55 protein-coding genes, 1 tRNA gene and 1 pseudogene (1 of these 57 running past the window's edge) are annotated in these 56,028 nt (G+C 64.8%); 35 read left to right on the plus strand and 22 right to left on the minus strand.

Annotation, left to right across the window (positions count from 1 at the left end; genetic code table 11):
- A partial coding sequence (gene argC, locus ACN0TK_RS00280) for an N-acetyl-gamma-glutamyl-phosphate reductase (RefSeq protein ID WP_417307427.1) occupies positions 1-776 on the minus strand: 776 nt, incomplete at its 3' end.
- 159 nt (positions 777-935) lie between these two features.
- On the opposite strand from argC, the gene ACN0TK_RS00285 reads away from it, so the two are divergent.
- Positions 936-2,060 carry an ion transporter gene (locus ACN0TK_RS00285; protein ID WP_417307428.1) on the plus strand — a complete coding sequence of 375 codons (1,125 nt, stop codon included), beginning with the start codon at positions 936-938 and terminating at the stop codon, positions 2,058-2,060.
- Here ACN0TK_RS00285 and glsA read toward each other — a convergent pair.
- Entirely contained in the window at positions 2,057-3,865 is a 1,809-nt protein-coding gene (gene glsA / locus ACN0TK_RS00290; protein ID WP_417307430.1) for a glutaminase A, read from the minus strand. The two genes, ACN0TK_RS00285 and glsA, sit on opposite strands and share 4 nt — an antisense overlap.
- A gap of 142 nt (positions 3,866-4,007) precedes the next feature.
- Between glsA and deoD the strand changes: the two genes are divergently transcribed.
- From deoD to ACN0TK_RS00310, 4 genes are all read left to right on the plus strand, one after another.
- Positions 4,008-4,721 carry a purine-nucleoside phosphorylase gene (deoD, locus tag ACN0TK_RS00295; protein WP_417307431.1) on the plus strand — a complete coding sequence of 238 codons (714 nt, stop codon included), beginning with the start codon at positions 4,008-4,010 and terminating at the stop codon, positions 4,719-4,721.
- A 292-nt stretch (positions 4,722-5,013) separates the two neighbouring features.
- Entirely contained in the window at positions 5,014-6,372 is a 1,359-nt protein-coding gene (locus ACN0TK_RS00300; RefSeq protein WP_417307770.1) for a hypothetical protein, read from the plus strand.
- On the plus strand, positions 6,369-7,160 hold the full coding sequence (locus ACN0TK_RS00305; RefSeq protein WP_417307432.1) for an ATP-dependent Clp protease proteolytic subunit: 792 nt from the start codon (positions 6,369-6,371) through the stop codon (positions 7,158-7,160). Before ACN0TK_RS00300 ends, ACN0TK_RS00305 begins: the two co-directional genes overlap by 4 nt.
- 62 nt (positions 7,161-7,222) lie before the next feature.
- Positions 7,223-7,519, plus strand: a complete 297-nt coding sequence (locus ACN0TK_RS00310) for a hypothetical protein (RefSeq protein WP_417307433.1) — start codon at positions 7,223-7,225, stop codon at positions 7,517-7,519.
- Positions 7,520-7,534: 15 nt separating this feature from the next.
- Here the strand turns inward: ACN0TK_RS00310 and ACN0TK_RS00315 are convergent, their stop codons facing one another.
- Positions 7,535-8,734 carry a diguanylate cyclase gene (locus ACN0TK_RS00315; RefSeq protein ID WP_417307434.1) on the minus strand — a complete coding sequence of 400 codons (1,200 nt, stop codon included), beginning with the start codon at positions 8,732-8,734 and terminating at the stop codon, positions 7,535-7,537.
- Between the two features lie 271 nt (positions 8,735-9,005).
- On the opposite strand from ACN0TK_RS00315, the gene ACN0TK_RS00320 reads away from it, so the two are divergent.
- Positions 9,006-9,299, plus strand: coding sequence for a hypothetical protein (locus tag ACN0TK_RS00320; protein WP_417307435.1), 294 nt, complete (start codon positions 9,006-9,008; stop codon positions 9,297-9,299).
- Between the two features lie 94 nt (positions 9,300-9,393).
- Here the strand turns inward: ACN0TK_RS00320 and ACN0TK_RS00325 are convergent, their stop codons facing one another.
- From ACN0TK_RS00325 to leuC, 3 genes are read right to left on the minus strand one after another with little or no spacing between them, the layout of a single operon-like run.
- The gene (locus ACN0TK_RS00325; protein ID WP_417307436.1) at positions 9,394-9,756 is read right to left on the minus strand and encodes a metallopeptidase family protein; all 363 of its coding nucleotides are present in this window, start codon (positions 9,754-9,756) and stop codon (positions 9,394-9,396) included.
- Positions 9,757-9,787: 31 nt separating this feature from the next.
- Positions 9,788-10,516 carry a hypothetical protein gene (locus tag ACN0TK_RS00330; RefSeq protein WP_417307437.1) on the minus strand — a complete coding sequence of 243 codons (729 nt, stop codon included), beginning with the start codon at positions 10,514-10,516 and terminating at the stop codon, positions 9,788-9,790.
- Positions 10,507-11,910, minus strand: coding sequence for a 3-isopropylmalate dehydratase large subunit (gene leuC / locus ACN0TK_RS00335; protein WP_417307438.1), 1,404 nt, complete (start codon positions 11,908-11,910; stop codon positions 10,507-10,509). Before leuC ends, ACN0TK_RS00330 begins: the two co-directional genes overlap by 10 nt.
- A 220-nt stretch (positions 11,911-12,130) precedes the next feature.
- On the opposite strand from leuC, the gene ACN0TK_RS00340 reads away from it, so the two are divergent.
- Positions 12,131-16,888 (plus strand): NAD-glutamate dehydrogenase, encoded by a 4,758-nt coding sequence (locus ACN0TK_RS00340; RefSeq protein ID WP_417307439.1) that lies wholly within the window; start codon positions 12,131-12,133, stop codon positions 16,886-16,888.
- Between the two features lie 179 nt (positions 16,889-17,067).
- On the opposite strand, the gene purH is transcribed toward ACN0TK_RS00340, so the two are convergent.
- From purH to htpX, 4 genes are all read right to left on the minus strand, one after another.
- Positions 17,068-18,657, minus strand: coding sequence for a bifunctional phosphoribosylaminoimidazolecarboxamide formyltransferase/IMP cyclohydrolase (purH, locus tag ACN0TK_RS00345; protein ID WP_417307440.1), 1,590 nt, complete (start codon positions 18,655-18,657; stop codon positions 17,068-17,070).
- A gap of 66 nt (positions 18,658-18,723) precedes the next feature.
- Positions 18,724-20,361 (minus strand): heparinase II/III family protein, encoded by a 1,638-nt coding sequence (locus ACN0TK_RS00350; protein ID WP_417307441.1) that lies wholly within the window; start codon positions 20,359-20,361, stop codon positions 18,724-18,726.
- Between the two features lie 85 nt (positions 20,362-20,446).
- The gene (locus tag ACN0TK_RS00355; RefSeq protein WP_417307442.1) at positions 20,447-21,739 is read right to left on the minus strand and encodes an RsmB/NOP family class I SAM-dependent RNA methyltransferase; all 1,293 of its coding nucleotides are present in this window, start codon (positions 21,737-21,739) and stop codon (positions 20,447-20,449) included.
- A gap of 4 nt (positions 21,740-21,743) precedes the next feature.
- Positions 21,744-22,724 carry a zinc metalloprotease HtpX gene (gene htpX / locus ACN0TK_RS00360; RefSeq protein ID WP_417307443.1) on the minus strand — a complete coding sequence of 327 codons (981 nt, stop codon included), beginning with the start codon at positions 22,722-22,724 and terminating at the stop codon, positions 21,744-21,746.
- Between the two features lie 97 nt (positions 22,725-22,821).
- Between htpX and ACN0TK_RS00365 the strand changes: the two genes are divergently transcribed.
- The 6 genes from ACN0TK_RS00365 to ACN0TK_RS00390 all read left to right on the plus strand — a co-directional run bounded on the left by ACN0TK_RS00365 (position 22,822) and on the right by ACN0TK_RS00390 (position 25,406).
- On the plus strand, positions 22,822-23,055 hold the full coding sequence (locus tag ACN0TK_RS00365) for a DUF1674 domain-containing protein (RefSeq protein WP_417307444.1): 234 nt from the start codon (positions 22,822-22,824) through the stop codon (positions 23,053-23,055).
- Positions 23,056-23,322: 267 nt separating this feature from the next.
- Positions 23,323-23,646 (plus strand): ArsR/SmtB family transcription factor, encoded by a 324-nt coding sequence (locus tag ACN0TK_RS00370; protein WP_417307445.1) that lies wholly within the window; start codon positions 23,323-23,325, stop codon positions 23,644-23,646.
- Positions 23,643-24,092 carry a DUF1801 domain-containing protein gene (locus ACN0TK_RS00375; RefSeq protein ID WP_417307446.1) on the plus strand — a complete coding sequence of 150 codons (450 nt, stop codon included), beginning with the start codon at positions 23,643-23,645 and terminating at the stop codon, positions 24,090-24,092. Before ACN0TK_RS00370 ends, ACN0TK_RS00375 begins: the two co-directional genes overlap by 4 nt.
- Before the next feature lie 26 nt (positions 24,093-24,118).
- Positions 24,119-24,532: an SRPBCC family protein gene (locus ACN0TK_RS00380; RefSeq protein WP_417307447.1), complete on the plus strand. Its 414-nt coding sequence runs from the start codon at positions 24,119-24,121 to the stop codon at positions 24,530-24,532.
- The gene (locus ACN0TK_RS00385; RefSeq protein WP_417307448.1) at positions 24,529-24,915 is read left to right on the plus strand and encodes a DUF1801 domain-containing protein; all 387 of its coding nucleotides are present in this window, start codon (positions 24,529-24,531) and stop codon (positions 24,913-24,915) included. The genes ACN0TK_RS00380 and ACN0TK_RS00385 overlap by 4 nt, the downstream gene beginning before the upstream one ends.
- Before the next feature lie 38 nt (positions 24,916-24,953).
- Positions 24,954-25,406, plus strand: coding sequence for a hypothetical protein (locus ACN0TK_RS00390; protein ID WP_417307449.1), 453 nt, complete (start codon positions 24,954-24,956; stop codon positions 25,404-25,406).
- 131 nt (positions 25,407-25,537) lie between these two features.
- Here the strand turns inward: ACN0TK_RS00390 and ACN0TK_RS00395 are convergent, their stop codons facing one another.
- Genes ACN0TK_RS00395 through tsaD form a run of 5 tightly spaced genes read right to left on the minus strand, consistent with a single transcriptional unit; the run spans position 25,538 to position 28,741 of the window.
- Positions 25,538-25,939: a DUF1761 domain-containing protein gene (locus tag ACN0TK_RS00395; RefSeq protein ID WP_417307450.1), complete on the minus strand. Its 402-nt coding sequence runs from the start codon at positions 25,937-25,939 to the stop codon at positions 25,538-25,540.
- A gap of 54 nt (positions 25,940-25,993) precedes the next feature.
- A complete protein-coding gene (locus tag ACN0TK_RS00400; protein ID WP_417307451.1) occupies positions 25,994-26,416 on the minus strand; it encodes an EVE domain-containing protein in 423 nt (140 codons plus the stop codon).
- A gap of 3 nt (positions 26,417-26,419) precedes the next feature.
- Positions 26,420-26,713, minus strand: a complete 294-nt coding sequence (locus tag ACN0TK_RS00405) for a YciI family protein (protein WP_417307452.1) — start codon at positions 26,711-26,713, stop codon at positions 26,420-26,422.
- The gene (locus tag ACN0TK_RS00410; RefSeq protein WP_417307453.1) at positions 26,713-27,681 is read right to left on the minus strand and encodes an NAD(P)H-dependent glycerol-3-phosphate dehydrogenase; all 969 of its coding nucleotides are present in this window, start codon (positions 27,679-27,681) and stop codon (positions 26,713-26,715) included. The genes ACN0TK_RS00405 and ACN0TK_RS00410 overlap by 1 nt, the downstream gene beginning before the upstream one ends.
- Positions 27,671-28,741 (minus strand): tRNA (adenosine(37)-N6)-threonylcarbamoyltransferase complex transferase subunit TsaD, encoded by a 1,071-nt coding sequence (gene tsaD / locus ACN0TK_RS00415; protein WP_417307454.1) that lies wholly within the window; start codon positions 28,739-28,741, stop codon positions 27,671-27,673. The genes ACN0TK_RS00410 and tsaD overlap by 11 nt, the downstream gene beginning before the upstream one ends.
- 91 nt (positions 28,742-28,832) lie before the next feature.
- Between tsaD and hemC the strand changes: the two genes are divergently transcribed.
- The 6 genes from hemC to ACN0TK_RS00445 all read left to right on the plus strand — a co-directional run bounded on the left by hemC (position 28,833) and on the right by ACN0TK_RS00445 (position 34,067).
- Positions 28,833-29,768, plus strand: coding sequence for a hydroxymethylbilane synthase (gene hemC / locus ACN0TK_RS00420; RefSeq protein ID WP_417307455.1), 936 nt, complete (start codon positions 28,833-28,835; stop codon positions 29,766-29,768).
- A gap of 21 nt (positions 29,769-29,789) precedes the next feature.
- Positions 29,790-30,512 (plus strand): uroporphyrinogen-III synthase, encoded by a 723-nt coding sequence (locus ACN0TK_RS00425; RefSeq protein WP_417307760.1) that lies wholly within the window; start codon positions 29,790-29,792, stop codon positions 30,510-30,512.
- A gap of 24 nt (positions 30,513-30,536) precedes the next feature.
- Complete coding sequence (locus ACN0TK_RS00430) at positions 30,537-31,829, plus strand: COG4223 family protein (RefSeq protein ID WP_417307456.1); 1,293 nt, start codon at positions 30,537-30,539, stop codon at positions 31,827-31,829.
- Positions 31,826-33,211: a heme biosynthesis protein HemY gene (locus ACN0TK_RS00435; RefSeq protein WP_417307457.1), complete on the plus strand. Its 1,386-nt coding sequence runs from the start codon at positions 31,826-31,828 to the stop codon at positions 33,209-33,211. The genes ACN0TK_RS00430 and ACN0TK_RS00435 overlap by 4 nt, the downstream gene beginning before the upstream one ends.
- Before the next feature lie 92 nt (positions 33,212-33,303).
- Positions 33,304-33,379: transfer RNA gene (locus ACN0TK_RS00440), tRNA-Thr, on the plus strand.
- A 124-nt stretch (positions 33,380-33,503) separates the two neighbouring features.
- Positions 33,504-34,067 (plus strand): hypothetical protein, encoded by a 564-nt coding sequence (locus ACN0TK_RS00445; RefSeq protein WP_417307458.1) that lies wholly within the window; start codon positions 33,504-33,506, stop codon positions 34,065-34,067.
- Positions 34,068-34,079: 12 nt separating this feature from the next.
- Here ACN0TK_RS00445 and ACN0TK_RS00450 read toward each other — a convergent pair whose 3' ends face one another.
- On the minus strand, positions 34,080-34,211 hold the full coding sequence (locus tag ACN0TK_RS00450) for a hypothetical protein (RefSeq protein ID WP_417307459.1): 132 nt from the start codon (positions 34,209-34,211) through the stop codon (positions 34,080-34,082).
- 212 nt (positions 34,212-34,423) lie between these two features.
- Here ACN0TK_RS00450 and ACN0TK_RS00455 point away from each other — a divergent pair, with 212 nt between their 5' ends.
- The 10 genes from ACN0TK_RS00455 to ACN0TK_RS00500 all read left to right on the plus strand — a co-directional run bounded on the left by ACN0TK_RS00455 (position 34,424) and on the right by ACN0TK_RS00500 (position 44,460).
- Positions 34,424-36,607 (plus strand): pilus assembly protein TadG-related protein, encoded by a 2,184-nt coding sequence (locus ACN0TK_RS00455; RefSeq protein WP_417307460.1) that lies wholly within the window; start codon positions 34,424-34,426, stop codon positions 36,605-36,607.
- 8 nt (positions 36,608-36,615) lie between these two features.
- Positions 36,616-37,170 (plus strand): TadE/TadG family type IV pilus assembly protein, encoded by a 555-nt coding sequence (locus ACN0TK_RS00460; RefSeq protein ID WP_417307461.1) that lies wholly within the window; start codon positions 36,616-36,618, stop codon positions 37,168-37,170.
- A gap of 11 nt (positions 37,171-37,181) precedes the next feature.
- The gene (locus ACN0TK_RS00465; RefSeq protein WP_417307462.1) at positions 37,182-37,616 is read left to right on the plus strand and encodes a TadE/TadG family type IV pilus assembly protein; all 435 of its coding nucleotides are present in this window, start codon (positions 37,182-37,184) and stop codon (positions 37,614-37,616) included.
- A gap of 65 nt (positions 37,617-37,681) precedes the next feature.
- Positions 37,682-37,864 (plus strand): hypothetical protein, encoded by a 183-nt coding sequence (locus tag ACN0TK_RS00470; RefSeq protein ID WP_417307463.1) that lies wholly within the window; start codon positions 37,682-37,684, stop codon positions 37,862-37,864.
- A 92-nt stretch (positions 37,865-37,956) separates the two neighbouring features.
- Complete coding sequence (locus ACN0TK_RS00475; protein WP_417307464.1) at positions 37,957-38,103, plus strand: hypothetical protein; 147 nt, start codon at positions 37,957-37,959, stop codon at positions 38,101-38,103.
- Between the two features lie 284 nt (positions 38,104-38,387).
- Positions 38,388-39,638, plus strand: a complete 1,251-nt coding sequence (locus ACN0TK_RS00480; protein ID WP_417307465.1) for an ABC transporter substrate-binding protein — start codon at positions 38,388-38,390, stop codon at positions 39,636-39,638.
- Positions 39,639-39,712: 74 nt separating this feature from the next.
- Positions 39,713-40,588 carry a carbohydrate ABC transporter permease gene (locus ACN0TK_RS00485; RefSeq protein WP_417307466.1) on the plus strand — a complete coding sequence of 292 codons (876 nt, stop codon included), beginning with the start codon at positions 39,713-39,715 and terminating at the stop codon, positions 40,586-40,588.
- Positions 40,585-41,484 (plus strand): carbohydrate ABC transporter permease, encoded by a 900-nt coding sequence (locus ACN0TK_RS00490; protein WP_417307467.1) that lies wholly within the window; start codon positions 40,585-40,587, stop codon positions 41,482-41,484. The genes ACN0TK_RS00485 and ACN0TK_RS00490 overlap by 4 nt, the downstream gene beginning before the upstream one ends.
- Before the next feature lie 4 nt (positions 41,485-41,488).
- A complete protein-coding gene (locus tag ACN0TK_RS00495; RefSeq protein WP_417307468.1) occupies positions 41,489-42,556 on the plus strand; it encodes a LacI family DNA-binding transcriptional regulator in 1,068 nt (355 codons plus the stop codon).
- On the plus strand, positions 42,553-44,460 hold the full coding sequence (locus ACN0TK_RS00500) for a glycoside hydrolase family 127 protein (protein ID WP_417307469.1): 1,908 nt from the start codon (positions 42,553-42,555) through the stop codon (positions 44,458-44,460). The genes ACN0TK_RS00495 and ACN0TK_RS00500 overlap by 4 nt, the downstream gene beginning before the upstream one ends.
- 19 nt (positions 44,461-44,479) lie before the next feature.
- Here ACN0TK_RS00500 and ACN0TK_RS00505 read toward each other — a convergent pair whose 3' ends face one another.
- A complete protein-coding gene (locus ACN0TK_RS00505; protein WP_417307470.1) occupies positions 44,480-45,169 on the minus strand; it encodes an N-acyl amino acid synthase FeeM domain-containing protein in 690 nt (229 codons plus the stop codon).
- A gap of 250 nt (positions 45,170-45,419) precedes the next feature.
- Positions 45,420-47,657, minus strand: a complete 2,238-nt coding sequence (locus ACN0TK_RS00510; protein ID WP_417307471.1) for a putative bifunctional diguanylate cyclase/phosphodiesterase — start codon at positions 47,655-47,657, stop codon at positions 45,420-45,422.
- A gap of 328 nt (positions 47,658-47,985) precedes the next feature.
- Between ACN0TK_RS00510 and ACN0TK_RS00515 the strand changes: the two genes are divergently transcribed.
- The 4 genes and pseudogenes from ACN0TK_RS00515 to ACN0TK_RS00530 all read left to right on the plus strand — a co-directional run bounded on the left by ACN0TK_RS00515 (position 47,986) and on the right by ACN0TK_RS00530 (position 51,653).
- A complete protein-coding gene (locus ACN0TK_RS00515) occupies positions 47,986-48,276 on the plus strand; it encodes a 4a-hydroxytetrahydrobiopterin dehydratase (RefSeq protein ID WP_417307472.1) in 291 nt (96 codons plus the stop codon).
- A gap of 130 nt (positions 48,277-48,406) precedes the next feature.
- Positions 48,407-50,170 (plus strand): annotated as a pseudogene (locus tag ACN0TK_RS00520) (cation:proton antiporter); the annotation flags it as partial.
- A gap of 751 nt (positions 50,171-50,921) precedes the next feature.
- A complete protein-coding gene (locus tag ACN0TK_RS00525; RefSeq protein ID WP_417307473.1) occupies positions 50,922-51,350 on the plus strand; it encodes an RrF2 family transcriptional regulator in 429 nt (142 codons plus the stop codon).
- A gap of 156 nt (positions 51,351-51,506) precedes the next feature.
- Positions 51,507-51,653 (plus strand): hypothetical protein, encoded by a 147-nt coding sequence (locus tag ACN0TK_RS00530; protein WP_417307474.1) that lies wholly within the window; start codon positions 51,507-51,509, stop codon positions 51,651-51,653.
- A gap of 16 nt (positions 51,654-51,669) precedes the next feature.
- Here the strand turns inward: ACN0TK_RS00530 and ACN0TK_RS00535 are convergent, their stop codons facing one another.
- Together ACN0TK_RS00535 and ACN0TK_RS00540 are read right to left on the minus strand one after the other, a co-directional pair.
- On the minus strand, positions 51,670-52,611 hold the full coding sequence (locus tag ACN0TK_RS00535; RefSeq protein WP_417307475.1) for a DMT family transporter: 942 nt from the start codon (positions 52,609-52,611) through the stop codon (positions 51,670-51,672).
- Positions 52,612-52,703: 92 nt separating this feature from the next.
- Complete coding sequence (locus ACN0TK_RS00540; RefSeq protein ID WP_417307476.1) at positions 52,704-53,099, minus strand: winged helix-turn-helix transcriptional regulator; 396 nt, start codon at positions 53,097-53,099, stop codon at positions 52,704-52,706.
- 110 nt (positions 53,100-53,209) lie between these two features.
- On the opposite strand from ACN0TK_RS00540, the gene ACN0TK_RS00545 reads away from it, so the two are divergent.
- Positions 53,210-54,079: an SDR family oxidoreductase gene (locus tag ACN0TK_RS00545; RefSeq protein ID WP_417307477.1), complete on the plus strand. Its 870-nt coding sequence runs from the start codon at positions 53,210-53,212 to the stop codon at positions 54,077-54,079.
- A 68-nt stretch (positions 54,080-54,147) separates the two neighbouring features.
- On the opposite strand, the gene purU is transcribed toward ACN0TK_RS00545, so the two are convergent.
- Positions 54,148-54,999, minus strand: a complete 852-nt coding sequence (gene purU, locus ACN0TK_RS00550; RefSeq protein WP_417307478.1) for a formyltetrahydrofolate deformylase — start codon at positions 54,997-54,999, stop codon at positions 54,148-54,150.
- Between the two features lie 86 nt (positions 55,000-55,085).
- Positions 55,086-55,319, minus strand: a complete 234-nt coding sequence (locus tag ACN0TK_RS00555; protein ID WP_417307479.1) for a DUF3329 domain-containing protein — start codon at positions 55,317-55,319, stop codon at positions 55,086-55,088.
- Between the two features lie 99 nt (positions 55,320-55,418).
- On the opposite strand from ACN0TK_RS00555, the gene ACN0TK_RS00560 reads away from it, so the two are divergent.
- Positions 55,419-56,028: the 5' portion of an SDR family oxidoreductase gene (locus tag ACN0TK_RS00560; RefSeq protein ID WP_417307480.1), read on the plus strand. It continues 227 nt past the right edge of the window; 610 of the gene's 837 nt are visible here — the first part of the coding sequence; the start codon lies at positions 55,419-55,421; its stop codon lies off the right edge, out of view.

Raw genomic sequence — 56,028 nt, forward strand, 5'->3', positions numbered from 1 at the left:
GGGTTCAAGGCATCGGAGCGCTCGATTGCCTCGAAAGGCGCAACCTCGACGAAGCCGTCGGTGATGCCGGCGTAGTGGTCGGCAATCGCGGCGTGCAGATCGGCGCCCTTCGGCGGCTTGGAAAGCGTTCCGAGCTGCAGAGGAACTGCCGTCACCATGCCCTGGCGGAAGTTTCCGACGGCGGGCGTGAACAGCGGCACGTGGCTGAGGCCCGCGTAAGCCTGCAGTTCCGGCAGGTGCTTGTGCTTGAAGCCGAGGCCATAGAGCTGGAAGGCGTTGGCCGTATCGCCGGCAGCCTCATAGTCCTCGATCATCGTGCGGCCACCGCCCGAATAGCCAGAGATGCCATTAACGGTCAGCGCGATGTCGGCCGGCAGCAGGCCGGCTTTGATGGCGGGGCGAAGCGTCGCGATGGCGCCCTGCGGCCAGCAGCCGGGGTTGGCGACGCGCATGGCCGAGGCGATGGCGGCGGACTGATCTTTGTCCATCTCGGCAAAGCCATAGGCCCAGCCGTCAGCGGTGCGGAAGGCGGTCGAGGCGTCGATGACCCGGGTCGTATCATTGTCGATCAGCGCCACGCTTTCGCGCGCCGCATCGTCCGGCAGGCAGAGGATGGCGATGTCGGCGGCGTTGAGCAGCCGCTGGCGTTCGGCCATATCCTTGCGCTTGTCAGGATCGATCGAGATCAGTTCGAGATCGCGCCGGTCGGCCAGCCGCTCGCGGATCTGCAGTCCTGTGGTGCCGGCTTCGCCATCGATGAAGATCTTTGCGACCATGGTGCTGCTCCGCTGCTGGGATCGTTCGGTGCGCACATATAGTTGCGTGCACTGTCTGGTGCAAACGGGCTGGTTGCAGCGAACGTTCCCACTTTCAAGCGGTTCTGATGAGGGGGCGGATGGGCTAGTCTGACGATTGAAGTGAAGGACAATTGTGCAATGGTCAGTCTACGTCACCGGGTTCATGAGGCGCTGTCGCGTGAGAGCGGCAAACGCCTGTCGGTGATCAACCGGTTTCTTATCTTTGTGATCCTGCTCTCCGTGCTGCTGGCGGTGATTCAGAGCGAACAGGAATTTGCTCGGGAGATCGTCGGCTGGCTGCGGGTGCTCGAGCTGTTCGTCGGGATCGTGTTCTTCATCGAGTATGTGGCCCGGGTCTGGGTGTGCGTCGAAGAGCCGGGGTTCGCGCGTCCGATTGTGGGCCGACTGCGCTACATGGTGACGCCTGCGGCGCTGTTCGATCTGGTCGCCATTACGCCTGTGTTCTTTCCGGTGGTCGGAGGGCAGCCGTTCCTGCTGCGGCTGATCCGTCTCGTGCGCATCCTGAGGCTCGCCAAGCTGGGCCGCTATTCGGGCGCCATCGGCGAAATCATGCACGCGGTCCGGCTGAAGAGCCATCAGCTGGCGGTCAGCCTGATCGGCGGGCTGGTGCTGCTGCTGATATCGGCGAGCTTTCTCTATCTGATCGAAGGGCCGACGCAGCCCGAGGCGTTCGGGTCGATCCCGCGCGCCATGTGGTGGAGCGTCGCGACGCTGACGACGGTTGGCTATGGCGATGTCTATCCGGTGACCCCGATCGGCAGACTCTTTGCAAGCATCACCGCGGTCATCGGGATCGGGCTCATTGCGCTGCCAGCGGGTATTGTCGCCTCGGCCTTCTCCGAGGCCTTTACGCGCCGGCACGACCCAGACCTCGAGACCGATCCCGTCGACGATGATGATGACGATCCCGAAGACGGTTCGGATGTGGATGCGCCCGACGATGCCGAGGCCGTGCCGGACACCCCGGCACCCACCCGCGTCGTCTTTTCGAGACGGATCGCCGAGCAGATTGAACGCGCGGCCAAACAGGGGCGTCCCCACATCGAGATCAATGCGGGGGAACTGCATCGGGCTGTCGGTGGCTATCCGGGCGAAAACCATCGCATGCCGGCGTGCTGTATTGCTCTGAGAACCGCCATGCGGGCTGGAGATACCCCGGTCCACAGCCCGCCCGCTGGCGAGGGTCCCTCTCTGACGATCCGCTACATGTTGCCCCGGCCGGAGAGCGTGGTCAGCGCCTAGCGGGACAGCGCCTGGATTTCGCGGTTGGCGCGGCCCAGGCGGTCGGCCAGGCTCTTGCCCACGGCCAGTGCCAGCGCCAGATGCGTATTGTTTGAATCGCCATTCAATGCGGCGATGCCGCTGGCATCGAGCTCCAGCATCTTGCCATCGCTCGCCGCGATGACATCGGCCGTGCGGCGCGCTGCGCCGAACAGGGCCAACTCGCCGAAGACATTGCCGGCGTCGATGGTGCTCACGCGGCGGGTCTTGCCGCCCTCGACCGCGATCGAGACGTTGACCCGACCATCGACGAGAAAGAAGAGCTCATTGGCGGGCGCGCCGGCCTCGACCAGCACCTCACCCGTCGAAAAGGTGCGCGTAGTGACATGCGCAGCGAGCGCGGCGAGTTGCTCTGGGGACCAGTCGCGGAGGAGGTCGAAGGACTCGAGTTCCACCTCGGTCGGCGCCAGCGGGTCAACTTCGGCAAGACGCCGCAGCAGGGAATCCTCGAAGTTTTCCAGCGCGAGATCGACCGAGCCATGTCCATTGTCGCCGGCGATCTCGCGCAGGCGCGGAATGCCGCTGACGATGGCTAGTTGCTGGCCGGTCTCGGCGATGGATTGCGCCAGCATGCGCAACAGGTTCTCGGCGACGGAATCGACGCGCCGCAAGCGGCTCATGTCGACGATGAGATAGCTGAGGCTGCTGATTTCGCTGCCGATGCGGCGCGTCACGCGTTCGGCTTCCATGAAGCTCAGATCGCCCTGCAGCTCGATGACCGCGATGGCATGGCCGAAATGGTCGAGCGCTTCGACTTCCTGCTGCCGGCGGACGCGGCTGGAGCGAACCTCGGTGCCGCGATAGACCCGCCGGATAGGGTCCTGTCCGCCACCGCGATCCTCGAACAGATGCAGCCGGAAGTTGCCGGAGATATCTTCGCACACCCGCACGCCGCGCTCGGAATTGCCGACCGCGTCGAGACGGGGCGAGAAGACACCGATGCCCAGGTGTCCCGGCAGAACCGCTGCGATGCCGCCGCCGACGCCGCTCTTGGCGGGCAGGCCGACATCGAACTGCCAGCCGCCGGCGTAGTCGTACATGCCGCAGGTGTTCATGACGCTGAGGACGGAGCGGACATTGCCGGGCGACAGGGCGCGTTCGCCGGTCACCGGGTTCAACCCGCCATTGGCGAGAGTGGCGCCGATGATCGCCAGGTCGACAGTGTTCACCAGCATGGAACACTGGCGGAAATAGAGATCGAGATGCTCGTCGACGTCGCCGTCGATCATGCCGGAGTTCAGCTCAAGGAAGGCGATGGCGCGGTTGCGGTGGCCGGTTTCGCTTTCGGAGCGGTAGACGGCTTCATCGATAGCGAGCGGACGGCCGACATAGCGTTCGAAGGCATCGAGGATGCGGGCGTAGCGTTCGGCGTGACTCGTGCCGCGGACCAAGGCGGTTGCCGCGATGGCGCCGGCATTGACCATGGGGTTGAACGGGCGGTTGCTGCGCTCATCGAAGGCGATGGAGTTGAAGGCCTCGCCGGAGGGCTCGACGCCGATCTTGGCCAAGACGGCTTCGCGACCATGATCCTCGAGCGCGAGACCATAGATCAGCGCCTTGGAGATCGACTGGATGGTGAACAGCGTACCGGTGTCGCCAGCCTCGTAGATATGACCATCCATGGTGACGAAGCTCAGCCCGAACAAGTCGGCATCGACGCGCGTCAGTTCCGGGATGTAATTGGCTTGTGCGCCGCTGCGGTTCTGCTTGTGGCGCGCGTGAAGATCCAGCAGGTACTGCCCCACTGGCAAAGTCGTCGATAACACGAATTGCGTCCTGCTGGTAAATATTGCCGACTGTTTGTGCAGCCTATGACAAAGCCTGCATGTTGGGCAATCGCTGCGACGCCCTCTGCTTGCGAAAGCGTGCCGGGGCGGCTAGGGCTGAGGGCCTACGCAAGGAGGCAACATGACCCCGCATAACCATGCAAAGCCCGGCGATTATGCCGAAACCGTGCTCCTGCCCGGCGATCCGCTGCGCGCCAAGTGGGTGGCCGAGACGTTTCTGGACGATGCGCGGCTGGTGAACAGCGTGCGCAATTGCCTGGGCTATACCGGCACATGGAAGGGCAAGCCGGTCTCGGTGCAGGCGACCGGCATGGGGCAGCCGTCGCTGTCGATTTATGTGCATGAGCTGATCAACAGCTACGAGGTTCAGAACCTGATCCGCATCGGCACCTGTGGCGGGCTGAATGCCGGTGTGAAGGTGCGCGACCTGATCATTGCGCAGGGCGCGACGACGGATTCGGCCATCGTGCGCGACGCCTTTCCGGGGTTCAACTATTCGCCGATCGCGGATTTCGGCCTGTTGCGGTCATCGGTCGAAAAGGCCGAGGCGGCAGGGTTGCGCTACCATGTGGGCAATATGTTCTCCTCCGACGTGTTCTATCATGCCGAACCGGGGCTGGAAGGCTATGGCACGCTGCCGCAGCACGGGATTCTGGGCGTCGAGATGGAAGCGGCGGCGCTTTACACGCTGGCCGCACGTTTCGGGCGCAAGGCGCTGGCGGTGTGCACGATGACCGACTGCCTGATCACCCGTGACGAGCTGAGCGCCGAAGACCGTCAGAGCTCCCTCAAGGAGATGGTGACGCTGGCGCTCGATGTGGCAGTCGATAGCTGAGGCATGGGCAATCTCTCCGTTTTTCTGCACGCAGTGTAAGGCGCTGTCGCGTGGGCGGGGATAAGTCGAGAAAACGTTTTAATATCAGGCTGTTACGAGGAGACCGCGAGTCTCCTCGTATGGCGGCAATGTTGCGTTGCCGCGAAAAGGCCGCGTGAATGACACGCCGATGAACGCCGATGAACAGAAAGGCGCTCGCGGTGTGGTGATTTACCATGCTCCGCGGACAGCCGGGATTGCCCTGTTGCCGCCGCTTTGTCCCCGTTAACATCCGATTAACAGGGAGCTCGACATGCTGGGCAGAAGCAACGCGGCGCGTCTCAACGAGACTGCCAAAGGTATCGAAACGATGACGCGCTTCGCGCTGGCGGTACTGGCGCTGGCATCGGGCGTTTATACTTATCTGGGCGTCCGGGGGCTGCTAGACGGCTCGGCGACTTTCGTGTTCTTCGCGGCGATCATCTACTCGGCGGCGGTTGCTGTGGGCATCTACGCCTTCTGGAGTTTCATGCTGCGCTTCGTGCCGCTGGTGATTTCGGCGACGCAGCGGGCGGCGCTGTTTCTCACCATGGCGGTGGGCTGCGTGATGATCATCGCGATGTCGAGCTGGCTGAACGCGGCAGCGCTGGCCGGGTCGGCGGCGCTGGAACAGCATCTGGCGGTGACGCTGGAAGGCTATGTCTCCGATCTCGATGCGTCGCATTCGAATGCGCTGGCGGCGCAGTCGCTGCTGCCCGATGTGCAGCGCGCTTCCGAGCGCTTTGCGCGGCTGGCCGAGGACGAGCGCAATTCCGGCGCCCTGACCGGGACGCAGGGCTCCGGCTCGGTGGTGCAGCTGCTGACGCAGATGAGCGCGCAGATGAACGAACTGGGCGCGACCATCACCGGCAGCCGCGAGGATATAGCGACGCTGTACGAGCAGGGGTCCCAGCATCTCGCGGCGATGCGGGCGCTGGTGTCTGCGCCAGGCACCGTGGTGCCACGGGCCGATGCATTCGCGGCGGAAGTGGTCGAACTCAATGCGGTGATTTCGGCGCTGCAGGAAACCGGCGTGGCGCCCTCGGTGAAGCGCGCGGCAGAGGATCTGTCGCTTGGCTTTATCGCGCCGGTGGCGGATGGGCGCGATGCCGGACTGGTGGTGCGGCAGGACCAGGTGATGGACAATGTTCGCTCCTCGGTTGCTGCGCAATCGACGGCGCTTGCCTCGGCTGCCGACGAAATCCTGGCGGAGCCCAAGGTGGCGCCACGGCGCTTCGTGCCGCTGTCGTCGGCCGAGGCCGTGCTGCGCTACTGGAGCGACTTCATCCCATCCTGGGCGGGGGCGATTTCCATCGATCTGCTGCCGGTGGTGCTGGTTCTGGTGCTGATGATCGTCAATGACGCCATGCGCCAGGAGGCGCAATCGCTGGAATCGGCGGATGCGATGTCGGCGGGCGATCTGCTGCGGGCGATGGCGCTTTATCAGCAGATGCGGGCCGGGCCGACCCCGACCGACGCGGAACTGGCGGCGGCGAAGGCGGCTGTGACGCCATCCGAACCGGATGATGTGGCGGAGGCTGAAGGTGACGCGGAGAAGGCCGACGAGCCAGCCGGCACGGTGACGCCACTTGATGTGACCCGCAAGCGCGGTGACGGGCCGTCGCGCGGATGAGTGCCGCTGCACCGCCGCGCCGCCGCGGGTTCCTCGGGTATCTCGCCAGACTTGATGACGGCGTGCTGATCCGCACGGCGTTCTTTGCGATGCTCGCGGGGACTATCGGCGTGCTCTATGTCGACTACCGTGAGCTCAGCGATACGGTGATCCCCGATTACTCCGCGCCGCAGGTGCCGATCCTGCCAGCCTTCGATCCCGACCAGCCGGCGCCACCGGCGGGGCCGGATGTCACGGCGGACCCTGATATGCTCAGCGCGCCGATGGTGGTGTCGTTACAGCCCGGCGGCGTGCTGGCGCTAGAAGGCAGCATCGATCCGGACAGTTTCGAACGGGTGGCGGCTGAGGTTACGGCGCGTGGGGAGTATGTGGAGCGGGTGTCGCTGAATTCGCCCGGCGGTGTGGTGGACCAGGCGCTGAAGATTGGTGCGCTGCTGCGCGAGCGGGGCTTTACGACAGAGGTGGCAGCCGGCGCGCTGTGCGCTTCGTCCTGTCCGCTGGTGCTGGCCGGCGGCGTCGAACGTCTGGCGTCGCCCGAGGCAGCGATCGGGGTGCACCAGATCTATGCCGTGGCCGAGGCGGGACAGATGCCAGCCGGCGTGCGGGCGGCGGGCGACGCGATGTCCGAAACCCAGAAGACGACGGCGGCGATCACGCGTTATCTCGAGGAGTCGGGGGTCGACCCGGCGATCTGGCTGCATGCGCTCGAAACACCGCCCAACCGGCTGTACTACCTGTCGACGGAGGAACTGACGGAATATCGACTGGTGACGGAGCTGACGAAATAGGTCGGTGATCCGGGAACCGGTAGCCGGGCGCGCAAGTTCTGCAGATGGAGGAGGACCGTCGAATGAACAATCCACATAATCTCGTCGCGCATCGCGACATTCAGAACTGGGTCAGTTCCCGCAAGGGGCGGCCCGCGTTGCGGCGTATTTCCGACAGCAGCGGTAATGTGCGGGCGCGGCTGGCACTGAATTTCGGCCATGGCCGCGCACCCACGGCGATGCCGAGCATGGACGACGGGATCAGCCCGTGTTCATGGAGCGCCTGGCTGGCCGAACTGGACCGGCAGCAGTTGGCGCTACGCGTCAGTGACACCAAGCCGGCAGAATTCGAGTTCGTGCCACGTCGCGAGCTGAACTGACGCCGTTCGAAGCGATCAAGCGCAGCGGCTATCCGGCGAAATATCGTCGGTAGCGGCCATTGCAGCCGGCTCGACGCATACCCTGTCGCGGCCGGCGCGCTTTGCGGCGTAAAGCGCAGTGTCGGCGCGGCGCCTGAGATCGGGCAGGGTCTCTTCGCCGCGGGTTTCGGCGACACCCATGCTGACGGTACAGAATCTGCCTTTTGGCAGTGCATCAATTACCAGATTGGCGAATCTTTCACGCAAAGCATTGGCGAACATGTGGGCCGACGAGGCAGACGTGCCTGGCAGCAGGATGGCGAATTCCTCCCCGCCAAGCCGCGCGACGCATGCGGTCGCCGGCGCCTCGGCATCGGCCAGTCGCGAAAAGGCGTGAATGACGCCGTCGCCGGCGTCGTGACCATATTCGTCATTGATGGATTTGAAGGCGTCGAGATCGGCAAGGATCATCGCGGTGGGATAGTTTGGCCGCGCTGCGGCCAGCAGTGCCGGCGCCCGGTCCTCAAAGCCACGACGATTGAGCAGCCCTGATAGGACGTCGGTTTCGGATCTCGCGGTTACCTCGACCAGCATGTCCCTCACCAGCAGCATCAGTATCAAGACGCCGACGCCGACCTGCAGGATGGCGCCGAGGGACTGCGAGAACATCGCATAGTTGCTGGCAATGTAATCCTGCGGCGTGGCGCCCGGGCCGCCAAGCATCAGCGCGGCGAATGGTTTAGACAAAAACTGCACAGCGCTCACGGCAAAGGCGGCGAGCAAGCTCAGATCGATGATCTCGTGGCGAGGGGAGCGCAGAATGATCCAGGCGGCGAGCGCTTGCAGCGCCGCATAGGGCACCTGATAGGCGAGCAGGCGCAGCAACACGTGGCGCTCAAGGTCATAGGCAAACCAGTTGGCGATGACCGACAGGCCCGCGATGATGACAATTGCGGCAACCGGCGTTGGCCGTCGATAGCGCCTGGAGACGCCGATGGTGACGGCGGTCATGGAGCCCAGGAAGGCCAGAAAGCCGAACATGTAGGCGAATTGCGGGGTCGGCTGGATGGGGACCAGGAACTCGGAGACGATGTAGGCAATGCCGAAGCCATAGGCGCCTGCGAACCAGGGGGCGACGCGGTCCGACCGATTGGTGAGCGCAATGAGCACGAAGGCAAGGCAGAAGATGGCCGCGACGGACACGTTGATGGCGAGTACGAAGCCGGCTCCGGTCATGTGTGCGTCCCTTTCCTGATCAGGCTAGTGCCATGCCGTCAAAAACCCGTTAATCGCGCGGCGGCTGGTCCCGTGGGGTCGGGTCCTCGGCGAAACTGGCGCCGGCGGGCGGCAGGGCGCATGATCGCGCTCAATTCGCAGGCGTCTCACGCAGGTATTGTCGTGTTGGCAGGGCGGGTGCGGCACCCTATCTGTGAGAGGGCGGAACGCCCCCATCGGCGAGGCGTTTGTTCCCCGACTCGATAACACTTACAAGAACAAGGAAACGGTCATGACCCGCAAGCTAGTCAATCACGACGACATCCGGCAGTGGACGGCGGCGCGTGCCGGCAATCCGGCGATGGCAGACGGGCCAGTGGGTGCCGATCCGGTGCTTAGGCTTGTGTTCGGGCAGCAGCAATTGAACGCCGGCGAGAACCAGTATGGTGACCGGCCGGGCGGCATCGATCTGGTCTCGTGGGAAGAGTGGTTCGAGGTGTTCGAAAAGGAAAAGCTGGCGCTGCTCGTCGAGGACGAGAAGCCGGGCGTGCTGGACGATTACCACGAGTATGTCGAGCGCGACTGACGGGGGGAACGGGCGGGGGCGGCACACCCCGGCCCTCCCCATCAGGGGCAGCGCAGACTGCCGTTTCGGATAAGTCGGCGCGAACGGGGGCGGGTCAGTCCGCCGCGGCCTCGATGGCTTCCATGTCTTCGTCGGAAAAGCCGAAATGGTGGCCGATCTCGTGGACGAGGACATGGGTGACGATGTCGCCCAGGGTCTCGCCGTCCTCGCTCTCGGCCCAGTAGTCGAGGATCGGGCGGCGATAGAGCCAGATCTGGTTGGGCAACTGGCCGGTCATCGGATCGGCAGCGCCCTGCGGCAGGCCGATGCCACGAAACAGACCCAGGATGTCGAAGGGGCTTTCGAGCTCCATCTCGGCGATGGTCTCTTCGTCGGGGAATTCGGCGACGGCACAGGGGACGTTGCCGACGAGCGCCCGGAATTCATCGGGCAGGGCCGCGAAGGCTGCGGCCGCCATCTCTTCAAAATCTTCGAGAGAGGGGGCGATCTTATCTGTCCAATGGTTCTGCACTATACAGCTTCAACCCTTCGATTAATTGCTCGAGCCGATAAGGTTCAACTACGTGTCTTAGTTCAGCGTCATCAAAGTCGTGCTTCAATTTTTCAATCAGCGGAATGATGTGATCGATATTTGGTCGGCGGGGCCAAACGCCGCCTGGCCTCGAGGAAATCACCTGTAATTTGGCGGCCACTTTCCGAGACAGCTCATCATATCGCCCGGGTTGATAGGAGACCTCCGACATACCATGACGTTCGCCAGTAGGTGGGTGATAAACGGCCCCATCCGTAGCTTGCAGCAGTCGATCCAGCACCACTTGGGCGGCGTGTCTGAATTTCTCCGTACGCTGATTAAGAGCAAGGTAAGCTTCTTGGTGCTGCAGACTCTCACTCTGACGGCGCAGTTCCTCGCCTTGGGCAATCAACTGCTCTCGGCTTAGCCTAAGTTCTTCTTTTTGCTGTTCAAGCTGTTCGCGCTGTGCCTGTAACTCATGGCGCTGCAGGAAGACCGCCACGACAAGCCAGATGAAGGCGAGCGGGGCAGCCATTCCGGAGAAGAAATCTCCGACCTCGTTCAGCGACAAGCTGTGATCACTAATGGGCTTCCCAAGCATCAAAACGACCGCCCAGAAGCCTACGAAAACGAGAACGGTCGCCAACACTCCCCAGAGTATCGGCGACCGCCAAAAAGACGACTTTGCTTTGTTCGTCAGTTCCACTCGCGGATGTCGACGAAGTGGCCGGCGATGGCCGCCGCCGCGGCCATGGCGGGCGACACGAGGTGGGTGCGGCCCTTGAAGCCCTGGCGGCCCTCGAAATTGCGGTTCGAGGTCGAGGCGCAGCGCTCGCCCGGCGCCAGCTTGTCGGGGTTCATCGCCAGACACATCGAGCAGCCCGGCTCACGCCATTCAAAGCCGGCCTCCTTGAAGATCACGTCGAGGCCTTCGGCTTCGGCCTGATCCTTCACCAGACCCGAGCCCGGAACGACCATGGCACTGACGCTGTCGGCGACCTTGCGGCCGGCAACGACCTTGGCGGCAGCCCGCAGATCCTCGATGCGGCCATTGGTGCACGAGCCGAGGAAGACACGATCGATGGCGATATCGGTGATCTTGGTGCCCGGCTTCAGCCCCATATAGTCGAGGGCGCGCCACTTGGAGGTGCGCTTGTTCTCGTCGGCGATATCATCGGGATTCGGCACTTCGCCGGTGACCGCGATGACATCCTCGGGGCTCGAGCCCCAGGTGACGATCGGCGGCAGGTTGGCGGCATCGAGCACCACGACCTTGTCGTAATGCGCGTCCTCGTCGGACACCAGGGTCTTCCAGTATTCGACGGCCATGTCGAAGGCTTCGCCCTTGGGGGCGCGCGGGCGGTCCTTCACATAGGCGAAGGTCTTTTCGTCCGGCGCGATCAGGCCGGCGCGGGCGCCGCCCTCGATGGTCATGTTGCACACGGTCATGCGGCCTTCCATCGACAGCGCGCGGATGGCTTCGCCCGCGAACTCGATGACGTAGCCGGTGCCGCCGGCGGTGCCGATTTCGCCGATGATGGCGAGGATGATGTCCTTGGCGGTGACGCCCGGCGGCAGCTGGCCGTCGACGCGGACCAGCATGTTCTTGGCTTTTTGCTGGATCAGCGTCTGCGTGGCGAGCACATGCTCGACCTCGGAGGTGCCGATGCCGTGGGCCAGCGCGCCGAAGGCACCATGCGTCGAGGTGTGGCTGTCACCGCACACGATGGTCATGCCCGGCATGGTGAAGCCCTGCTCGGGCCCGACGATGTGCACGATGCCCTGGCGGGGGTCGTGGGCGTCGTAATATTCGATGCCGAAATCGCTGGTGTTCTCGGCGAGCGCGGCAATCTGCGTGACGCTCTGCGGATCCGGATTGGGCAGGCTGCGATCGGTGGTCGGCACGTTGTGGTCGACCACGGCCAGCGTGCGCTCGGGATGGCGCACCTTGCGGCCGGCCAGGCGCAGACCTTCGAACGCCTGCGGCGAGGTGACCTCGTGCACGAGATGCCGATCAATATAGATCAGGCTCGAGCCATCGGGATTGTCCGCTACCAGGTGATCGTCCCAGATCTTGTCGTAAAGCGTTCTGCCGGCCATGTTCTGCCCAGAAATTCGGTTCGGAAAGGAATGCGCCTCGTCTTACGCGTTGCGCTCGGTTCAGGTCAAGATTGGGTGCCGCCCAGCCGTTCGCAATGGTACGTTTCGCCGTCGTCACCATTCCTTATCGCCTAGCTGTCAAACCTGACGACACCGCACTCAACAGTTGCAATGCAATCATGGCACTGTGACAAGGCGCAAAGCAGGAGGGGGCAGAGCGTTGAACGGGGAGCCGAATATCGACATGCGGGCGATGCTGATCGCCCGGGCAGAAGGGTATCGGGCCAAGGAGCCGGGGTATGCGCGGTTTCTGCGCGCCGCGGCCGAGGCGGCCGACCCGGAGGACCTGACGCGCTACGGGCTGCAGCAGCTCGACGACAGTTTCCGCAAGGCCTATGGCCGGCTGGGCAAGCGCGAGCTCGAACGGTTCGCAGTCTATGTCGTGCCGCCGCAGTATCGCGGTGACCTCGAGGTGATCGAGGTGTTCTCGCGCGACATGCCGTTCATCGTCGACAGCGTCCTCGCGGCGGTGCGTGCCATGGGCGGCACGGTGCGGCTGATGACGCATCCGGTGCTGCTGTTCGATCCGGCGACCTATCGCGTGCTGGACGAGCCGACGGCCGGCAGCCGCAACGAGAGTTTCCTGCATATCGAGATCGAGCCGCTGGCCGATGATCAGGCGCGGGCGCGGCTGAAGGCGGAGATCGAGGCGACACTGACTGAAGTCGGCCGGGTGGTCGCCGGCTGGCAGCCGATGCTGGAGCGAATCCGCCGGGTGGGCGTCGACTGGCACGAAAAGAGCCTGCCGGTGCCGCCGGCGATGCTGGCCGAGGCGGTGCATTTTCTCGACTGGCTGACCGAGCACAATTTCACCTTCCTGGGGATGTGCGAGTACCGGCTGGAGGGTGAGGGCGAGAGCGCCCGGCTGGTGATGGTGCCGGACAGCGAAATGGGGCTGTTCGAGGACCCCGAGCTCAAGGTGCTGCGCTCGGGCGCCGATTTCGTCGACATGACGCCCCAGCATGCCGAGTTCTTCGCCGAGACCGCGCCGCTGATGGTGACCAAGGCGAATCTGCGCTCGCGGGTGCATCGCCGGGTGCACATGGATTACGTGGCGATCAAGCTCTACGACGCGGACGGGACGGTCAGCGGCGAGTTGCGTGTGCTTGGCCTGTTCACCTCGCAATCGCTGGCGACGCCGAACACCGAAGTGCCGCTGCTGCGCAGGAAGGTCAGCGAAGTGATGCGCCGGTCGGAGCTGTTGGCCAACAGCCATGCCGGCAAGGCACTGATGTCTGCGCTCGACAGCTATCCGCGCGACGAGCTGTTCCAGATTTCCGAAGATCAGCTGCTGGAGTTCAGCCAGCTGATCGCCGACCTGACCGACCGGCCGCGGGTGCGGGTGCTGAGCCGCATCGACCGGTTCGACAATTTCGTTTCGGTGCTCGTTTACGTGCCGCGCGACCGCTACGATTCCGACGTGCGCGCCCGGATCGGCGACTGGCTGGCCGAGCAGTATGATGCGCGGATCTCGGTGTTTTCGCCGAGCTTTCCCGAAGGCGATCTGGTCCGGGTGCATTTCATCCTGGGCCGCAATGGCGGAGAGACGCCGCAGCCGTCGCGCTGGACGCTGGAAACCGGCATTGCCGAACTGATCCGCACCTTCGCCGACCGGCTGCGCGATGCCGCCGATGGTGGCGCGGAGGTGGCGCGCTATCTCGATGCGTTCTCGCCGGCTTATCAGGCGCGCTACGGGGCGCCTGAGGCGCTATCGGATATCGAGATCATCAGGCTGGTGCCCGATGCGCGCTCGATTGCGCTGCGGCTCGGTGTGCGCCCCGGCACGACGGATCAGCTGGGGTTGCGGTTCTATCACCGCGAAGCGGCGATCCCGTTGTCGGACCGGGTGCCGATGCTGGAGAATTTCGGCTTCCGGGTGATCGACGAGCAGACCTATGAAATCAGCCCCGAAGGCTCGGAGGTCGTCTATCTGCATGACATGATGCTGGCGCCACCCGACGGGTTCGACACCGAAGACCGGCTGCGCTGCGAGAAGGTCGAAAACGCCATCCTCGCGATCTGGCGCGATGAGGCCGACAGCGACGGGCTGAACCGGCTGACCAGCATTTCCGGCCTCGGCTGGGACGACGTGATGGTGCTGCGTGCTCTGACGCAATATCTGCATCAGACGGGTCTGCCCTATTCGCGGCGCTATCTGATCGACACGCTGGTGGCGCATGCCGATGTCGCCACGGCGCTGGTGACGCTGTTCCACACGGCCAATGATCCGCATTATGCGGGGCATCGCGAACGTGCCGAAGACGCCGCGCGGGAAACCATCACGGCCGCGATCGACGCGACAACTTCTCTCGACGAAGACCGGATCCTGCGGCGCTATCTCAATCTCGTCGACGGCGTGGTGCGCACCAATGCCTATCAGCGTGACGAGGCGGGCGCGCGCCGGCCGGCGCTGGCGCTGAAATTCGATTGTGCAGCGCTCGACGGGCTGCCTGAGCCGGTGCCCTATCGCGAGATCTTCGTTTATTCGCCGCGTGTCGAGGGGCTGCATCTGCGCTTCGGGCCGATTGCGCGCGGCGGGCTGCGCTGGTCGGACCGGCCGGACGATTTCCGGACCGAGGTGCTGGGGCTGGTGAAGGCCCAGCAGGTGAAGAACGCCATCATCGTACCGGTGGGCGCCAAGGGCGCGTTCGTGCCCAAGAAGCTGCCGAGCGGCGACCGCGATGCCTTCATGTCCGAAGGCACGACCTGCTACCAGATCTTCGTCACGACGCTGCTCGATGTGACCGACAATCTCGAAGACAATGTCGTCGTCGGGCCGCCGGACGTGGTGCGGCAGGATGGCGACGACCCCTATCTGGTGGTCGCGGCCGACAAGGGCACGGCCCGGTTCTCCGACACGGCGAACGCCATTGCGGTGGCGCGCGACTTCTGGCTGGGCGATGCTTTCGCCTCGGGCGGATCGGCCGGCTATGACCACAAGGTGATGGGCATTACCGCGCGCGGCGCCTGGGAGGCGGTGAAGCGGCATTTCCGCGAGCTCGACCGCGACATCCAGACGACGCCGTTCACGGCTGTCGGCGTGGGCGACATGAGCGGTGACGTGTTCGGTAATGGCGTGCTGCTGTCGGAACAGCTGCGGCTGGTGGCGGCATTCGACCATCGCGACATTTTCATCGACCCCGATCCCGATGCGGCGACGAGCTTTGCCGAGCGCCAGCGGATGTTTGCGCTGCCCCGGTCGAGCTGGCAGGACTATGACACCAGCCTGATCTCGGAGGGCGGCGGGGTCTATTCGCGCAGCCTCAAGAGCGTGCCCCTGTCCGACCGGGCGCGGGAGGTGCTGGGGCTGGGCGCTGCGGCGGTGACGCCGAACGAGGTCATGCGCGCCATCTTGAAGGCCAGGGTCGACCTGCTGTGGTTCGGCGGGATCGGCACCTATATCCGGGCGAGCAGCGAGAGCGATGCCGAGGCCGGCGACAAGGCCAATGACGCGATCCGTGTCACGGGGGCTGAGGTCGGTGCGCGGGTCGTGGGCGAAGGCGCCAATCTGGGCGCCACGCAGCTCGGGCGCGTCGAATATGCGCTGAAGGGCGGGCGGATCAACACGGACGCCATCGACAATTCGGCAGGCGTCAATTCCTCCGATCTCGAGGTCAATATCAAGATCGCGCTGGGAACGCTGGTGCGCAGTGGCGAGATGACTCTGGCGCAGCGCAATCCGTTCCTCGTGTCGATGACCGACGAGGTGGCCGAGCTGTGCCTGCGCAACAACTACCTGCAAACGCTGGCGCTGTCGGTGGAGCAGCATCGCGGGCTTGCGGCGCTGCCCGGGCATATCAGCCTGATGCACGCGCTGGAGGCGGATGGTGAACTCGATCGCGAGGTCGAGTACCTGCCAGACGATTCGGATCTGCGCGAACGGGCGAAGTCCGGCAAAGGGCTGACCCGGCCGGAATTGGCCGTGCTGCTGGCCTATGCCAAGAATACGGTGCAGGCCGATCTCGTCGCCAGCGACGTTCCGGATGATCCCTATCTGGCGCGCGAACTCTTCCGCTATTTCCCCGACCAGCTCGCTGACAGCTATGGCGAGACGATCGGGACGCATCGGCTGCGGCGCGAAGTGATCGCCACGGTGCTGGCCAATGCGATGATCAATCGCGGCGGCCCGGCCTATGTGACGGAACTGGTGGCGGCAAGCAGTGCCGATGTGGGGCGGATCGCGGCGAGCTATGCGACAGTACGCGACGTGTTTTCGCTGGGCGAACTCAACCGGGACATCGAGGCGCTGGATGGCATGATCGGCGGGCGGGTGCAGATCGACCTGTTCAACCGGGTGCAGACCCTGCTGCGCAACGAAAGCCTGTGGTTCTTGCGCAATGCCGAGGTCGACGGCGGGCTGGCACCGTTGATCGAGCGGTTCGCGGTGGGCGTCAATGCGGTGCGTGAGGGGCTTGGTGGGCTGTTGCCGGAAGCGCTGGCGGATCTGGTGGAAACGCGCTCGGCGCAGCTGCAGATCGACGGCGTGCCCGAGGCGCTGGCGCGGCGCGTCGCCGAACTGCCGGTGCTGGGACTCGGGACCGACATCGTGCTGGTGGCGGAGCGCGTCAGATGCGATGTGGATTCCGCGGCAGAGGCCTTCTTCGGCGTGCTCGGTGCGTTCCAGCTGGGCGGCGTGCTGGAGGCGGGCGGCGAGATCGTTCTCGACGACCGGTTCGACCGGATGGCGCTCGACCGGGCGCTGGCCAACCTGCTGCGGGCGCAGCGCGATCTCACCTATGACGTGTTGACCTCACCGGGCATGGATGTGCCGGCGCAGCTGGCGGCGTGGCAAGCGGATCGCGGCGATGCCATCGGCCGCGTGGCGGAGGCGGTGCGCGGGTTGACCGAAGGCGAGATGACGGTGTCGCGGCTGACGGTTGCTGCGGGCCTGTTGTCGGACCTTGCCCGGAACGGTTGAGGCCATTGGCGCGGGACGATCAGCTAAGAGGATGTCGTCCCGGACTGGCTCCGGGATTCAGCCCGATTTGGGTCCAAGCGTGGTGAGAGCGCCCGGGATGGGCCCCGGGTCAAGCCCGGGGTGACATCGCGTTTGGGGTGCCGTTGGCGCAGCCGCGTCAGGCTGGTGGTCCGACTGCCTCAGTGCCGGAAGTGGCGCATGCCGGTCATCACCATGGCGATGCCGGCTTCGTCGGCCGCGTCGATGACGTCCTGATCCTTGACCGAGCCGCCGGGCTGGATGACCGCCGTGGCGCCGGCTTCGACCGCGGCCAGCATGCCGTCGGGGAAGGGGAAGAAGGCGTCGGAGGCGACGACCGAACCCTTGGTGAGCGCGCCGTCGAGCCCGGCGGCTGCAGCCGCATCGATCGACTTGCGGTGCGCAACGCGCGAGGAATCAAGCCGGCTCATCTGGCCGGCGCCGATACCGACGGTGGCGCCATCGCGCACATAGATGATGGCGTTCGACTTGACGTGCTTGGCGACCTTCATGGCGATCTTCAGGTCGGCGAGCTCTGCGTCCGTCGGCGCCTTTTTGGTCACGACCTTCAGCTCGACATCGTCGACATTGCGGTTGTCGCGGCCCTGGACCAGGAGGCCGCCGGCGACGGATTTGACGGTCAGGCTTTCGGCGCTGCGGTCGGCGAGGCCGCCGGTGAGCAGCAGGCGCAGGTTCTTCTTGGCGGCGACGATGCGGATGGCTTCGTCGGTCGCTTCGGGAGCAACGATCACCTCGGTGAAGATCTTGACGATCTCGGTGGCGGTGTCGGCGTCGAGCAGGCCGTTGAGGGCGACGATGCCGCCGAAGGCGCTGACCGGATCGGTGCGGAGCGCCAGCTGGTAGGCCTCGAGCAGAGTCTTGCCGACGGCGAAGCCGCAGGGGTTGGCGTGCTTGATGATGGCGACGGCCGGGGTCTCAGAATCGAACTCCGAAACCAGCTCGAAGGCGGCGTCGGTGTCGTTGAGATTGTTGTAGCTGAGCGACTTGCCCTGCACCTGGCGGGCGGTGGCGACGCCGGGGCGCTGTTCGCCGGTGGCATAGAAGGCGGCCCACTGATGCGGGTTTTCGCCATAGCGCATGACCTCGCGCAGCTGGCCGGAAAAGCTGCGGTAGGGCAGTTCGGGATAGTCGAGCGTATTGGCGAACCAGCCGGAAATCACCGCGTCATAGGCGGCCGTGCGGGCGTAGGCCTTGGCGGCGAGGCGCTGGCGGGTGGCGTAGTCGACGCCACCGGTGCGACGGATGTCGTCGAGCACCGACGGGTAATCGGCCGGATCGACGATGACCGTGACATAGGCGTGGTTCTTGGCGGCAGAGCGGATCATCGCCGGGCCACCGATATCTATGTTCTCGATGGTCTCGTCGTAGGAGGCGCCGCGGGCAATGGTCTGCTCGAACGGATAGAGATTGACGACGACGAGGTCGATCGGGCCGATCTCGTGGCTGTCCATCGCTGCCTGGTGCTCGGCATTGTCGCGGACGGCGAGCAGACCGCCATGCACCTTGGGATGCAGGGTCTTGACCCGGCCATCCATCATTTCGGGAAAGCCGGTGAGATCGGAAATGTCGCGGACGGCGGCGCCGGTGCCGGCGATCAGCTTTGCAGTGCCGCCGGTCGAGACCATTTCGACCCCGAGTTCAGCCAGACCGCGCGCGAATTCCTCCATGCCGGTCTTGTCGAACACCGACAGCAATGCGCGCTTGACCGGTACCTGCTTGCCCTCGGACATGGGGGAACTCCTCGTCGAAATGGATGGCGGCTCGCTAGCACGGGCGGGCCGCATTAGGAACATGGATCAGTGTTCTTCCAGCGTGAAGATCCAGCTGACTTCGGTGGTTTCGGAGGCGAGCGCCTCGAGGACGATCTGCCGGGTGCGGTGGAAGCCGAAATAGGCGGATTCGCGAACCGAATCCTCGATGCGCATCTCGGCGCGCTCCCACATGAAGGTCCACACGGCGCCCGAGGCGAGGCGGAGCCTGACAAGATCCTCGGTCTCCTGCACCTCGGTCTGGTGGGCGAGGTGAAAGCGGATGGCGCAGGCGCCGGAAACGCGGTTGCGCTGCGGAATGAAGCGGTCCTGGCCGACGAGCGTATTGCCCTCGGCGAGCAGGGTGAGATGGCGTTCGAGGCTGACGCCGAAGCGGTCGGCATAGCCGTGATTGGCCATGACGATGCTGTCGTCTTCCGGGTGGGCCTCGATCTGCGGGGGCTTGCCGACGGGGATCAGGCGATCGGCAAAGGGGCCGGACGTCGGGATGGTGGCCGGAGACAGCGCGTTGATCGAGGGGGCGGAGTGGGCGATCGTCTGGCGGAACAGGTGGGGGTCGCCGGCAAAACCAGCGGGTGCCGGGCCGCAGTTACAGACCACCAGATCGCGGCCGTGGCTGAATTCGAAAGCGAGCGCGCTGGCGTGGGCATTGGCGGTATATTCGGGGGCATCGACGCGGCCGCTATCGGCGACGATGACCGAGCGATCGACGATCAGCCGGCCATAGCCGCCAACGATGCCGGTGGTGCGGGCGCGGGCGACGCTCTGGGCCTGCACGGCCACCAGCAAATCGTGCGGCATCTGGCCGGTGCCGTTGAAATAGGCGGGCTCGCCCGTACCGAGCGACACAGCGTCCAGCGCACGATGCATGCTTTCGGTGAGATCGTTGAGATCGATGGAGAACTGCTCGTAGTCGCGGCTGAGGGCGAGGCGGATGGTGTCGAGTTCGACCAGCAGCAGCACCTGAGTGCGGGCCGAGCGCGAGCGATGCAGGCCATCCTCGTCGATCTGCTGATCGAGCAGGCGCATGACACGGCGGACCCGGATGCCGATTTCGGCTTCGGTCATGTCTTCGCACAGCGCCACGCCGACCAAAGCGATGGCGACGAGCAGCGCCTCGACCGGATCGGTCGCGAGGCGGCCGCGCAGGTTGAGCGAGGAGATCTGGGTCGACAGCGACCGGGTGATCATCTTGATCTCGTCGGGCTCGGCGCCGTCGACGAGAATATTGAAGTGGCGCAGCCAGTTGAGGACGCGTCGGGCGGTGACGGAGGGAGCCCAGCTGTCGCGGCTGAAGCTGCCGGAGCGGCCGATCCAGTCGAACGCGAGCATGCGGGCGAAGTGCCGTTCCTCATCGGATCGCGCATCGCGGAAATGACGCAGCCAGGCGAAGGTGCGCAGGTCGTCCTGCCAGTCGGCGTGTTCGATATCGATGGAGAAGGGCGACACGCCATGGGTGTCGACGAGCTTGGAGGCAAGCAGGTAGCGGCCCTGCATCATCTCGAGCACGGTTTCGCGGTCTGTCGGGCGGATTTCGTTCAGAGCGTTGGTGACGTCTTCATTGCCGGGGCCAGTCCATGTCCAGCGGACCAGCGGGTTTGTCACCAGCCGGTCTGCAAAGGTCATCATGGCCTGGCGGGCCAGAAAGCGCATCGGTGGTGCCAAAAACTCCGGTCCTTACATGCGGGTGCCGGCGCCCTGATAGGGCGGCGCGGTCCGATTGCCAAGCCCGTCGGCACGGCAGGTCACTCTAGCCTCGGCGGAAGCGAGCGACGAAGAAGCCGTCGAGCGTTCCGGCGTTATCCCCAGGAACCGGCATGCCGGGGACCGTGCGGATACAGCCTCGCGGCGTAATGGCGGGGAAATCCGGCAGTTCCATGGGGTTAATCGGCATGGCGGTAAGGTCAGCCGTTTCGAAGTCCTTCAGATGGGTTTCGCCTTCATGGGGTTCGAGCGAGCAGACGCTGTAGATCATCACGCCGCCGTCGTTAAGCCATTGTGATGCCCGGGCGATGAACTGTTTCTGAATGGCGGATCGACCGGAAATGTCGGCTTGCTGACGATGCCAGACGACTTCGGGGTGGCGGCGCAGTGTGCCGGTGGCCGAGCAGGGCGCGTCGATGAGGATGCCGTCGAATTTTTCGTCCGGCTCCCAAGTGGCGGCATCGGCGGCGACGAGCTCGGCGGTGTAGCCGAGGCGGTCGAGATTGTCCTTCACGCGTTCGAGGCGCTCGGGGTCGATATCGAGGGCGGTGACGCGATAGCCGGCTTTGACCAGCTGGGCGGTCTTGCCGCCGGGCGCGGCACACAGATCGAGCACACGGGCGCCGGCCGGCAGATCGAAGAAGCGCGCCGGGATGGCGGCAGCGGCGTCCTGCACCCACCAGCGGCCTTCGGCATAGCCGGGCAAGGCCTCGACGGTCCGGTCGCGCTCGGCGATGCGGACGGTGTCGCCGAGGACGGGCACGGCGCCGAGGGCGGCGATCAGGTCGGGATCGGTGTCGCGCAGCGTGAGATCGAGCGGCGCGCCATCGAGCAGGGCGGCGGCGAGACCGTCGATCGCCTCTTCGCCATAGGCCTTTTGCCAGGTGCGGCGCAGATCGTCGGGAAAGAGCGCGGCGAGGGGGAGATTGCGCAGTTCCTCCGCATCGGCCTGGGCTCGGCGGAGGACGGCATTCATCAGCTTGCCGAGATGCGCCATGCGGGTGTCGCGGCGGGTGGCTTCGACGGCGAGGAACAGGGCGCTGTGGTCACCGAGATCGGGCAAGAAGAGCAGCTGGGTGAGGCTGAGGCGCAGCAGGGCTTCGAAATTGCCGGACTTTTTCGGGATGCCGCGCTCGAGATAGCGCTTGATGGCAATGTTGAGATGGCCGTGCCGGCGGAGGGCCGTGGTGACCAGCCGGTTGGCGAGGCCGCGGTCGCGCCCGTCGGGTAGTTCGGCCACGGAAAAGGGGGCGAAGTTCGCCCCCTTGAGCACTGCGGCGAGCCGCTCTGATGCCGCGATCCGGAGTTTTAAGCCCGGCGGGTCTTTTTTCTTTGCCAAACGATCAGCCCCAGGGTCCGCGAGAAGAGGTATCCCCTCCCGTACCCCCTGTGGGCGGAACGCGCCAGTCACCTGCGTTGGGAACCGCGTTGACCTCGCGAGGACGGTAGCTTCCGCGCGGGGGCGTCGGATCGATCGTCATGGTGCCGGCGAGCTGGCGCAGCTGGGCGATGCGGTTTTCGACATTGGGATGGGTCGAAAACAGGTTGTCCATGCGCTGACCGGACAGCGGGTTGAAGATGTACATATGGGCCTGGGCCGGGTTGCGCTCGGCCGCGATGTTGACGGTCTGGCGGGCGTGGCCGGCAATCTTTGTCAGGGCCGAGGCGAGCGCCATGGGTTCACCGCAGATTTCCGCGCCGAGCTTGTCGGCTTCGTATTCGCGGGTGCGGCTGACCGCCATCTGCACGAGGACCGCGGCGATGGGTGCGACGAGCACGGCAATCAGCACGCCGATCGGGCCGAGCGGATTGTCGCGGGAATTGCCGCCGCCGAAGAACAGGCCGAACTGGGCCAGCATGGAGATGGCGCCAGCAAAGGTGGCGGTGATGGTCATCGTCAGGGTATCGCGATTGCGGATATGGGCCAGCTCATGCGCGACGACGGCGGCCACCTCGTTGGGCTGCAGGGTGCGCAACAGGCCGGAACTGACGGCGACTGCCGCGTTCTGCGGGTTGCGGCCAGTGGCGAAGGCATTGGGCTGGTCGGTCTGGATGACATAGAGCGCCGGGGTGGGAATGCCGGCGTTCTGGGCCAGCTGCTCGACCATGCGATGCAGGTCGGGCGCGCTGCGCGGGTCGACGGGCCGGGCATTTTGCATGCGCAGCACCATCTTGTCGGAGTTCCAGTAGCTGAACAGGTTCATGCCGGCGGCAACGACAAAGGCGATCATCATGCCGCTGGTGCCGCCGATCAGATAGCCGACGCCCATGAAGAGCGCGGTGAGTGCCGCAAGCAGGAGGCTGGTGCGCAGAAAGTTGAGCATGGCCCGGGTTTCCGATCCTCGACAGGTTCGTTTGAATGGAAATAAGGTGGGGTGCCTGCCGGTTCCCGGCAAGAGTTGCCAAAAAGACTGCGCCGATATGCCCGAAACGCCCGATATGCCCGAAACCGATGCGCCCGAGACCGATGTAGCGGAGACGGCACCTCGTGAACTGACGCCTGCCGCGCAGCGGGCGCTGGCTGAGGCGAAGGCGCGGCGCGCGGAGATCGACGCGAAGGCCAAGGCGCATGCCGACGAGCGCAATGGCCGCGGCGGGCTCGACCCGGCGCGCTATGGCGATTGGGAGATCAAGGGCCTGACGGCGGATTTCTGATCGGCGGGTCCTAATTTTGCAGTGCCCGTCTCGCCCTTCGACAGGCTCAGGGTGAGGCTCTGAAGACTCCGTGTGCGGTGCCTTGTACCTGCGGTGAGCCAGGAGCCGGTCCCGGCGTTCGCAGTGTGTCGAGAGCCCTCGGGATGGGCCCCGGGTCAAGCCCGGGGTGACATCGGTGATGGGGCGAACTCTATTTAACCGAAGTCGCCTTTCTTGACATCCATAGCCGGTTGGGTATTGATTAGATCAATAGCCATCGAGGTATGAATGCCTGCTGTACAAGACACTCTGTTCCGTTCGCTGTCCGACCCGACGCGGCGGGCGCTGTTTGAGCGGCTGTGCCGGGAGGGGGAACAGACGGTGGCGGCGCTGACGGCGGAGGCCGGGGTGTCGCAGCCAGTGGTGTCTAAACATCTGGGCATTCTGAAAGACGCCGGGCTGGTGGTGGGGCGGCACGCGGGCCGGCAGACGCATTACCGGGCCGAGGTGCAGGCGCTGGCGCCGCTGGTCGACTGGACGCGCGAGATGGCCGGCTTTTGGGAGAGCAAGCTCGACGGGCTTGAGGACCTGCTCAAGAGGATGGACCAGTGAGCAAGCCGAAGTGGACTCCCAAGCCGCTGCCGCCCTTGAAACCGGGCGAGGTGCGGCTTTTGTCAGGCGGCAACCCGCAGATTCCGAAGGGCGACGGCGATGGGCCGGTGCAGGCCTATATCGCGGCGATGCCGGGCTGGAAGCGAGCCATCGGGGCGCAGGTGGACGCGATCATCGGCCGGGAAGTGCCCGGCGTGGTGAAGGCCGTGCGCTGGAACACGCCGATGTATGGCAAGGACGAAGAGGGTTATTTCCTCGGGTACCACTGCTTCGACAGATACGTGAAGGTCAATTTCTTCCGCGGCACCTCGCTTGAGCCGCTGCCGCCCGTCGCCTCTAAAGACCCGCTGACCCGATATCTGCACATCCACGAAGATGATTTCGATGCCGACCAGTTCGCGGACTGGGTGCGGCAGGCTGCGGCGCTGCCCAGCCTCAAACCCTAACACCCGGCGACCGGGAGGGAGACAAGATGACCGACACCGAGACAAAGACCCGATCCGTGGTGATCGAACGCGAGCTGCCGCATCCGCCGAGCAAGATCTGGCGGGCGCTGACGCAGCCGCAGCTGATGGCGGAATGGCTGATGAAGACCGATTTCGTGCCCGAACTGGGGCACCGTTTCGCCTTCACCGAGGCGTGGGGGTCGGTCGACTGCGAGGTGCTGGAGATCGCGCCCGAAGAGGCGCTGAGCTACAGCTGGAACGGCATGGGGCTCGAGAGCACGGTCACTTGGACGCTGACGCCGACGGATGGCGGTACGCATTTGCGGATGGAGCAGGCCGGGTTCCGCATTCCCGAACAGAAGCAGGCCTATGGCGGGGCGGCCAGCGGCTGGGCGCGGTTCCTCGATCAGCTGGAACAGGTCGTGGACGGGCTGGCATGAGCGCCGCCGAAGAAAAGCCCAGCGACAAGATCGATGCGCTGATCGCGGGGCTCGATGACTGGCGGGCGGAGACGCTGGCCAAGGTGCGCAAGGCCATCCTCGCGGCGGACCCCGACATTGTCGAGGACTGGAAGTGGATGGGCAGCCCGGTGTGGTGTCACGACGGCAAGAACATCGTCGTCGGCAATGCGCACAAGGACAAGGTGAAGCTGACCTTTTCGCAGGGCGCGTCGCTGGAGGACCCCGAAGGCCTGTTCAACAACGGGTTCGGCGGCAAGGTGTGGCGGGCGATCGATATCGGCGAGGGTGAGACGGTGGACGCCAAGGCGTTGACGGCGCTGGTGCGGGAAGCAATCGCGTTCAATGCGGGGCGGAGGCGATAAGCTCACGGTTGACGGCGCCAACTGTATGACGTCTAAAAATGATTAAATCGACTGAGGGCCAGATTGCAGTGCAAAACCTTGGTAAGCTCGCTGTCTCTATAGCTGCTATTGTGACTGCACTAGGCGCAGGTATTAATTGCTACGCACAGGATAATAAAGTTGAGAGTTACGTTTCGCAGGCATGTGAGGTGAACATGTATGCGTGCGACCTAGGTAAGATGGTCGCAGTACAAGCAATTCACTGCTACAGTGGCTCTGAGTTTGACCCGACCCAAACTTCATCCACCATGGCAGTCAGAGTGGAGTTGCTGAATGGGGATGTTGACCGTGTGGATGTCATGGCGGACCCATTTTTCATCATTTCGGAAACAGGTTCAAAGATCGCGTTGGCGGTGGCAGATGCTGTGACGGATTGTGTTCCGTACGGAAGCGAAACTGGTCTGGCTATCTTTCTGGTGACACCTGAGATGCTGCTTGCACCCGTTGCTTGAGCAAGCTTGGCTGATGTGAAAGCGAGCAATGTTTCGATCATAGACCAAGGACGGCGCGCAACTGTTTGTGCCGTAGCTTGGGGCTAACTCCGCCTCCGTGGGAGAGGGCTGAATCTGCTCACGGCGCAGGCTTAACCGAAGACGCCGATGATCAGGCCCTGCAGGCACAGAACCAGCAGCAGGTAGCCGCCGTCGATGGCGGTGCGGCTCCATGGGGCGCCTTCATAGCGGTGGTTGAGGATCATCGCGGTGATGACGAAGCCGAACCAGATCAGCAGCCCGGTCAGCAGGCCGTGCAGCGCGCTGCGCTCACCCATGATACCCGGCATGATCGCTGCCAGCACGATGGCCATGACGATCTGCACGGCAAAGCCGAAGATGAAGGGTGTCGGATCCTTGGGATTGATCTGGTCGCGCGTCTTGCCGATGGCGGCGAGCCATTGGCTGCTCAGAACCATATACCACAGCGCACCGGTACCCCATGAGGCAACGACGGCGATGACAATGCCGAGCCAGTTGAAGGTGAAGTCCATAGCCAGATCCTCTTCCGGCAGATGACACCTCGACCATCATAGGGCGAATCGCGGCTACAGGCCACCGAGCTTGCAGATCACGTCCCACTCATGGTCGGTGATGGGGCAGACGGAGAGGCGCGAGAGCTTCACCAGCGCGATCTCCTGGAGTTCGGGATGCGCCTTGATGGTCGCGAGGCTGACCGGCTCGGGTAGCTTTTTCACCGCTTCGACATCGACGCATTCCCACACCACCTTGCCGTCCTTGAGCTCCGCGGTGGAATCGGGATGGGCCGCGGCGACGACGCGCATGATGCCCACGACCTCCTTGCCGGTGACGGAGTGATAGAAGAAGCACTCGTCGCCGACCTGCATGGCGCGCATGTTGTTGCGGGCGGCGTAGTTGCGCACGCCATCCCATTCCTCCGGCGTCGTCATGGCTGCGAGGTCGTCATAGGAGAGCACGTCGGGCTCGGATTTCATCAGCCAGTGGGCCATGGATCAGCGGCCGGCGCTGTTGTTGATGGTGAGGCCCCAGCGGCTGATGTCCCAGCTTTCGAAGACGCCCTGCTTGATGAAGGGATCCTGTTCGAACAGCGATGTCGCGGTCGCCAGATCGTCGGCCTCGATGACCATGAAGCTGCCGGTCGCCTTGCCCTCTTCGTTCTGGAAGGGGCCGGCGATGATCAGGCGGTCGCCGAGGGTTTCGAGGTGCTTGAGGTGTTCGGGGCGCACGGCCATGCGCTGGTCGAGTGCACCAGACTTGTCCTTGGCGACGATCGAATAAAACGGCATCAGATTTCCCTTTTGAGTGGCCGGGCCATGAGGCCGGCGACGATATCGGTGACGGTGAGATGTCCCTCGAGCAGCTGGTTTACTGCATCGACGAGTGGCGCGTCGACCGCGAGCTGGCGGGCGAGCCCGGCGGCGACGGGTGCGGTCAGCACGCCTTCGGCGAGGCCGATGTCGGCCGTGTCGGCGTTGCGGCCAAGCGCCATGCCATAGCGGTAATTGCGCGATTGCGGCGAGGTGCAGCTGAGGGTGAGATCGCCGAGACCGGCAAGGCCGGTGAGCGTCGGCGCGGCGCCGCCCATTTCGACGACAAAGCGGGTCATTTCGGCATAGGCGCGGGCGATGAGCGCCGCGCGGGCCGAGGCGCCAAGCCCGGCGCCTTCGACGGCGCCAGCGGCAAGCGCATAGACGTTTTTCAGCGCGCCGGCGATTTCGACGCCGATCAGATCATCGGCAGCGTAGAGGCGCAGGCTGGGGCCGGCGAGGGCGGCAGCAACTTCCGAGGCGCTGTCGATGTCGGGGCCGGCGAGGGTGACGGCGGTGGGGCGGCCCGCGGCGACGTCGGCGGCAAAGCTGGGGCCGGAGAGGACGAATGGCGTGGCGGTGGGCACGATGGCCGTGAGGATGTCGCTCTGGCGGCGCAGGGTCGATGCTTCGAGCCCCTTGGCGGTGAGGACTACCGGGCGGTGGGCGACGGCCTCGGCATGGGCCTGCAGCACGGACTGGCTGGCCTGGGCCGGGACGGCGAGGACGATCAGATCGACGGCGGGCAGGCTGGCGCTGGCGGCGATCGCCGGATCGAGCGGCAGATCGCCCAGATAGGCGCTGTTGCGGTGGTTCGTGGAAATGTCGTCGAGGATGGCGGGGTCGCGACCGACGATTGTGACGCGGCGGCCGGCCAGTGCGGCGGCCTGGGCGAGGGCGGTGCCCCAGGCACCGGCGCCGATGACGGCGACATGATCAAGCGGCATGGTCGCCCCGCTGGGTGATCGGCATGTCGGCGCTGTCGAGCGGCCAGCGGGCTTTGGCGCCGAAACTGCTGGGGTCGGTGGCGCCGAGCGCCAGACGTTCCGCGCCGGCCCAGGCGATCATTGCGCCATTGTCGGTGCAAAGGCGCGGCGGCGGAATGACGAGCTCGGCGCCGGCACTGGCCGCAGCGTCCCTGAGCGTGGCGCCGATGGCGCGGTTTGCGGCAACGCCCCCGGCAACGACGAGGCGCGGGGTGGCGTCGGGCAGTTCGGCGCGGAAGCGGGCGAGGGCATCGCGGGCGCGGGTGGCGACAATGGTCGCGACGGTCGCCTGGAAGCTGGCGCAGATATCGGCGACGTCGGTGTCGCTGAGCGGGGCGAGCTGTTCGGCGGCCTGGCGGACTGCGGTCTTGAGACCGGAAAAGGAAAAGTCGAGCCGGGCTTCGCGCAAGAGCGGCTTGGGGAAGGCGAAGCGGGCCGGGTCGCCGGTCAGCGCGTGGCGCTCGACCTCGGGGCCGCCGGGCAGGCCGAGGCCCAGGAGTTTGGCGGTCTTGTCGAAGGCTTCGCCGAGCGCATCGTCGATTGTGGTGCCCCAGCGTTCGTAATCGCCGACGCCGCGGACGAGGACGAACTGGGTGTGGCCGCCGGAGACGAGCAGCATGAGATAGGGGAAGGCGATGTTGTCGGTGAGCCGGGCGGTGAGGGCGTGGCCTTCGAGGTGATTGACCGCGAGTAGTGGCTTGCCGAGGGCGGCGGCGAGCGCCTTGGCGGTGGTGAGGCCGACGAGGACGCCGCCGATGAGGCCGGGACCGGCGGTGGCGGCAATGGCATCGACATCGCGGAGGTGCAGGCCGGCGTCGCTGGCGGCACGGGCGATGATGCGGTCGAGGTGGCTGACATGGGCGCGGGCGGCGAGTTCGGGGACGACGCCGCCGAAGGCCGCGTGCTCCTCGAGCTGGGTGCGCACGACATTGGAGAGGATTTCGCCATGGCCAGCATCGTCGCGCGCCACGATGGCGGCGGCGGTTTCGTCGCAACTGGTCTCGATGCCGAGGACGCGCATCCGGTCCGTCTCCGCCCGTGTAAGTGTGTCGCCTTGCCCCTGGCGCGTGTGTCGGCTAAGCCCCGCTCGCGTACAACAGGAATGCAAGCCAATGCAATCGGCCCCTTTCTTGCGCATCGGCACGCGCGGCTCCCTTCTGGCGCTGAAACAGGCCGAACTGACACGCGATCTGCTGGTCGCGGCACATGGCGTGGCGCCCGAGGAGATCGAGATCCGGGTGATCTCGACCGGCGGCGACCGGATCCAGGACCGGCCCCTGAGCGAGGTGGGCGGCAAGGGGCTGTTCTCGAAGGAAATCGAGACGGCGCTGAGCGCGGGCGAGATCGATCTCGGCGTCCATTCGGCCAAGGACATGGCGTCGGACCTGCCCGAGGGGCTTGTGCTGGCGGCCTATCTGGAGCGCGAGGACATCCGCGACGCGTTCATTTCGCTGAAATATCCGGACCTCGATGCGCTGCCCGAAGGGGCGGTGCTGGGGACGTCCTCGATCCGCCGCGCGTCGCAGATGCTGCGCTACCGGCCGGACCTCAAGGTGGTCGAGTTCCGCGGCAATGTGCTCACCCGGCTGGGCAAGCTCGAAGCCGGGGTGGCGGATGCGACGCTGCTGGCGGTGGCGGGACTCAACCGGTTGGGGATGGCCGAGCGGATCACCTCGGTGATCGACCCGCGGGAATTTCTGCCGGCGCCCGCACAGGGCGCGATCGGTATCGAAATCCGCGCCAGCGATACGCGGGTCGCCGAGCTGGTGGCGCCGCTGAACCATGCGGATACCTCGACGGCCGTGCTGGCGGAGCGCGGGCTGCTGGCGACGCTCGACGGATCGTGTCGCACACCGATCGGCGCGTTTACCGAATTGCACGTAAATGGGTGCACACTGACGGGCGAGATCCTCAGTGCCGACGGTTCCGTTCGGTACCGGGCCGAGCGCAGCGGGGCGATTGCCGATGCGGCGCGGATCGGCCTCGACCTGGGGGCGGAGTTGCGCGCGGAGGCCGGGCCGGCCTTCGCCGAGATGTTCAAGACGTAAGGCGTAAGCGAAGTGGTGTTGATGCTCGTGACCCGGCCGGAACCCGACGCGAGCGACACCGCTGGACGCCTCGATGCGCTCGGCATTGGCGCGCTGAAGGCGCCGATGCTGACCCAACAGGTGCTGACCACCAGCCTGCCAGATGCCGAAGGGTTCGGCGCGATGGCGATCACGAGCGCCAATGCGCTGCGGGCGCTGCAGGCGCGCGGTGTGCTCGAGGCCTATCTCGATCTGCCGGTCTACGCGGTTGGCCAGCGTACGGCCGGTCTGGCGCGAGAGATGGGTTTTGCCCGGGTCGAGAGTGCCGGAGGGACGGTTACCAAGCTTGTCGAGCTGCTCGGCACAGCGCCGATCGACGGCCCGATCCTTTATGCCTCGGGGCGCGAAGTGACCAGCGATCTGGGCCGGGCGCTGGCGCCGACAGGGCGCATGGTGATTACTGCGGAAGTCTATGCCATGGTGGCGGCTTCGGAATTGCCGGAGGCCGTCGCAAGTGCGATTGCATCCGGGAGGGTGGCTGCCGCGTTGTTTTATTCGACACGCTCGGCAGCGGTGTTTGCCCAGCTGACAGCGGGGCTGCCGCGGCAGTTGAAAGCCCGGCTGGGCGTGATCTGTCTGTCTGAAGCGGTTGCCCTGCCGCTGGTGGATGCCCACTTCGTCAGGGTGGCGCTGGCGGACTACCCCAGCGAAGAGGCAATGATGGGACTTGCCTTGTCTTTTGCGCGCGACGAAAACGCGCCATGATTGGAATTATGAGAGGATCGCTGCATGGCTGAGCGCAAGTCCGGACCCGTTAAGCCGCCGGTCATCGACGCGAAGGCGCGCGACAACGCTTCGGCGGACGGCGACAAAAGCGCTGCGCAGTCGAAAGCCGGGGCGGAGGCCAAGCCGGGTATTGCCGGCAGCAGGCCGACATCGCGTGCAGAGCCGAAAAGCCAGACACCGCCACCGGCGGCGCCGCCGCGACCCAAGGCGCGACTGGCAATGCCGTGGGACTCAATCGCCATTGCTGCCGTTGCCGGTGCCCTGCTCGGCACGGCGCTGACCTATGGGCTGGTCAATCTGCTGCCACTGCCCAACAGCGCGCCGCAGATTGCCGATCCTGCCCCGCAGATTTCGGCGCTCGAAAGCGAGCAGGCCGATCTGGCGTCCCGCCTGTCGACGGTCGAGATCAGCGACACGGATCTCTCAAGCCGTCTGGACACTCTTTCGGGCCAGCTCGACACGGCGCTGGCCGATGTGCGCAGCGACGTCGCGGCGCTGCCGCCGCCGGCCGATCTGAGTGCGCTCGAGGCGCAGGTCGCGGCGCTCGAAGATCGTGTGTCGGTGCTGGGCGCAGGGGCAACGAGCGCGGATGCCTCGGAACTGGCCAATACGATCACCAATCTCGAACAGAGTTTTGCCGCGCTCAGCGACAGCATCGATACGCTCAGCCAGCGCTCCGGCGCCGGCGAGGCCGCCCTGGCGGAACTGCGCGACGAGGTCGACGCGGTTCGGAGTGCGACGGCGGACCAGCCGAGCGGCATGCCCGGCGATCTCGGCCCGGCTGTGCGTTTGCCGCTGCTGGTGTCCGGGCTCGAGAACAGCTTCGCCTCGGGGCGTCCCTATCAGGTGGAGCTCGATGGCCTCACGGGCCTGTTGCCTGATCTCGAGGTGCCCGCCGAGATTGCATCGGCTGCGGCAGACGGCCTGCCGCGCCCCGATGCGGTGAGCAGCCGGTTCGATGCGGCGGTGCCGCAAATGATGGCGGCGCAGGGCAGTGCGGTGACCGGTGACTGGGGGCAGGACGCGCTCGACTGGATGAAGGGCATTCTGGCGGTGCGTCCGGCAGGCGAAATGGACGGCGATGCGCCCGATGCGGTGATGTCGCGGCTCGAGGCAGCGGTGGCGCGGCGCGACTTCCCGGCGGCAGAGACGCTGCTGTCGGATCTGCCGGAAACCATGCAAACGGCGGCCGGTCCGGTGGCGGATGATATCAGGACCCTCGCCGCGGCGGAGGCCTTCATCACCACATTGCGGGGCCGGGTGCTGAGCCCGTCGACATCGGAGGCCAGCCAGTGATCCGGCTTATCTACTGGATCGTCGCGAGCCTGCTGATCACCGCAGGCATCGCCTGGCTGATCAGCCTGCCCGGTACGATGACGCTCGAACTGCTCGGCATGCGGATGCAGCCGCGGCTGGGGGTTGCCGCCTTCTTCCTGATCGCCGCGATCGCGCTGGTGATTTTGATCTGGGGGCTGGTGAAGCGGATCCTCGCGGCACCCTATTATTTCACACGGCGCTCGCGTGAGCGGCGCAAGGAACATGGGTTCGTGGCGCTGACCGATGGGTTCATCGCGCTGAGTGCCGGCGATGCGCAGCGGGCGCGGCTGCTGGCGCGCGAAGCACGGGGCAACCTGCCGAGCAATGCCGCGGCGCAGCTGCTGGAAGCGCGCTCCGACCTGATGCTGGGCGACATGCATTCGGCGCGCGAGCACTACCGGGCGCTGATTTCCAACCGCAAGACGGCGCTGGCAGCGCTGGCCGGGCTCTACGACCAGGCGCGCCAGCAGGGGCGCGACGATGCGGCGCTGACCTTTGCGCGCAAGGCGCTCGACATTTCCGAACAGACCGGCTGGGCCCGTGGCGCGGTGTTCGACGATCTGGCGCGACAGGGCCGCTGGGAAGAGGCGGCGCGCATGGTGGCGGAAGAAAGCGCCGTGACGCGTGACGAAAAGATGCGCAAGCGGCGGCGGCAGGCGGTGGTCGGCACGGCGCGGGCGCAGCTGGCTGAGGGCAATGACCCGAATACGGCGCTGGAGCAGGCGCTCGCCGCGCTGAAACTGCAGGCTGATTTCGTGCCGGCCGCCCTGATCGCGGCGCGTATCTATGCCAACCGCAATGAGCAGCGCCGGGCGTTGAGCCTGTTGCGCCGGGTGTGGCGCGCCACCTCGCATCCCGATATCGCGACGCTGTTTGCCAGCATAGGCTCGGGCAGCGCCGCGGCGGACCGGCTGAAGCGGATGAAGGAACTGGTGGATACGCCACCGCAGAACCGCGCCGCCGCCATGGTTCTGGCGCGCGCGGCGATCGACGCGTTCGAATGGGAGACCGCACGTTCGGCGCTCGAGGGGTACAACAGCACCAACCCGACACGGGGTGTGTGCGTGCTGATGGCGGAGATCGAAGAGGGCCAGAACAGCGACACCGGCAAGGCGATCGACTGGCGCAACCGTGCGTCGCGGGCGCCGGCCGATCCGACCTGGACGGCCGACGGGATCACCGCGGACGAATGGGAGCCGCTGTCACCGGCCACCGGGCGTCTCGACGCCTTCGAGTGGCGGGTGCCGGCCAGCGCGGTGGCGACGCGGGTCAGCGCCAACTCCAGTACGCTGATTAAACAGCAGCCGAGTGAAACAGCGCCATCGGGCGGGGCGCTGGCGCTGCCGGAAAGCTCCGATTGAGGCGACGCGCAAAACCTCTTGCGCGGGCCCGGTGTCGCCAGTAAAAGACCGCCACTTGCCACGGCCTGTCCCCGCGACCGGCCGACCGGTGCGCCGCATTAGCTCAGTTGGTAGAGCACATCATTCGTAATGATGGGGTCAGGTGTTCGAGTCACCTATGCGGCACCACTTTTCGCTTCAGTGACATTCCCAAGCTTTCGCGTGCGGTCGTCGTCTCAGATGACGGGTGCGATCAGGCTTGTGTGGCGTTTAGCTGCCGGGCACGATGCGCGGGGCTGGTGGAGGATCGGGTATGAAGCGGGTTTTGGGAATGGTCGTGGGCGCGCTGCTGGCGCTGGGTTCGGGGCCGGGTCTGGCGGCGCCGGATGCCAGTGTGCAGATGCTGATGAACACGCCGACGCCGCTGATGAGTTTTGGCTTGGTGCGGCTCGAAACCCTGCTGGAGAAGTGGTTCGGGCCGGGGGCGACGCGGACCGACGGGATTCCCGCCTATACGGTGAATGTGAGCTATAATGCGCAACGCGATCGCATCGTGATGGCGTTTTACGAGTACGGGTCGCTCGTGGGCAGCGGAGAAGAGAGCTGCCCGGCGACATTCGCGGCGATCCGGCGCTTCGCGGGCCTGGACGAAGCGGGCGCGTATCGCGGCAACGCCACGAGCACGGTTTATGCGCGCCAGTTCCTGCCGATCGGCGTCGATGCGCCGGAACTGGCGGGCGTGGCGACGGCGCTGGACAAGGTGCTCGAGATTTCGGTGATGCCGAGCTTCGTGATGTCGATCAGCTGCGACGCGCCGCTGCTGGGCACGCAAATGACCGTCAAGAATGACGGGATCAATTTCGGACTGCCCCAATGATGTGACGCGGCGTCAGCCGAGCAGCAGGGTGACCAGCTGAGACCACAGATGCCCTGCGCCATTGAGCATGATGATGACCAGCATCCAGCTCTGGGCTACGAGGGCAGCGATGATCAGCGGGCGAGGGATAAAGATCGTCGACATCTCGGATCTCGGCGCTTTAGGGGTCGAGACGCCGAGATAATGCTCTAAATTTCTTAACAAGTATTAATGGCCGGTAACGCTTTTGAAGCGATCGTTCCGCCCGATTAAGTTCCGGTTTGTGCGGCCTTTACTTCGCTGTTTGGCTGCTGGAATAGTGGGATTTCATCCAGCTGAGGCGTGCGGCCTGCAGCTGGCTCCTTTGGAGACTTGTTTTGAATTTGTTCCGTCGGTTGCGGAGAATTGCGCGCGGGTTCGCGCGTTCCGCGTCGGGCAATGTTGCGATCATCTTTGCCGTCACGCTGCCGCTGACGCTGGGGGCGGGGGCGCTCGTGGCCGAGTACGGCCATGCGATGGTGGTGAGCGCCAAGACGCAGCGGGTGGCGGACCTTGCCGCCTATGCCGGGGCGCTGGCGCTGGCGTCGACAAGTTCGGAAGATTCGATGCGGCTTGCCGGCCAGCATGTAGCGGCGCTGAACGGGCTCGCACCGGCGGAGGTGACGCTGGCGCTCGTCCCATCGCCGCGCGATGGCACCAAGCAGGCGGTGGAAGCGACGGTGTCTGTCGACAAGCCGCTCTATCTGGCACCGATCCTCGGGGTCGGGCCGACACTGACCATCAGTTCGGAAGCCTTCGCGCAGGTCGCCGGCGGGACGTCGGCATGCATTCTGGCACTCGACGGCGGCGGCACCGGCGTGACGATGAGCGGCGGCACGCATATTACCGCGACCAATTGTGCGGTGGCCTCGAACAACAGCGTGACGGTGCCCTGTGGCACGACGATCACCGCCAAGCAGCTGTCGTATAATTCTGCTGCGGCGCCGACCCAGCCGTGCGGCGGGATTACCGCCGCGTCGATCACCAAGGCGGAAACGGCAGACCCATTTTCGGGCAATGCCGGGATCAGTGCGGCGCAGGCCCGGTTCGCAACGCTGTCGGGTCAGACGGCGCCCGTCGCTCCGGCGTTCGCGGCGATCGCAGCGCCCCCCGAGGGCAAGTCGATCGAGTTCGGCTGGAACACCAATGGCACCAAGGCGCAGGCCAGTGCGCTGGGCTGCGTGGCAGACAAGGTCGGCAACACCTGGGTGTTCACCTGCCCGAGTGGCGGCACCTACAACATCAAGAACATGAGCCTCGGCGGCGGTCTCAACCTCGACTTCAACTTGTCGGCGGCCGCGACCTATACGTTTTCGGGCGATGTTTCGACCACCTCGACCAGCCGGTTCGGCCCGGGAAACTACCTGTTCGGCGGCAATCTGACGACGAACTGGGGCACCACGCTGTTCTCGGACGGCAACTACCTGATCCGCGGCAATCTCACCACCAATGGCACCACAAGCTTCGGCAATGGCAGCTTTTCGGTGATGGGGAATGTCGCCACAAACGGCACCACGACGTTCGGGTCCGGGCCGTTTGCGGTGAACGGAACGATGTCGGTGACCGGGACGACCAAGATCGACGAGAACGGCTCGGGCGGCAGCTACAGTTTCGTCAAAGGCATCAACGCCGGCGGCGGCGCAACGACGGTCATCGGCGCGGGGACGTTCCAGATGGGCCGCAGCACGATCAACTGCAGCGGGGTCTATTACAGCATCTGCAACACCTCGACGCTGACCTTCAAGGGACCCAGCGTGTTTGCGCTGTCGTCGGGGGTGTTCAACAGCGGCGGGTCGCGCCTGACGCTGGGGCAGGGGAGCAGCAACAGCTACTGGTTCGGCCCGTCCAGCAATGGCGACGCGCTGTCGCTCGCGGGCGGATCGCAGACCTTTCTGGCGGATGCGCTGGGGGCCGGGGTCTATCAGTTCATCGGCCATGTGAATGCGTCGGCCGGCGGCGGCAGCTGTCTCGTGATCGGGGCGGCGCCGCAGCACGATATCAACGGCGATTTCAACGGCGCGGGCGGCGTGGTGCTGGGGGCGGGCGTTTATACCGTCGACGGGTTCTTTGCGCTGGGCGCCAATGGTGGCGGTGCCACGAACTGCGCCAGCCAGACGGTGGCGGTCAAAGCGGAAGACGTTACGCTGGTGATTTCCGGGCGGACGACGTTTCCCTACGGCGATTGCGCAGGCAAGGCGTTCTGCGTGACGGCGGGCTACAGCAATATCCGGTTGTCGGCACCGACCTCCGGGCCGCTGGCCAATGTTGCGGTGATCGGGCCGAGCGCGAACAGCAATGGCGCGATTTTCACCGGTGGGGCGAGCGGCGGCAAGATCAGCGGCGCGTTCTATTTTGCGAATGGCGCGATCACCATGAACGGCGGCGCCGGCGCCAGCGGTGGCACCAATTGCCTGCAACTGGTCGGGACGCAGATCTCGATGTCTGGCGGCACGGTGCTGGCTTCGGAATGCGAAGTGGCCGGCGCGAGTGCCGGCGGCGGACGCGTGAGTCTGGTTCAATGATCGGCGGCATGACGGGCAGGTGGTGTCGCGGGCTGGCGCGGCTGCGGGGTGCCGAGAGCGGGGCGTCGGCGGTCGAGTTCGCCCTGCTGGTGCCGGTGATGCTGCTGATCTTGGTCGCCATTCTCGACTTCGGCTCCAACATTCTGATGCGGTTGAGCCTGACGCAGTCGCTGTCGTCGGCGACGAACTATGCGCTGGTGTCGTCGGATGATGTCAGCGCCAGTGGCGGGGAAGCGCTGGCGGGGCGGATCGGTTCGCTGGTGCCGGTTGACAAGGACGTCCAGATCTCGATCAACAATGGTCCGAGCTATACGCGCAGTTCGGGTGTCGCCAGCACCGGCGGCGTGACCAACAATGCCGACAAGTGCTGGTGCCCGACCGGCACGGCGGAGACGCTGAACTGGGGAAGTGCGACCAGCTGTGGGGCTGCGTGTCCCGACGGCAGCCCGGCGGGCAAGTATGTCGTGATCACGACCAGCCAGGTCTATACGCCGATCTTCCTGACCTATGGCGTGGTGTCGCCGGGGCCGGTGGTGCTGCGCGCCATGGTGCAGGTCAAGTGAGGGGGCCGACCGTGACATGGCGGCGGTTCATCGGCGACCGCGCGGGGGCCAGCGCGGTGGAGTTCGCGCTGATCGCCGCGCCGTTGCTGCTGCTGATCGTCGGTACTGTGGAATATGGCCGGCTGATCTGGACCAAGCAGGCGATGCAGTCGATTGCGATCAGCACGGCGCGCTGCATGGGCGTGGCGCAAAGCGAGTGCAGTGCGGGTGGCACGTTCAGTGTTGCCACAACGCGCAGCATGGTGATCACCGAGGCGGGCAAGATCGGCGTGAGCCTGGAGCCGGGTGATGTGACGCTGCAAAAGGCGGCGATCTGCAACGGGATCAGCGGGTTTTCGCAGGTGACGATCAGCTATCAGTTCACCAGCGCGGCGCCGGAGTTCCTGACCGCCATGGCCACGGGTGGCAATCTGTCGGCGACGGCGTGCTTTCCGAACCAGAGCTGAGCCGGACGCCGGTTTCCCCTCACCGCGCGGGATGCTAAGCGGAACGCCAGCCAGGGGAGATACCGATGCCGGCCGTCAGCGAAATGAGCAAGCTCAAGCGCGATATCGAAGCGTTGTCGGCCGCGTTGCGCCCGGCGCGCCCCGGCCAGACGCTGGCGTTGAGCGACAAGGATCGCCGGGCGATCCGCTCGGAAATCGACAGCTGCATCCGTGCGCTGGACGAGCTGCGGGATCGCCTGGCGGGCTGACCGCGCCGGGCGCATTTACTCTTTCGCAACCGATTCGCGGGTGCGGGCGTTTATTCATTCAAGTCGGCCCCTCAGGGCGCAGGAGATGGATGATGACCCGTTCCGAAATCGACCGTGTGCTTGAAGAAAAAGTTGCCGAGGCTCTGGGCCTCAGTCTGCCAAGCCGTCGCGAGGTGCCGACATTGTCCGGGATCGCAAGCCGGCGGCGCCAGCCTGTATCGAGCCTGGAAGACGCCTGAGTTTTCAATGGGCTGGCGCTGACCCGCCATCATAGATTTTCATGGCCCTACCAAGGTTTCCCGCTGCAGCGCCTCGCGGTGCGGCGTATTTTTGCGTCGCAAATTTGTCTTTCGACGCCTCTTGCGCCCGTGCCGAGAGCGTGGCATGTCTCGCTGAGAAAAGGTTTTCCTAAATTGCGCGCCGTCCTCAAGGCGGAAACCGACAAGCGCGAAGGAAAAGCTTTTCCCAGATTGTCCGCCGGGGGAGGGATTTCCGGTGGCAACGGCAAGTGGAGGAGGAACCCATGAAATTGCCAGGTGCCTGGACGATGGCGCTCGCCATGTCCGTTTCGACGATTGCGATGATGCCGGCTGCGGCCATGGCAGAGACGCTGAGCCTGTGGGCCCGCGCTTCGAGCGCCAATGCCGCGCAGCACATGATCGATCTGTGGAACTCGACCCATGACGACCAGATCGAGCTGACGACGATTCCCGACAATCAGATGGTGACCAAGCTCGCCACCTCGGTGCAGTCGGGCGACGTGCCAGACCTGATCTCGTTCGACCTGATCTTCATGCCCGATTTCATGAAGGCCGGGCTGCTGACCGACCTGACCGAGACGCTGGGCAATGACCCGAACCAGGAGAAGGTCGCCAAGGCGTTCCGGGATCTGGCGACCTACGACGGCAAGCTCTATGGCACCGGGTTCACGCCTGATGTCTCCATCCTGCTGTACAACAAGGACGTGTTCGAGGCTGCCGGGCTCGACCCGGAGGTGCCGCCGAAGACCATCGGCGAGATCGAGTCCTTCGCCCGGCAGATCAAGGAGAACGTGCCGGACGCCTATGGCTATTATTTCTCCGGCTCATGCGGTGGCTGCAATATCTTCACCCAGGCGCCGATGATGTGGGGCTCGGGTGCGACGCTGCTGCCGACCTCGGGTGACGCCCCGGCAATGGAAGGCACCGGGGTGCGCGAAGTGCTGCAGATGCTGCAGAACCTTTGGAACGAGGGTGTGATTCCCGAAAGCGCCGAAGCCGATACCGGCTCCAACTTCCAGGCAGCGTTCGAGACTGGCAATATCGGCATCATGGGCTCGGGTGGCTTCGCCATCGCGGCGCTGAAGGCCAACCAGCCGGACATGAACTTCGGCATTGCGCCGCTGCCCGGCGTCGAGGAGGGCGATGCCTCGAGCTTCGTCGGCGGCGACGTGATCGCCATTCCGCGCGGCGCCGAGCATCCTGACCTCGCCACCGAGTTCATCACTTGGCAGCTGACCGACGAGGCGCAGCTGGAGGGGCTGGCGAAGAACCTGATCCTGCCCTCCCGTTCGGACCTCGCGGACAACAAGTACTTCCAGGAAGATCCGCGCTACATCACCACGGCGGAAGCGGTGGGCATCGGCCAGACGCCCTATGCCTTCCACTTCAACGACATGGTCAATGCCGACCAGTCGCCGTGGCTGACCATGATCCAGGTCGCCGTGTTCGATGGTGACATCGACGGTGCGATCGAAGAGGCCCGCGCCGCGCTGCGCGATATCGCCTCGCAGTAGGATCCTCCCGGGGGTCGGCTGCGGTGGCCACGCGCCGCCGCAGCCGCGCTCCGGCTCAGTTGGAATTGTGACGGATGACCAAGGCTCTGTCGAAGCATCAGGGTTTCTTATATCTCCTGCCGGCGCTGCTGTTCGTCAGCGCGTTCGTGCTCTGGCCGTTCTGCCAGCTCGCCTATCTGTCGCTGACCGATACGTCGCTGCTGGGCGGCGGCGTGTTCATCGGGTTCGATAATTATGCGCGGGCGATGAGCGACCGCTCGTTCTGGCGGGCGCTGTGGTTCACCCTGCAATATACGGTGGTGATCACCCCGATCCTGATGGGACTGGGCTTTGCGCTGGCGCTGCTGACGGCGCCCAACCAGCTGCTGCGGCAGATCACCCGGGCGATCATCTTCCTGCCTGTCGTGATCGGCCTCGGGTCGTCCAGCCTGTTGTGGTTCTGGTTGTTCGACCAGCAGGTCGGCCCGTTCAACCAGATCATGGTCGATCTGGGCATTTTTGAAGAACCGGCCGTGTGGTTCACCAATGCCGACATGGCGCTGACGGCCGTGATCATTTCGGTGACCTGGAAGATCGTCGGCTTTGGCATGTTGCTGTTCATCGCCGGGATCCAGTCGATTCCGTCCGAAGTGACCGAAGCCTCGCTGATCGACGGGACGAATTACTGGCAGCGGGTGTGGCACATCATCCTGCCGCTGACGCGCAGGGTGATCCTGTTGGCGACGCTGATCTCGGTGATCGGCTCGATGCTGGCCTTCGACCAGTTCTACATCATGACCGGGGGCAACCCGCGCGGCAAAACCTTCACCTCGGTCTACTGGATCTACCAGAACAGCTTCATCAGCTTCAAACTGGGCTATGGCGCGGCTTTGTCGATGATCCTGACGGGCATCGTTCTGGTGTTCTCCTCGATCCAGGTGGTCCTTTCGAACCGGAGCCCGCAAGCATGACGACGATCAGTGAAAGCGCGCCCCGCGGGTTGGTGAGCAGGAGCCGCAGTGCGCAGGCGGTGGGGCAGAGCCGGCCGGTCGGCTATCTGATTGCGGCGATCTGCGTCGGGGTCAGCACGATCATGCTGCTCCCGCTGGTCTTGAGTTTCATCGCCTCGATCAAGACGGCGGCCGAAGCGCGGCAATCGCCGCCGAGCTATCTGCCGTCGCAACTGAGCCTCGAGAACTATCTCAAGGTGTTCGAATATCAGGCGGGGTTGTGGAGCTATGTGTCCAATTCGCTGGCGGTAGCAGGTTTGACGATTGTCCTTTGCCTCGCGCTGTCGGTGCCGGCCGGCTACGGGCTGGCGCGGTTCAAGATCCGCGGCAAGGAATTGTGGTTCATCCTGATGCTGGCGCCGCTGATGATCCCCTATCAGGCGCTGCTGACGCCGCTCTATCTGAACTTTGCGGGGATGGGGCTGGCGAACAGCCACCTAGGGCTGGCGATTGTCCATGCGGTGCTGCAGCTGCCGTTCTCGATCTATCTGATGCGCAACAGTTTCGAGGCCATTCCGCGCGAGATGGAGGAAGCGGCGAAGGTAGATGGTTGCAGTTCGCTGCAGACGCTATGGCGGATCTTTCTGCCGTTGGTGGTTCCCGGCACGGTGACGGTCGCCCTGTTCGCCTTCATCCAGAGCTGGAACGAGTTCCTCTCGGCGCTGATCTTCATGAACAACGAGCAGAGCTTTACCGTGCCGATCATGCTGGTGAGTGTCCGCGCGGGCCGGCAGGGCGCCGTGGACTGGGGGGCGCTCGAAGCGGGCGTGATCATCTCGATCCTGCCATGCGTCATCATTTATCTGCTGCTGCAAAAATACTATGTCGCAGGCTTCCTCAACGGAGCCGTGAAGTAGCACGATGGACGACGACCTCCCGCCCCAAGTCAGCAAGGACCTGCGCCCGGCGCGGCACGGCCCGACGATCCGCGACGTGGCGCGGCTCGCCGAGGTGTCGATCGGCACCGCGTCGAAGGCGCTGAACGCCTCGGGGCGGCTGCGCGAGGAGACGCGCGAGAAGGTGCAGCGGGTGGCGCGGGAGATCGGCTATCGGCCGAACGACATGGCGCAGAGCCTGCACCGGACGCGCTCGATGACGGTGGGGATCATTTCGACCGACAGTTTCGGCCGGTTCACGCTGCCGATCTTCCAGGCGCTGGAAGAGCAGTTCGCCGACCAGGGCATCGCGGTGTTCATGTGCAATGCCACCGATGATCCGGAGCGCGAGCAGCAGCATCTCGACCAGCTGCTGGGCAAGCGGATCGACGGGATGGTGGTGACGGCGCGACGGGCGGACAAGCGTCCGCCGATCGTCGGGCTGCCGCCGCATATTCCGGTCGTTTATGTGTTCTCTCAGGCCGATGACCCGGATGCGCTGTCGCTGTTGCCGGATGATGAAGGCGGGGCGCGGCTGGCGACCGAGCACCTGTTGGCGCAGGGGCGGCGGCGGATTGCGCATATTGCCGGGCCGGAACGGTTCGAGGCGGTGAACCTGCGGCACCGGGGCTATCTGTCGGCACTGGCGGCGGCCGGGGTGACGCCGGACCCGGCGCATTACCTCACGGGCTCGTGGGCCGAGAGCTGGGGCCGCGATGCGGTGGCGCAGCTGTTCGACGGCAGCGCGACGCCGCCCGACGGGCTGTTCTGCGACAATGACCAGATCGGCCGCGGCACGCTCGACGCGCTGCGCGAGCGCGGCATCTCCGTGCCCGAGCAGGTTGCCGTGGTTGGGTTCGACAACTGGGAGGTGATGGCGGCTGCTGCGCGCCCGCCGCTCAGTAGCATCGACATGAATCTCAGCGCCCTCGGGCGTGAAGCCGGCGAGCGGCTGCTCGCCATGATCGACGGGGAGCAGGACCGTGGCGTCCTTCGGCTTCCCTGCACGCTGGTCGTGCGCGAGTCCTCCAACCCACAAGGGAATTCAAAGTGAGCCAGTATCTGCCGATCCGTTTCGTCGATGTGCGCCTCGAGGGTGCGTTCTGGAAGGAACGGCTCGACACCGTGCTGGCGCGCACGATCCCGACCCAGCACGCCAAGCTGGAGGAAGTGGGGATCCTCGAGTCGCTGAAACTGCCGCAGCCGCCGCCGCCGCTGAAGTTTCCGCGCCACCCGAACGGGTTCACAGTGCAGGTGTTCTGGGATTCCGATGTCGGCAAGTGGATCGAGGCGGCGAGCTATGCGCTCAGCCATCGGCGCGATGCGGATATCGAGGCGAAGATCGAGGCGATCATCGACGATTTCGAGGCGGCGCAGGCGCCCGATGGTTACCTCAACTGCTGGTATCTCGGCCGGGAGCCGGAGAAGCGCTGGACCAATCTGCGCGACAATCACGAACTCTATAACGCCGGGCATATGCTCGAAGGCGCGATTGCCTATTTCGAGACGACCGGACGGCGGCGCTGGCTGGACGTGATGGAGCGCTATGTCGCCCATATCCGCGAGACCTTCGGCACGGGACCGGGGCAGAAGCGCGGCTATTGCGGCCATCAGGAGCTCGAGATTGCGCTGATCAAGCTCTATCGGCTGACCGGCGAGCGCAAGCACCTAGACCTCGCAGCCTATTTCATCAACGAACGTGGCCAGCAGCCGCCGCATTATTTCGACGTCGAACGCGAGGCGCGCGAAGCCAAGGGGATGGAAACCCAGCGCTATGTTTTCGCGAACTACGAATATTCGCAGTCGCACCTGCCGGTGCGCGAGCAGGACAAGGTGGTGGGGCACGCGGTGCGCGCCATGTACATGTATACCGCGATGGCTGACCTCGCGGCGGAACTGGGCGATGCCGGGCTGAAGCAGGCCTGCGAGACGCTGTGGGCCGATGTGATGGACACCAAGATGTACATCACCGCCGGGCTCGGGCCGTCGCCCCATAACGAGGGGTTCACGCATGACTATGACCTGCCGAACCAGACGGCCTATGCCGAAACCTGCGCTTCGGTGGCGCTGATCTTCTGGGCGCAGCGGATGCTGCATCTCGATCTCGATGGCAAATATGCCGACATCCTGGAGCTGGCGCTGTTCAACGGTGCCCTCAGTGGGCTGAGCCGCGACGGTGAACATTATTTCTATGCCAACCCGCTGGAATCGAACGGGTCGGCGGAGCGTTGGGCCTGGCACACCTGCCCGTGCTGCACGATGAATGTCAGCCGGCTGGTGGCCTCGGTGGGCGGCTATTTCGTCTCCCGCGCCGATGACGGCATTGCGATCAACCTTTATGGCGGGATCTCCACCACGGTCGAGACGGCCGGCACGAAAGTGGCGCTGCGGGAGGTGTCGAACTATCCGTGGTCGGGCGATATCCGCATCGAGATCGACCCGGAAACGGAGGCGGCGTTTGATCTGAAGCTGCGGATACCCGGCTGGTGCGAAGGTGCCGAGGTGACGGTGAACGGCAGCACGGTGAGCGACACGCCCGTCAATGGCTATCTGACGATCCATCGTACCTGGGCCAAGGGCGATGTGGTGACGCTGGACCTGCCGATGCCGGCGGAGCGCGTTTATGCGCATCCGGGGGTGATCATGGATGTCGGCCGGGTGGCGCTGAAGCGCGGGCCTCTGGTCTATTGCGTCGAGGAGGCGGACAATCCGGGTGGCCGGGTGCAGCGGCTTAAGCTGCCACGCAATTCGGCGCTGGAGGTCAAGCAGCGTGACGACCTGTTCGACGGGGTGGTGACGCTGTCCGCCGATGCGCGCGCCATCGACGAGGGGGAATGGTCGGGGCTCTATCGCAATGCGCCGCCAAAGACCGGCGAGAGCGTGCTCACGGCGCTGCCCTATTACCTGTGGGCCAACCGCGGGCAGGGCTCGATGGTGGTGTGGATCCCGGAGGGCTGAGCGCCCGTCCGGGCGGGTTTCACTCGGCGGCGACGGACGCGTTCTCGAGCTGCTGGCTGAGCATGGCCCGCTCATAGGCAAGGCGCGACTTGGCGCGTTGTGGACGCTCGAAATGCTCGTCCGGCGCGCGGCCGAACAGCTCGCGGCGCTCCTCTTCGGTCGACATGAAGAAGGGGTAGCGCCGCAGCGTCATGGGCAGCTTGGTGTTCACATAGGCGCCGAACAGCTGCACCGGAAAGGCGAGGCCCGGATAGACGCGGGGTGGCGACATTTCCTCGGACCCGAAGACGCGGCGATAGAATGCCGTGTGCTCGGGCCGCACCAGCGCCAGGCAGGCATCCGCGTTGAAGTATACTGATGCCATGACAGCAATGCGCAAGGTCAGAAACGGCAGCGCCGGATAGGCCAAAGATGCTTCGTAGTCGGCGGTAAATCGCGACGGGTCGATGAAAGTTTCGCCCTGGTCGAGAAGAGGTTGCAACACATCTGCGCAGGTCTTCATGCTGGCGCCGAAAGGATGTTGTGCCGAGATATGGTGCAACCGGATGGAGCTGACCAGTTCGCCATCAATGTGCACGCCGAAACACATTCCATTCGGCGCGGTGTCGAGATCATCGACCACTATACCCGTGTCATTGAAGGGCACAGACTCTTCGCGGCGATAGGCTTCATAGCGCAAGCGATAGATTGGGTTGTCTGTTACATCCATGCGGACGCGAGAATATTCAACGCGATCCAGTATATCCAAGAGTGTTCCTGAAAAACGCGAGACAGTATTATCTGACGACATTGGCCGACCTTCCAACTGCGGAAGCTGAAGCTACGCTACTCAATACCGAACCAGCTTAACCTTTCGTTAGCCATGATCAATCGGGAAATATCTTCTGATTCCTAACGTACAACCCGTAGGCGGTACGCTCGCGCGGAATTACATCGTAGTTGAAACAAATTAGACGGAGTTAACCACGTCTGCGGTTTGCGGCGAGCAGGGTCTGCGGCAGGTCCTGGCTGGCGCGGGCCGCCATGCGATCGATCAGTTCAGCCACCTCCCGGCGGGGCAGTGGCACACCGAACAGATAGCCCTGAATCTGATCGACCTTGGAGTTTTCGGCGATGAGGCTGAGCTGCTCCTCGGTCTCCACGCCTTCCGCGGTTACGGTCAGATTGATGTCCTTGCCGAGCTGGGCAACGTTGCTGAGCAGGCGCATGGCGCGCGGGTTCTGAGCGATGTCCATGACGAAGCTGCGGTCAATCTTGAGCTTGCTGAAGGGCAGGGCCTGCAGGTAGCTCAGCGACGAATAGCCGGTGCCGAAGTCATCGAGGGCAATGCCGATGCCCTGTTCGGCCAGCCGGCCGAGGATTTCCATGGCCGCGGTCCGTTCCTCGATGACCGCGGTCTCGGTGACTTCGATCTCCAGCCGGCTGGGCTTGAGCCCGGAGCTGGTGAGCGCATTGTGCACCATGGCGCCGACATCGGCGTTGCGGAAGTCGCGGGCGGAGATGTTGACCGAGATCGAAACGTCCTCCGGCCAGTTGCGGCATTCCGCGGTGGCCGAGGCCAGCACCCAGGCACTGATGTCGGAAATGATGCCGGTTTCCTCGGCAATCGGGATGAACAGCGAGGGCGGAATCGAGCCAAGTTCGGGGTGGTGCCAACGCGCCAGGGCCTCGCAGCTGACGACGCGCCGGGTGCGCAGGTCGACGATCGGCTGGAAGACCAGGGTCAGCGCGCCATCCTGCACGGCCTGCTTGAGGTCGGCTTTGAGCCGCTGACGATAACGGTAGTCGGTGTCCATCTCATCGCGGAAGGTCTGGGCCTGCCCTTTGCCCATGGCCTTGGCCTTGTACAGCGCAAGATCGGCCTTGGTCAGCAGCGCATCCAGATCGTCCTTGGTGCGGGTCACCGTCACCTCACCGATCGAAACGTGCACCGACAGCACCTCGTCGCCCAGATCGATCGGGCGGCTGAAGGCTTCGAGAATCGCTTCCGCATCGGTCTTGCCGTCCCTGAGGGCGGCGTTGGACCGATAGACCACGAATTCATCGCCGCCCATGCGGGCGACCAGGCTGTCGCGGCCCAGTACGCGGCCGAGCCGCTCGGAGGTTTCGATCAGGACCCGGTCGCCGATGAGATGGCCCATGGTGTCGTTGACATGCTTGAAGTCGTCGATGTCGACGATCATCAGCAGTGCCGGTTCGGACGGCTGGGTGCGGCGGCGGCGATCGAGATCGGCGTCCACCTGTTCGGCGAAGTAGGCGCGATTGGGCAGACCGGTCAGCGTGTCGTAATGCGCCATGTAGTTGATGCGCTCTTCTGCCTTCACGCGGTCGGTAATATCCTCGAACAGCAGCACCGTCTTGTCCTGGCGCGACGAGACGGTGACCTCGCAATACTCGCCATCGGGGAGGCGCAACACCACCTTGCCGCCCCAGCCGGTCTGCACCGTGTCCATCAGCTGGCTGGCGGAATGCTGGGGAATGGCGCCGCGTGCAGAAGCCGACGAGATCATCGCGGCAAAGGGCCGGCCGTTCCAGTTGCCGGGCAACATGGTGGCGAAGACCTGCTCGGCCCGGTCATTGGCGACCGCGATCAGGCCGTGCTCGTCCAGCATGCATAGCCCGTGCTGCATGGTTTCGAGTGCCGTATCGAGCTCGGAGGCGAGGCGGGTCGCTTCGATGCGCCCATGCACGGCGCGCAGCAGGATGGCGCGGATATTGGCCGAGACCTTGCGCAGCGAGAAGACGAAGGCGATGAGCACGACCGACAGCATGGCGGTGTGCAAGGCGCCATCGAACAGCATGCCGACGGCCATGCCGAGGCTCATCAGCACGACCTGCAGGGTCACCAGCCGATCGATGGCGAAGTTGCGGCCGGCGACGCCGACCAGCACCGAAACGGTGACCGACAGCGAGCTCATCTCCGCAAAGGCGGTGTTCACGGCGAGGAAGCTGTAGGCCATCCAGAAGCCATAGAGCGCCGCGATCACCGCGGCGCCGACTGTGGCGCGCAGCTCCCATCCCATGGCGGCCGTCACGTCATCATCGGCAAGCCTGGTGGCGTCGAAGGCCTTCATGTCGAGATTGCGCAAAACGCCGACGACGACGAAGCATGCGGCTACGGCCAGCAGCACGTAAGAGCCGGATTCGATACCAGCGACAGCCGAGACGAGCGCCGACGACAGCGCGCCAAGAAGCATGACGCGTCGGTCCGCATACAGCGACCGAATCATCGACACGTAGTCTACGGGCGGTAGTGTCTTGTTAGCGCGTTCGAACATGGACCTTCACCGACGAACCCGCACAATGACCGGTAAGCGGTTAATGCTAGCTTTGCGTATGGCCAATCGGAAGAATTCCGCACAAATAACGTGCGCATCACGGATGTAATCGCCCAAGATGGTTTACGTATCCTTGTCTTCGAGGTCGTAGGCCGGATGGTGGTGATGGTCTCTTTGAGACGTCTGCCACGCCACCAAACCGACGTGTTTGTCTGACATCGTGGATAAAACACAAGGAGTTGCGGCTATGTCTGGTGCCTTAACCCCGGCGGCGCGCGATGCAGCGCTCGCCCGGCTGAACGGCTGGATCTACGATGGCAAGGCGGATGCGATCAGCCATGATTTTCGGTTCAAGTCGTTTTCCGAGGCGTTCGGATTCATGAGCCGCGTGGCGCTGCTGGCCGAAAAAGCCGATCACCACCCTGACTGGTCGAACGTCTACAACAAGGTCCGCATAACGCTGAGCACGCATGATGCCGGCGGTTTGACGGAGAAAGACGTGGCGTTGGCCGAGGCCATCGACCGGCTTTTCCACTAGGCTAAAGACGCATGATCTGCAGGGCTCCCCAGCGTGTTCGCAGCTTGCGTGGGGCCTGAGCTTGCCACATCCTTGAATCTGATTTGACGACACTAAAGCGGAGGGTGGCCTCCGCCGGAGGCCGCACGTAATGGAACACGCCACCCCCCTGATCTCAACGATCGTCGCGGGTCTGGTTCTCGCCTTCATCCTTGGCGCGATCGCCAATCGCTTCCGGATGCCGCCGCTGGTCGGCTATCTGATCGCGGGCGTGATGGTGGGGCCCTATACGCCGGGTTTCGTCGCCGACATCGAACTGGCGACGGAGCTGAGCGAGATCGGCGTGATCCTGCTGATGTTCGGGGTGGGGCTGCATTTTTCCTTCAAGGATCTGCTGAGCGTGCGGGCGCTCGCCGTGCCGGGCGCTGCGGTTCAGATTCTCGGTGCGACCGGGCTGGGTCTGGGGCTGGCCATTCTGATGGGCTGGTCCATCGGCGGCGGGCTGATCTTCGGGCTGGCGCTTTCGGTTGCGTCCACCGTCGTGCTGCTGAAAGCGCTGCAGGACCGGCACATGATCGAGAGCGAGCGCGGCAAGATCGCGGTCGGCTGGCTGATCGTCGAGGACATGGCGATGGTGCTGGCGCTGGTGCTGATTCCGGCACTGGCGAGCCTGAGCGGGGCCGAAGGGGCGGTGGAAGCGGCGCATGCCGACCCGTTCGTCAGCTTCGTCGAGCGGATCGGCGGCATCCAGCTGGGTGTTGCGGGGATCATCGCGGTCACCGTGGTCAAGCTGGCGGCGTTCGTGGGGTTCATGCTGGTGGTGGGCCGCCGGCTGATCCCGCTGGTGCTGCATTACACCGCGCACACCGGTAGCCGCGAGCTGTTCCGCCTGGCGGTGCTGGCGATTGCGCTGGGCGTCGCGGCGGGCGCGGCCTATCTGTTCGGCGTGTCGCTGGCCCTGGGCGCCTTCTTTGCCGGCATGATTTTGAGCGAGAGCGAACTCAGCCACCGTGCGGCGGAAGAGAGCCTGCCGCTGCGTGACGCGTTTGCGGTGCTGTTCTTCGTGGCGGTCGGCATGCTGTTCGACCCGGCCATTATCATCTCCGATCCGCTGCCGGTGCTGGCGACGGTGTTCATCATCGTCGTCGGCAAATCGGTGTTCTCTTTCCTGATCGTCGTGGCGTTCCGCCGGCCGGTCGGCACGGCGCTGACGATTTCGGCCAGCCTGGCGCAGATCGGCGAGTTCTCGTTCATTCTGGCGGCAATGGGCGTGTCGCTCGGCATGCTGCCGCCCGAGGGGCGCGACCTGATCCTCGCCGGTGCGCTGATCTCGATCATTCTCAATCCCGTGGTGTTCGCCGCGCTCGACTGGTTGCGCCCGGTGCTGGAGCGGCGCCTGGGTACGCCACAGACGGCGGCTGCCGGCGGACCGGCGGCAGGCCGGGCAGAGCCGGTGTTCGTGGCGCCGGCGCCGAACACGACGCCGATGGCGCTCGAAGACGAGGTGGAGCGGCAGCCGACGGCGCTGACCAATCATATCATCCTGATCGGCTATGGCCGGGTTGGCGCGATCGCGGCCGAGGCGCTGCAGGCGGCGCACCGGCCATTCCTCGTTATCGAGGATGCCGAGGCGCGCGAGCTCTCAGCACGTCACGCCGGTATGGAAGTGATCGGCGGCAATGCGGCCAGCCCGGCCGTGCTGGCGCTCGCCAATGTCGAGGCGGCGAGCACGGTGATCATCGCCATTCCAAATACGTTCGAGGCGGGCCAGGCGGTCGAGCAATGCCGCAAGCTCAATGAGAATGTGTTCATCGTGTCTCGCGGACATTCGGACGAGGAGGACGAGTATCTCAAGCATCTGGGCGCCAATATCGTGATCCTGGGCGAGCGCGAGATCGGGCTGGGCATGGTGGAAGTGGTGATGCGCGATACCCAGGCGATGGCCGAAATCGCCGCCGCTGACGCCGTTGAGGCGGCCCTAGGGCCGCTGGCGCAGGGCCGTGCGCGTTCGCAGACGGCGCCTTCGTCGGTGCCGCCGGCAGCCACCGAAGAGGTGGCTTCCGATACCGAAGGCGCAATCCCGCTGGTGGTGACGGATAAGGTGGCGCCAACGCCCGCGCCCGCACCAGCAGCCGCACCGGCGCCCGAGGCTGCACCGACGCCCGAGCCGCCACCAAGTGCACCGCCGCAGGACACGCCTCCGGCCGATCCGAACCAGCTGGCGGCGGAAATCGAGGCAGCGCAGGCTGCTGCGCAGCACCCGGACACGGGGCCGGCGGAGCCGCTGGCCGTGGTGCCGTCCTATGGGGAAGAGCCGGACGCGGGGGCTGTAGCGCCGGATGAGACGCATGACGACGATGGTGCGAAAGCAGAGGACGCTACCGGAGGCGACGGCGACAACGCCACGCAAACGGCTTCGGTGTCCCCGGCGGATCAGGAAACTTCGCAGCCGCCGGCCGAGACCGCCGTGCCGGTGCCACCCAAGCACAGCGCGTCCAGACCGGCGGGCCCGGCCAAAGCCGCCGGCGTGCCATTCACCCCGGTCGCACCCGAGGTCAGCATTGACGAGAATTAGGGCTTTGGACGCTGGCGGGGTGACGGCGGGCGTTCTGTTGTCTTATAGCTCGCACGATGCCCGGGGGCGGGCATCAGCAGGTTTGTGACGGATGATTTCTCAAAAAGCCAAATATGCACTGCGCGCGCTGGTGGCGCTGACCCGGGTTCCGACCGGTGACTCGATGATGATTTCGGAGATTTCGCGGGACCAGGCGATCCCCAAGAAGTTTCTGGAGCAGATCCTGCTGGAGCTGAAGCGGGCGGGGATCGTGATGAGCCGCCGCGGACGTATGGGCGGCTATGTGCTGCTCAAGGCGCCCGAGCAGGTGACTTTTGGTGAAGTGTTGCGGCTGATCGACGGACCGATCGCTCCGCTGCCGTGCCTGAGCAAGATCGCTTACCGGCGCTGTGTCGATTGCACCGACGAGGCCAGTTGCGAGATCCGGCATGTGTTTCAGCGGGTGACGCTGGCGACGCGCGACGTGCTGGACAGCACCACCCTGGCTGACGCGGTGGAGCAGCAGGAGCTGCCGGTCTAGCGGCTCAGCATACGGGTTTATCTGTAGTTTTTGCGGATGTGGCAGAGTCCTGGGAACAATATTTCACGCATGGGCACTCAGATAGACGTTTACGTCTTGTTAAACTCTACTTACCCTGTAGAGTAACTCGCGTACCGTTCCTCTGGAGGTTCGACCATGCAATCCACTCTCAGGTTTCTCGCGATCGGCGGCCTGCTCGCCGCTTTCGGTTTTGTCGGTGTCGTTACGGCCCGTGCCCATGAGGCGACGGATGCCGGTGCCATGGGTACAGTGGTCGCGTCGCAGGTCATCTCCAACAGCTGAACACCGTCGCGATGGCTCATGGGCGTGGCGCGGCAACCGGTGGCGCATTGCGCACAGCGTTGACCAGCCAGATGCCCATGCTGACGAGGATGAGGGCGGCGAGGTTTTTCCACGCCAGGACGTTTTCGCCGAGCAGCAAGGCCGACAGCAGCACGCCGAAGATCGGGATCGCGGTATTAAAGATCGCGACCTGACCGACCGGGTTGTGCTTCAGCAGGACGCTCCAGATCGAAAAGGCGGCCGCCGACAGCATCGCGAGATAGGCGAGGAGCAGCAGACTCTGCCAGTCGACCTGGCCGAGATGGCCGCCGGTCGCGAGCCCCGCGCCGACCAGTGCCAAGCCGCCGAAGAACAGCTGCCAGCCAGTCATCAGAGCCGGATCCATGTCGGCGCTGAGGCGCTTGCCGTAGATGGCGCCGAGCGAAAACATCAGCGCGGCGATGGCGATCAGCCCCTCGCCCATGAAGGCGAAGGTGAAATCGAGCCCGTCGGTCGCGAGATTGACCACCACCACACCGGCGAAGCCGGCCACGCAGCCCAGCGCCCGCCGGGTGGTGAGGCGGTCGTTGGCGTAGATGAAGTGGGCCAGCAGCACCGAAAAGAAGGTCGAAGTCGAGGTGGTGATCGACACCTTGACGCCGGTGGTATGGGCGAGCCCGATGTAGAACAGGGCATATTGGCCGGCGGTCGAGATCAGCCCGAGCAGTGCCAGCTGGCCCAGCCGGCGCGGCGTCACGCCAACTGGCCGGCGCCGCAGCAGTGACAGCGCCAGCAGCAGCAGGCCGGCGAGGCTGAAGCGCACCCCGGCGAAAAGCACCAGCGAGGACGTGTCCGACGGCAGGATGCCGAACAGGTCGTAGCCGATCTTTACGCCCGGCACGGCGCTGCCCCACAACAGGCAGCAGAAGAGCGCCAGCAGGGTGACGACGCGGCGATCGGAAAGGGGAGAGGCGGGCAAGAGGTGGGCTTTCAATATCGCCCCGGCTCATGCGCGTTTTTCTCAGGCAGGGCAAGCGCCCGGCCGGACTTTCGTCGCCGCAGCAGGTGGGCTCAGGCTGCTTTGGAGAATTCGGCGCGGGCTTCGCGGATGGCAGGGTGATTGGCGAGGGCCCAATCGACCATGGCCGACAGCGGCTCGAGGAAGCTTTCGCCCATCGGGCTGAGGCGGTATTCAACGCTGGGCGGCGTCGTGGGAAAGACCTCGCGTTCGACGAGGCCGTCGGCCTGCAGGTCGCGCAGGGTCTGCGTCAGCATGCGCTGCGAAATATCGCCGATCTCGCGCTTGAGTTCGCCGAAGCGATAGGGGCGCCGGGCCAGGGTGGAGATGATCAAGACGCTCCATTTCGCCGCCAGATGATCCAGCACGTTGCGCACCGGGCACTGAGACGGATCGGAGGTTTCGCCTTGCGCGGTCGTCGCGGCGATGAGCCTGTCGGAATAGGACATGGTGGTTCTCCCGAGGTAACCAGTGGCGGCGAAACTGCCGTCTTGCATCGGCACATAGGTCACTGATGTATACGTGGTCTCATAAAGAGACAACAATACGGAGATCAAAAATGTCCAGACCCACCCTGTTCGTGGCCGGCGCCGGCGGCAAGCTCGGCCAGCGCGTTGTCGAAACGCTGCTGTCGCGTGGCTATGACGGCAAGATCATCGCCGGTTCGCGTTCGCCCGAGAAACTCGACTTCCCCGATCTCGAGACTCGCGTCGCAGATTTCGGCGATCTCGAGGGCTTCACCAAGGCGCTGGACGGCGTCGACAAGCTGCTGATCATTTCGGTCGACGTGCTCGGCGAAGAGCGCGTCCGGCTGCATGGCAACGCCGTCGGGGCCGCCAAGGCGGCGGGTGTGAAGCATGTCGTTTATACCTCGATGGCCGATCCCGAGCCGGGCAACCCTGCACCGATGGCGCCCGGGCACTATTTCACCGAGCAGGCGATCATTGCCTCGGGGCTCGACTACACCGTGCTGCGCATCGGCTGGTATGCCGAAAACCTGCTGCAGTCGCTGGCGCAGGCGATCGGTTCTGGCACCTGGTACACGGCTTCGGGCAAAGGGCTGGTCTCCTATGGCGCCCGCGCCGATATGGCCGATGCCATCGCCGGGGCGCTGCTGTCGGATTTCGAGGGCAAGCGCGTGATGACGGTCACCGGGACCGCGGCGAATACGATTGCGGATGTCGCGGCGCTGGCGTCGGAGGTCACGGGCAAGCCGATCAAGGTGGTGGATGTCACCGATGCCGAGCTCGAAGCCAGCCTGAAGCAGGCCGGGCTGCCCCCGGAGGTCGCGTCCCTGCTGGTCTCGCTCGACGTGCTGCAGCGCCAGGGCGGGCTGAGCATGGTGACCGATGCCGCCGAGCGGCTCTCGGGCAAGGCGCCTCAGGATCTGCGCAGTTTTCTCGCGGAGAATACCGCGGCGCTGGGCTGAACGGTCGCAACAGGGCGAAAGAAACAGAGCCGTCGGGAGCAGTCCCGGCGGCTTTTTTGCGTGCGCGGCTAGCCGAAGACGACGGTTTTCTTGCCGTTGAGCATCACCCGGTTTTCGAGGTGGAGCTTGACGGCGCGGGCGAGGACGCGGCTTTCGACATCGCGGCCGGCGGCGACGAGATCGTCGGGGCTCATGGCGTGGGTGACGCGCGAAGTCTCCTGCTCGATGATCGGACCCTCGTCGAGGTCGGGCGTCACGTAATGCGCGGTGGCGCCGATCAGCTTGACGCCGCGCTCGTGCGCCTGGTGATAGGGCTTGGCGCCCTTGAAGCTGGGCAGGAACGAGTGATGGATGTTGATGACCTGGCCATAGAGCCGGGTCGCGAACTTGTCCGACAGGATCTGCATGTAGCGGGCGAGGACGACGAGATCGGCGCCGGTCTGCTTGAACAGCGCCAGCACCTCTTCCTCCTGAGCCGCCTTGTTGGTCTTGTCGACCGGCATCACGTAGTAGGGGATGCCCTCGTATTCCGCGGTGGCGCGTGAGGTCTCGTGGTTGGAAACGATCGCCACGACCTCGGCATCGAGCCAGCCGACACGGATCTGATAGAGCAGATGCAGCATGGCGTGGTCGAACTTGGAGACCATGATCAGCAGCTTTTTCTTTTTCGCCTGATCGACCAGCTGGGTGCGCATGTCGAAGCGCGCGATGGCGGGCTTGAGCGCACGGTCGATGGTATCGCGATCGACGCCATCCGGCGCGGTGAAGGCCAGTCGCATGAAGAACTGACCCGTTTCGCGGTCCCAGAACTGATTGGACTCGGCGATATTGGCATCGAGACCCGCAAGCTCGGTGGTGATCGCGGCAACGATCCCCGGGCGATCGGGACAGGACAGGGTGAGGACGAAACTGGCCGGCATTGGAAACTCCGCTTCAGGCCGCGGAGCTATTCACGCCCGCGCCGTGCGGGTCAACCCTGAGCTGGCAGCAAGCTTACCGCGCACGGCTATTTCGGCGGGTTGGCGTCCTCGTGCTTTTTCACTTCGGCCTCGAAGTTGATGAAGAACATCCACACCGCATAGGCGAGCGCCGCGGCGGTGATCATGCCCCACAGCTGATCGTTGTTGAACAGCCATTCCCAGGCGCACCAGGCGGCGACAATGGCGACGAGGATGACGCGCCGATAGAGCGGGCGAAACCACGACATGGTCAGCAGGCCCGGTTTGTCATTTTCCGCCATGTTGATCTCCTCAAATGTCCGGCGCACTTGCACATGGGCGATGAATGCCTAGTGATAAATGCGCAGTGTCACTCACGTTGATTGTTCGAGTAGCCCGAAATGACCGAATTAGAAACCGCTCCCTTTGCCGGCAAGGTGGCCGTGATTACTGGCGGCGCCCAGGGGATCGGCGAGGCAAGCGCCCGGTTGATGGCCCGGCGCGGCGCGAAAGCGCTGGTTCTGGTTGACCGGCAGGCTGACAGGCTGGAGGCCGTGGCGGCGGATCTCAAGGCGCAGGGTGTCGCAGTGATGACGGTTGCAGCGGACCTCGCCGATGCCGAGGCGGTGGCGCGGGTGATTCCGGCAGCGGACGCGGCCTTCGGCCGGGTCGACATTCTCGCCAATATCGCCGGACTGACGGAGCGGGGCGGGATTCTCGACAGCGATGTGGCGCTGTTCGACCGGATGATGGCGGTGAATGTGCGGGCGCCGTTCTTTCTGATGCAGGACGCGATCCGGTTGATGATGCGCGAAGGCGCCGGGGGCGCGATCGTCAATATCCTGTCGGTCAATGCGCATGTCGGTGGGGCGAACCTGGCGCCTTACAGCGCCTCGAAAGGCGCGCTGGCGACGCTAAGCAAGAATGTCGCCAATGCGGTCAACTACGAGCGGATCCGGGTCAATGGCATCCTGCTGGGCTGGGCGGAAACGCCCGGCGAGCACGAAACGC

The organism is Devosia sp. (genome assembly GCF_048261455.1).
Classification (GTDB): Bacteria; Pseudomonadota; Alphaproteobacteria; order Rhizobiales; family Devosiaceae; genus Devosia_A.

Coding starts and splice junctions, on each gene's coding strand:
- ACN0TK_RS00285 (WP_417307428.1), top strand. CDS start 936: ATGGTCAGTCTACGTCACCGGGTTCATGAGGCGCTGTCGCGTGAGAGC.
- deoD (WP_417307431.1), top strand. CDS start 4,008: ATGACCCCGCATAACCATGCAAAGCCCGGCGATTATGCCGAAACCGTG.
- ACN0TK_RS00300 (WP_417307770.1), top strand. CDS start 5,014: ATGCTGGGCAGAAGCAACGCGGCGCGTCTCAACGAGACTGCCAAAGGT.
- ACN0TK_RS00305 (WP_417307432.1), top strand. CDS start 6,369: ATGAGTGCCGCTGCACCGCCGCGCCGCCGCGGGTTCCTCGGGTATCTC.
- ACN0TK_RS00310 (WP_417307433.1), top strand. CDS start 7,223: ATGAACAATCCACATAATCTCGTCGCGCATCGCGACATTCAGAACTGG.
- ACN0TK_RS00315 (WP_417307434.1), bottom strand. CDS start 8,734: ATGACCGGAGCCGGCTTCGTACTCGCCATCAACGTGTCCGTCGCGGCC.
- ACN0TK_RS00320 (WP_417307435.1), top strand. CDS start 9,006: ATGACCCGCAAGCTAGTCAATCACGACGACATCCGGCAGTGGACGGCG.
- ACN0TK_RS00325 (WP_417307436.1), bottom strand. CDS start 9,756: ATGGCGGCCGCAGCCTTCGCGGCCCTGCCCGATGAATTCCGGGCGCTC.
- leuC (WP_417307438.1), bottom strand. CDS start 11,910: ATGGCCGGCAGAACGCTTTACGACAAGATCTGGGACGATCACCTGGTA.
- purH (WP_417307440.1), bottom strand. CDS start 18,657: ATGTCCGAGGGCAAGCAGGTACCGGTCAAGCGCGCATTGCTGTCGGTG.
- htpX (WP_417307443.1), bottom strand. CDS start 22,724: ATGCTCAACTTTCTGCGCACCAGCCTCCTGCTTGCGGCACTCACCGCG.
- ACN0TK_RS00365 (WP_417307444.1), top strand. CDS start 22,822: ATGCCCGAAACGCCCGATATGCCCGAAACCGATGCGCCCGAGACCGAT.
- ACN0TK_RS00370 (WP_417307445.1), top strand. CDS start 23,323: ATGCCTGCTGTACAAGACACTCTGTTCCGTTCGCTGTCCGACCCGACG.
- ACN0TK_RS00380 (WP_417307447.1), top strand. CDS start 24,119: ATGACCGACACCGAGACAAAGACCCGATCCGTGGTGATCGAACGCGAG.
- ACN0TK_RS00385 (WP_417307448.1), top strand. CDS start 24,529: ATGAGCGCCGCCGAAGAAAAGCCCAGCGACAAGATCGATGCGCTGATC.
- ACN0TK_RS00390 (WP_417307449.1), top strand. CDS start 24,954: ATGATTAAATCGACTGAGGGCCAGATTGCAGTGCAAAACCTTGGTAAG.
- ACN0TK_RS00395 (WP_417307450.1), bottom strand. CDS start 25,939: ATGGACTTCACCTTCAACTGGCTCGGCATTGTCATCGCCGTCGTTGCC.
- ACN0TK_RS00400 (WP_417307451.1), bottom strand. CDS start 26,416: ATGGCCCACTGGCTGATGAAATCCGAGCCCGACGTGCTCTCCTATGAC.
- ACN0TK_RS00405 (WP_417307452.1), bottom strand. CDS start 26,713: ATGCCGTTTTATTCGATCGTCGCCAAGGACAAGTCTGGTGCACTCGAC.
- ACN0TK_RS00410 (WP_417307453.1), bottom strand. CDS start 27,681: ATGCCGCTTGATCATGTCGCCGTCATCGGCGCCGGTGCCTGGGGCACC.
- tsaD (WP_417307454.1), bottom strand. CDS start 28,741: ATGCGCGTCCTCGGCATCGAGACCAGTTGCGACGAAACCGCCGCCGCC.
- hemC (WP_417307455.1), top strand. CDS start 28,833: ATGCAATCGGCCCCTTTCTTGCGCATCGGCACGCGCGGCTCCCTTCTG.
- ACN0TK_RS00425 (WP_417307760.1), top strand. CDS start 29,790: ATGCTCGTGACCCGGCCGGAACCCGACGCGAGCGACACCGCTGGACGC.
- ACN0TK_RS00430 (WP_417307456.1), top strand. CDS start 30,537: ATGGCTGAGCGCAAGTCCGGACCCGTTAAGCCGCCGGTCATCGACGCG.
- ACN0TK_RS00445 (WP_417307458.1), top strand. CDS start 33,504: ATGAAGCGGGTTTTGGGAATGGTCGTGGGCGCGCTGCTGGCGCTGGGT.
- ACN0TK_RS00450 (WP_417307459.1), bottom strand. CDS start 34,211: ATGTCGACGATCTTTATCCCTCGCCCGCTGATCATCGCTGCCCTCGTA.
- ACN0TK_RS00460 (WP_417307461.1), top strand. CDS start 36,616: ATGACGGGCAGGTGGTGTCGCGGGCTGGCGCGGCTGCGGGGTGCCGAG.
- ACN0TK_RS00470 (WP_417307463.1), top strand. CDS start 37,682: ATGCCGGCCGTCAGCGAAATGAGCAAGCTCAAGCGCGATATCGAAGCG.
- ACN0TK_RS00475 (WP_417307464.1), top strand. CDS start 37,957: ATGACCCGTTCCGAAATCGACCGTGTGCTTGAAGAAAAAGTTGCCGAG.
- ACN0TK_RS00480 (WP_417307465.1), top strand. CDS start 38,388: ATGAAATTGCCAGGTGCCTGGACGATGGCGCTCGCCATGTCCGTTTCG.
- ACN0TK_RS00485 (WP_417307466.1), top strand. CDS start 39,713: ATGACCAAGGCTCTGTCGAAGCATCAGGGTTTCTTATATCTCCTGCCG.
- ACN0TK_RS00490 (WP_417307467.1), top strand. CDS start 40,585: ATGACGACGATCAGTGAAAGCGCGCCCCGCGGGTTGGTGAGCAGGAGC.
- ACN0TK_RS00495 (WP_417307468.1), top strand. CDS start 41,489: ATGGACGACGACCTCCCGCCCCAAGTCAGCAAGGACCTGCGCCCGGCG.
- ACN0TK_RS00505 (WP_417307470.1), bottom strand. CDS start 45,169: ATGGATGTAACAGACAACCCAATCTATCGCTTGCGCTATGAAGCCTAT.
- ACN0TK_RS00510 (WP_417307471.1), bottom strand. CDS start 47,657: ATGCTTCTTGGCGCGCTGTCGTCGGCGCTCGTCTCGGCTGTCGCTGGT.
- ACN0TK_RS00515 (WP_417307472.1), top strand. CDS start 47,986: ATGTCTGGTGCCTTAACCCCGGCGGCGCGCGATGCAGCGCTCGCCCGG.
- ACN0TK_RS00525 (WP_417307473.1), top strand. CDS start 50,922: ATGATTTCTCAAAAAGCCAAATATGCACTGCGCGCGCTGGTGGCGCTG.
- ACN0TK_RS00530 (WP_417307474.1), top strand. CDS start 51,507: ATGCAATCCACTCTCAGGTTTCTCGCGATCGGCGGCCTGCTCGCCGCT.
- ACN0TK_RS00540 (WP_417307476.1), bottom strand. CDS start 53,099: ATGTCCTATTCCGACAGGCTCATCGCCGCGACGACCGCGCAAGGCGAA.
- ACN0TK_RS00545 (WP_417307477.1), top strand. CDS start 53,210: ATGTCCAGACCCACCCTGTTCGTGGCCGGCGCCGGCGGCAAGCTCGGC.
- purU (WP_417307478.1), bottom strand. CDS start 54,999: ATGCCGGCCAGTTTCGTCCTCACCCTGTCCTGTCCCGATCGCCCGGGG.
- ACN0TK_RS00555 (WP_417307479.1), bottom strand. CDS start 55,319: ATGGCGGAAAATGACAAACCGGGCCTGCTGACCATGTCGTGGTTTCGC.